This window comes from Desulfarculaceae bacterium, from assembly GCA_020444545.1.
Classification (GTDB): Bacteria; Desulfobacterota; Desulfarculia; order Desulfarculales; family Desulfarculaceae; genus Desulfoferula.
In genome coordinates, this window is sequence record JAHLKT010000004.1 from 567,535 (window position 1) to 624,106 (window position 56,572).

Here is a 56,572-nt window from a genome sequence, read left to right on the forward strand (position 1 = left end):
CTGGTGTTCCAAAACACGGCGGCGTCCCGCAGGCCCGAGCCGTGCTCCCCGTTGTGGTGGTCGTGGCTGCCCACATAGAAATTGCAGCCCCCTGCCCCGATGGCGACACAGACCTCGTGGTCCACATGGTTGTAGATGGCGTAGGCATGGGCCGGCATTGCCGCGCCCAGGCAGATCAGCCCGGCTATCAAAAAGGCCACCCCAAAGACTGTCTTGCTTTTCATATCCCTCTCCAAGTCTCATCAGCCGCCCACCCCGGAGTTGGCGGCGATCAAAATCCGATTAATACGTGCAGCCATGGTCCACCCGTGCCGCCTGCCTAGTCTCTGACTATGGTGGTGGAGCACTCCTCGCGTAGCGCGCTGTCCTTGTGCTTACTCTTTACGGTGACTTTCTTGCCGTCCTGGTAAACCGTCACCCAGCCGTGGGCGCCCACCTTCACCACGCAGACCCCATCGCCGATCTCGCCCCGGTTAGCCGCGTCCATAACCCTGACCGCGACCACGCCGGGCTTGCCCGGCAGGCATTTGTGATAGGTGGGATGTATGGTCCAGTTGTTGGAGCAGCCGGGCCCGCAGTCGAAAACCACGTAAATGGGCGAATGGGCCCTGTTGTAAACGCACGCCGCCAGGCCCGCCCGGGGCCGGAGGCAGGCCGCCAGGACAAGAGCCAATATGGCGACAAGCAACTGTTTCATGATCACCCTTGGTTTCGGCGCGCTCATAGCCGTGTCTGGAAACCTTCCCCCTACCATGTGCAGTCATATTTGGTGATGCCTCTAGTTTCGACGTGATCGCCGTTGCGTTTATAGACCTTCACCTCGTCATCGTGGATGCGGGCGTAGCCGCCACGGGGGATGGTGAAGGGGGCCCGGTTGCCGCGGCATAATTGGTAACGCATTACGATCATCAGAGTTTTCATGGGTAATCTTCCCCGGCTCTGTTTAGTAGTTGTCCATTTCTATGGGCACGGTATTTTCGTGCTTGCCGTGGTGATTGTAGATCTTGATTTTTTTGTCGTAGATGCGAGCATAGCCGCTCTTGGGAATGCTGAACTCGTCGCTTTTATAGAGGTTCCCCTTGGAGTGGTAGGAGGCCCACACGCTCTTCAAGCCCGCGCCGTGCTCGCCGTTATGGGTGCTGTGCGGGTCAACGCTTACATGGCAGTTGCCGGTGTCGTACCACTTGGTAATGCAGATGTTATGGCTGGTGTGGTTGTAGATGGCATAGGCCTGGGCGAAACCAGGAACTAATAAGGCCGCGGCGCAAAGCATAATGATCATCAGAGTTTTCATGGGTTTTCCTTCACCGGCTGTGTTTATTAGTCCTCTTTATCTATGCGCACGGTATTTTTGTGCTTGCCATGGTGAGTGTAGATTTTGATCTCTCTGTCGTAGATGCGGGCATAACCGCCCTTGGGTATGCTGAACTTGTCGCTTTCGTAATCGTGTTTCTTGGTTCCGTAGTAGGCGTAAACGCTGCTCAGGCCCGCGCCGTGCTCACCGTTGTGGGTGCTGTGCGGGTCAACGTACACGTGGCATTCGCCGGGGTAGTCGTACCACTTCTTTAGGCAGATGTAATAGTTGGTGTGGTTGTAGATGGCATAGGCTTGCGCGGAGCCCGCCGTCAGCAGGGCCGCGGCGCAGAGCATAACGATCATAAGAGTTTTCATGGTTCTTGCTCCCCCGGGTTTTTAGTAGTTGTCCAACTCTATGGGCACGGTCTTTTTGTGCTTGTTGTGGTGATTGTAGATCTTGACCTCTTTGTCGTAGATGCGGGCATAACCGCTCTTGGGAATGCTGAACTCGTCGCTTTCATAGCGGTTTCCCTTGGAGTGATATTCGGCCCACACCCTGCTCAGGCCCGCGCCGTGCTCTCCGTTGTGGGTGCTGTGCGGGCCAACGCGCACATGGCAGTTGCCGGTGTCGTACCACTTGAGTATGCAGATGTGATGGCTGGTGTGGTTGTAGATGGCATAGGCTTGCGCCACGCCGGCAGGCAGCAGCAGCGCAATCGCCAACAGGGCTATAGATAACTTTTTCATTGGTCTCTCCTCTCCGGACTGCGGCGCGGGGTGATAATTATTAGCTTTTGCAAGGTAGTTACCCTTGAAAAGTTTAGTTGTCCCCGCTGGAATTTTTCCTGTCCTCCGAGGGTCCGCAATATCCCCTGCCGATGCTTTTAGTATCCACATGCTTGCCGTCGTGCTTGTAGACCTTGACCTCATGGGGGTAGATGCGGGCGTAGCCACCCTTGGGTATGCTGAATCTTTCACCGTTGCTCATGCACACAAAGCGGTGCGGATACCACATCACAAGAACATGACTGAGGCTGTCGCCATGCCCGCCGTTGTGCTTGCCGTGGGCCGGTATCGTGAATTTGCAGTCTTTAAAAGAAAAAGCGGACCCAAGAGTACCCACGCATACCTCGTAGTCCACGTGGTTGTAGATGGCATAGGCCTGGGCCATGCCGGCGGGCAGCAGCAGGGCAATCGCCAACAGGGCGATGGATAACTTTTTCATCAGCTTCCTCTCTCTGGTGGTCAAGCATGTAACCCGTTTCCGGGTCGCCTACTTTTGCTTGGCTCCATAGGGACCGGCGTTGGGGCATGCGCAGTCGTGGGGGGTCTTGTGGTGGAAGCGATCGCCGTTGTGCTTGTAGATCTTTACTTTGCCTTCGTAGATGCGGGCGTAGCCGCCATCGGGAATGTCAAAGTAGCCATCGGTGCCCCGGCAAGCCTCTCCATGCGCCCACACCACCCTCATCTTGTGCAGCCCGGCCCCGTGCTCGCCGTTCAACTTGCCGTTGGCAGGGATCTGGTTACGGCAACCGCCTAATTCCATCGCGCTGCGGTCCTGCAGGCACACCACTTTGCCCACGTGGTTGTAGATGGCCCAGGCCCTAGCCATGCCGGCGGGCAGCAGGAGTGCGATCGCCAACAGGGCAATGGATAACTTTTTCATTGGTCTCTCCTCTCCGGATTGCGGCGTGGCGCTAGTAGTCTTTTCAGGGCATTTGCCCTTTGAAAGTTTGGTTGTCGCCGCTGGAATTTTTATTCGCAATTCGCCTTTTTTAGTTTTCTGGTTTCCGCACGGCGCCCGTTGCGTATTTCTCCTTTCTTATGCTTCTGGTTTCCACAATGTCGCCGTTGTGCTTATAAACCTTCACCTCGCCATCATAGATACGGGCGTAGCCGCCATGGGGAATGGTGAAGCTGTCCGGGTTGTGCTTCCAATGGTCATGGCCCAGGTCCCAACTCACGGTTACATGGCTGAGGTTATCGCCATGCCCGCCGTTGTGCGTGCTATGAGGCGGGATCGTGAACTTGCAATCCGGCATCACATATTCACTCCAATAGGTTTGCACGCACACATGGTGGCCCACGTGGTTGTAGATGGCATAGGCCTGGGCCACGCCCGCCGCGCCCAAGCAAATCAACAGGGCCAGGGCAAGAATTAATAGCTTGCTGGAAACGATCTTCATGATTCTCTCCACGTTGCGGGGGCAGGCTCGGTTTAAAGCAATTTGCCGATTGATTGTCAGTCTCACTTTCCCGTGTCTCAAAGTGATCTACGGTTATCTATTGCCATTGACGCCAAGGAAATCAATGGACCGCGGGCGGGCATCCGGCGAACGGACGCAATAATCAGGCGGGCGGCGCCAAGAGGCGTCGCCCGGGCAAGCTAAGGATGGATTTTCGCGGAAAGCCGAAGTGCGATCAGTCCGCCAAGGAAGAGAGACGTTTGCGAATCTGGGGGGTGAGACGGCGGCTGGCGACGCAAGATTCGGCCACGCCTCTCAGGCACAGCTTGAGCCGGTTGCCCGGAAGGGATTCAAAGGCCTCGACCTGTTCTAGGTTCACGATCATCCCCCGGTGGATGCGCACGAACTGATCAGGGGGAAGCAACTCCTCCCATTGACGCAGGCTGCGCCAAACCGTGCCGGAGCCGCCGTCCGCGGACCGCAATAAGGTGAAATCGCCGTTCGCTTCGATGAGACACACATGCTTCAGGTCCAGCCAACGGCGCTGCTTGCCGTCCTGGACCAGGATTACGTCGTCCTCGTGCAACCCTTCCGAGGAAGCTGACGGCGCCCGCTGCCCCTGCCTCTCGCCGAGCCGGCGGATGCTTTCGGCCAAACGGTCCTTGGTGACCGGCTTGAGCAGATAGTCCAGTGCGTTGACCTCAAAAGCCCGGATAGCGTATTCGTTGAAAGCGGTGACGAAAACCACTGCTGTCTCATTGTCCAGCTTGGGCACCAGTTCGAAGCCGCTTTCACCGCACAATTCAATGTCCAGGAAGACCACCCCGGCCCGGGTTTCTTTGATCAATCGCTCCGCCTGGTCCACCGAATCGGCCTCGCCGCAAAGCTCGATCTCGGGGAAATCCGCCAGCATGCGCTTTAGAGCCTGCCTGGCCATGGGCTCGTCATCCACTATGATCACGCGCAGATCAGGCATTTGGGTTTTCCGGCCGCGCGGGGAAAACGATACGGGCGATCACCCAGCCGTCTTCTTCCCTGATGTCAAAAGCGGCGTCCGAGCCATAGTGATGGGCCAGGCAGCGCTGCACGTATTCCAAACCCAATTGGGTGCCGGGCCCATGCCCGGCTTGGTCGGGCTCGAACCAGTGGCCGGTGTTGGCCACGATGAACAGGCATTTGTCACCCTCAAGGTGCGCGCTGATTTGAATCTTCAATGGCCTGGCGCCGGATCGCCGGCCGTATTTGACCGCGTTTTCCACGATCGGCTGGCCCAGGAAAACCGGTATGAAAACCTGCTCGGCAGCCGCATCTACCCGTATGGCCGTCTCCATTTGATCCCCAAACCGGATTTCCTGTATTTGGAGATAATTTGCAATACGGTCGAACTCATCAGAGACCGTGGTCAATAGTTCGGAACGATGGGTAAGGCTGGAGTGGTAGAAACCCGCCAGGGCCTCGATCATTTCCACCCCGCCGTCGGGGTCGGTCAGGACCATTTCCCGTATGGAGTTTAAGGTGTTGAATAAAAAATGGGGGTTCACTTGATAGCGAAGCATCTCGAGCTTGGTCCGGAGTAATAGATCTTCCGCCTCGCGGGTGCGCCTCGCCTTTGCCTCCGCTTCCCTGAGTTCGGTTACGTCTTCCACGCTGCCGTGAATAACGTTTATCCCCCCCTGGTCATCCAGTTCCGCGCGGGCGTGCAGGAGCGCCTGTAGCCGGGCTCCGTCCATGCGGACCATTTCGCATTCAAAGCCGCTCACCTCGCCTTCGCTGCGGAGCCGGTCCAGCAATTGCCCCCGCATGTCTCGCTCAACATAAAAATCAAGCGAGCTTCTTCCGACCAGATCGTCGGCGTTGGCGGCACGCAACATCTCCGCCAGCCTGGGGTTGGCCGCCAGCATGATGCCATCCCTGTTGGTCTGAAATATGCCCTCCACCGAGTTCTCAAATATGCCGCGGTATTTGCGCTCGGCCTCCGCTATATCGTGAAAGTTCTCTTCCAGCCGAACGGCCATCTCGTTTAGGTCCCGGGCCAAGTCGCCCACCTCGTCACGCGGGCCCGGCGGCAAGCGCCTCTCCAGGCGGCCCCGGCATATATCCCCGGAGAACTCGCGGCAACGTTCTATTCTCTTGACCACCGGGGCGGTGAGTAGAAATACGGACACAATCAGCAGAGCGATGGTGAGGGCCACCACAATCAGCGTGATCTTACCCAGGAACCTAACCGGTGCGAGGATGATGGCCATGGGCTGCGAGACCACGATCGACCATCGGGGAGCCCTCAGTTGGGCGAAAGCGACAAGGTGTTCCCCTTCGGAGTCGCGGTAGCGAAAGATGCTTTCGCTCCTCTTTTCAAAGGCTGCCCGCAGTTCCTTGGGAGGAGGCGAATAATTCATCCAATTGGCCGGGGCTCGAATCTTGAGGGACTTGGGCGAGCTCGAGGGCAGAGAGGGGTCGAGAAAATATACCTTTTCTTTTGGCGCAACGGTGTGAAGCGCCAGCACTTCCTGGCCGAAGCGGCCCAAATCCACGCCGGCCCGCAGGATCGCCACCACCTTTCCCAAGTGACGGACCGGGGCGGTCAGCGTAACCACGGGACGGTCGTCGGCCACGCCCACCACGGTGCGGCCTATGTTGGCGGTCCCGGCATAACCCGCCACCGCGCTGGGCCGCTTGCTGACGACCTTGGGGCAGTGGGGGTGGAACAAGCGGCGAGGGTCGTCGCTGGCAATGCACTCACCTTTTTTATCGATCAGATATATGCTGGAATACGGCTCCCGAGTCACCACGGCGGAGAAGTATTTGTCAAATGCGGCCCGCGTCTTGGGGTCCTTGTAATGCAGGACGGTATTGCTGACCAAGGGCATGGCGGCCCAATATTCGAACTTGCGCAGCTCGGTGTCGAACCGGAGCTGAATTGCTTCCGCCAAAAGAACCGCGGTGCCCGCCAGCCGCTGCTTGGCCCTTTGTTCCAATCTTTCGGATGCGAACAAATACACCAGGGACGAGGATGTCAGCGCCACGGCGATGACGATAGAGGTGAGTAGCAATATTAATTTGGTTCTGAGGCTCATCTACCCCCCGATCGACATGCTCTTTTGGATAACGCGAGTCGGGGGGGCGTGGCGAGCATGTAAAGCAGTCGTGGCGAGCATGTAAAGCAATGCTTGCTAAACTAACTTGCTTTTCATGGGCGGGTCAATATGCAGTCCTCCTATTTCAGATATGAGAACGACATCCTTACCCACGGCAGCTCCCATATTACAAAACAGAGCGCCTTTGCCTCCGGTTTTTCGCAGGTGCTTTCCGGCGGGCATCATATCGTTCAAAAACGACTGGCGGCGGCCGGAGACACCGGGAAATTGATAGGTTGCTCTACGCCGCTCCACCAAATCATCAAGTGGCATTCCTGCCATAAATCAAACCTGCTCGTTGGAAGTAGATTGCGGAAGGAGGTCAGATTGACTTAGCACTTGGCGATAGTCCACCATCTAACTAGACAAAGACTCCTCACCCTGATCCTTCCCCCCCGCACGCCGAGTCTGCCCCACGCGAGCGGGCCCCGGCCCGCCTACAATGCCGCACACTCTTGTCACGAAAGGAGTGTCTCATGCAGGCAGCCTTGAGCCCCAGGCCGTCCAAGCAGCTCTATTCCCTCCTCGTATCCACAGCCGACACATTCAACCAGCGCCCCGATCTGCAAAGCGAGATGAAAGGCACCCAGGGATGGATCAACGCCACGGTGGGCTTTCGCGCCGCTGACGGCAGCATGGGCGCGGCGGTGCGGATCAAGGACGGCGTCATAACCGCCCTGGATCACGTCCCCGCCGACGTGGACGCCTGCCTGGTGTTCCGCGGCGCGGCCGATTTCAGCGCTTTTCAGGAGGCCAGCAAGGACGAGGCCTCCCAGATGATCCTCAAGGGCCGCATCTGGATCGAAGGAACCATCGCCTACTACAACTACGCCGAGTACCTGGTGAACCTGTTGTTCCTGGACCAGGCCAAGGCAGCCACCGAACAGGCCATGCACGAGCACAAGCTTGAGAGCCTGCGCATCGCCGAGGGGGCCGACACCAGCGGCCGCGACGAGAAGGCCCGCCGCAAGGTGGAGCGGCTTCGGGGGCAGAGGGTGGACCCCGGGGTGAAGTGGCTGGAGGACCCCTATCTCTCCGAGCTGGGCCTGGAGGACTTGCCCCGTCTGGAGCGTTTCCGGCGGGAATTGTTCACCACCAAGGCCCAGGTGAGCTGCGAGCACGGCAAACTGCTTACCGATTTTTTCTTGGCCAACGGCTATGAGACCATGCCCGACGGCACCCCCTGGGAGCCCAACCTGCGCAAGGCCAAGAGCTTTTATCACCTGATGGCCAACCGCCAGGCGCTTGTCCGCGAGGGCGACCTGCTGGCCGGCACCTACACTCCCTATCCAATCTTCGGCCTGGTCAACCAGCCCTACACCTTCGGCTGGCAGGTGTGGGGCGAGCTCAGGACCCTGGGCTTCAGGGAGCTGGACTCCTACAAGATCGACGAGGAGACCATCGAGACCCTGCACAAGCACGTGATGCCCTTCTACGCCACGCGCAACATCCAGCATCTGTGGAAGGCCGAGTTCAACAACCCCCTGGCGGCCCAGATACACGAGCGCTACTTCGCGGTGTTCTACTACAAGACCGTGTCCCACAGCCAGACCACGCCGGGGCACATCAAGGTGCTCACCCAGGGCCTGGACGGCATCCGCCGGCGCATCGCCGAGGAGTTGGCCCGCGACACCCGGGCCGACCAGGAGAAGAAGGACACCCTGGAGGCCATGCGCATCAGCCTGGACGCGGTATCGGCCTACACTCAAAACCTGGCCTCCCAGGCGAAAGCAAAGGCCGAGGCGGAGAGCGACGCGTCCCGCCGCGCGGAGCTGGAGGAAATGCACCGCATTCTGTGCAAGGTGCCCGACCAACCGGCCGAGACGCTTTACGAGGCGGTGCAGGCCATGTGGATCGTGCATCTGTCCCTGGGTCTGGAGAGCAGTGACGACGGGCCCCACCTGGGCCGCCTGGACGGCATCCTGCAACCATACTTCGAGGCGGACCTGGCCAAGCTGGACAGCGAACCGGAGCGCCGTGCCTACATCAAGTGGGCGGTGGAGCTGATCGGCTGTTTGTATCTGCGCCTGTCCAGCCACTACAACATCACCATGGAGATCACCTCCTGGATGAACTCGGGCGGCCCGCCCAGCACCACCATCAACCTGGGCGGAGTCACTCCCACCGGCGGCGACGCGGTCAACGACATGACCTATGTGATCCTCAAGGTCACCGAGCTGCTCAGCCTGAACGACCCCAATATGCACGCCCGCTACATGCCCGGGGTCAATAGCGAGACCTACTTGAAGCGGGTATGCGAGGTGAACTACATCACCGGGGCCACCCCCTGCATCCACAACGACGCGGCGGTGATCGCCGCCCTGAGCGGGGTGAACCCGGAGTGGCCCCAGGAGGACATCCGCGAGTGGACCGCGGTGGGCTGCGTGGAGCCCTGTCTGGCGGGCATGCACTTTCCTTCCACCGGCAGCATCGAGCTGAATCTCATGGCGCCTTTGGAGATGGCCCTGAACAACGGGGTCCATCCCCTGCTGGACTGGGCCCTGGGGCCCGAGACCGGCAAGGTGGAGGATGGCGACTTCGAGACCTTCGAGGACTTCATGGATGCCTTCACTCAGCAATACCATTTCCTGTGCGGGGTCAGCGTGGAGGGCAACAATCAGCTGGGTCACATCCACCAGCAGCACATGCCCTCGCCGCTGATCTCGGCCATAGTGGACGACTGCATCACCAACGGCCGGGGGATCACCCGGGGCGGGTCCCGTTACAACACCAGCGGGGTCACCTCCATCGGCATGGCTGATGTGGCCGACTCCTTGAGCGCCATCAAGAAGGCGGTCTACGACGAGAAGAAGGTCAGCTTCAAGGAACTCAAGGAGGCGCTCCAGTACAACTTCGAGGGCTACAAGAGTCTCCGGGCCTGGATTCAGAACCAGGTGCCCAAGTTCGGCTCCAACGACCCCGAGGCGCTGGCCATGGCTCAGCGGGTCACCGCCATGGTGGCCGATTTTGCCCACGGTCAGCAGAACTACCGGGGCGGCCATTACACCTCGGGCTGGTGGTCCATGAACTACCACGCCATCTACGGCCGGGTGTCGGGGGCCTCGCCCTCGGGCCGCCTGGCCGGCGAGGCCTTCACCCCCGGCCTCACCCCCCAGGCCTCGGCCTCCAAGAACCTGCTGGACAACCTGCTGGACGTGGCCAAGCTGGACCCCACCACCATGGACAACAACATCGCCTTCAACGTGCGCGTGGTGCCCTCGGCCAAGGACACTCACGAACAGACCATCACCCGCATGAGCGACACCATCCGGGCCTACTTCGACCAGGGAGGCATGCAGGTGCAGTTCATCATGATCAACACGGACACCTTGCGCGACGCCATGGCCCACCCGGAGTACTACCCCGACCTGCTGGTGCGCATCTCGGGCTACTGCGGCTACTTCACCAAGCTGCACCGCGACCTTCAGTTGGAGATCATCCGGAGGAACGAGTATGGCCTCTGAGGCGCGCAGCGGCCGTCCATTGATCATCGACATCAAGGGCAACTCCCTGGACGACGGGCCGGGCACCCGCTCGGTGGTGTTCATGAAGGGCTGCCCGCTTAACTGCGTGTGGTGCCAGAATCCCGAGAGCAAGAAGATCGCCCCGGAGCTGTGGTTCGAAAAGGACAAATGCGTGGCCAGCGGGGAGTGCGTGCCCGCCTGCCCCGATGGGGCCTTGGCCCTGGGAGACTCCCTGAGCATCGACCGGGACAAGTGCACCCTGTGTTTCGACTGCGTGGAGGCCTGCCCCTCCACCGCCCTGAAACGGGTGGGTCAGGACATGAGCGTGACACAGGTAGTCGCCAAGATCGTGCCTTACAAGCCCTTCTTCGACACCACCGGCGGCGGGGTCACCCTGTCCGGTGGCGAGCCCACCCTGTTCATGGATTTCACCTCCCGGCTGCTGCAAGCGCTCAAGGCCGAGGGCATCCACACCTTGGTGGAGACCGCCGGCCTGTTCGACTTCGACGATTTCGCCGCGCTTGTGTTGCCCCACAGCGACATGATCTTCATGGACATGAAGATCATCGACCCCGTGTTGCACAAGCGCTGGTGCGGGGTGGACAACGGGCGCATAAAGGAGAACTTCTCGCGCCTGCACCGGATGGCTCGGGAGGGAGGCGCTTTCAGCATCAAACCCCGCACCCCGCTGATTCCGGGGGTGACCGACACTGACGAGATGATGGCCGCCCTTGCCGAGTTCTACCTGGAGCACGGGGTCACCCTGGCCGCCCTGGAGAAAAACAACCCCATCTGGTTCGACAAGAGCGAGAAGGTGGGGGTGAACCCGGACTTCGCGGCCGATGACCCGGCCCGGAGCTTTTACGACAATGAGCGCTACGCCCGCATCAAGCGATACTTCGAGCAGCGGGGCATAACCATTTTGGAGTCTTGAGCGGACGCGCCCGGGCGGGCCGGCGGGACCTTGGCAAAGGAGAGGCACATGAAGCGGTTGTTGCAAGCAGCCTTGTTGTGGTTGGCGGTTGTCCTGACAGCCCCTAGCGCCCTGGCCGGAGGCCTTGGTGGAGTGTGGACCCTGGACATCAGCCAGTACAAGAACACCTGCGGCGACAAGCCCACCGCGGCCAAGCAGCTGACCCTTACCCAAAAGGGCCGGGAGCTCACAGCGGCCATCGGGGTCTTGGGCGAGGACGGAAAGACCTACACCGGCACCTTCCACGGCCGCCTGGAGAACGACTCGCCCCCGGCCAAGGCCTCGCTTTATGGCAAGTTCGAAGTGGGCGGCTTCACTACCGAGGAGACGATCCAGATTCATTTCCTCAACGCCAAGAGCTATACGGGAGCCTCACAGTGGAAGACCCAATCCGTGGACAAGAAAATCACTTGCCTTGGCACTCAGAAAATTAAGGGAAGCAAAAAATAGACGGTAAGGCGGCAAAGCTCCGGGATTCGTCAGGGTCGGGAGCCGCGCAACAATGCGTAACAGAAAAGTATGAATTGAACCGCACCGTTTATACTAGTATACTAAATTGTCATTTTTGGTAATTGTTATTACGTGTTAGACACCTTAGCGCCTAGAGGGCGCATGGGGCCTAGGGCGATTAATCAGCCCGAGTTGCCGGCGACAGGGAAAGGTCCTGCCGGTTGGAACAACTGAAAAGCCAACTCAAGGACAGGCCTGCCCATGGTTTCGGTTCTTACAGTACATTCTTGCCCTCCGGCCCCGATAAGGGGTAAAAATTCTCTTACAACAAATCCCCACGCCTTGGAGGGGAAACTAATTGCTCGGCCGCTATACCTGAAAAAGGCCATGCATCTCAGTTGGAACTCTAGGTAGTGAACATGGCGGAACCCGAGAGCACTCAGTCCTTCCCAGAGGCGGCTTCATCCGCCGCCTCCGTCCCATCGGACGCGCGCCAAAGCTTCGTCAGCTTTCGCCTGGACCAAAAGCTGTTCGCCCTTCCCCTGGACCGGGTGGAGCGGGCCTTGCGCATGGTGGCGCCGGTGCGCCTTCCCGAGGCCCCGCCTTGGATCGCCGGGGTGATCAACCTGCACGGCCAGGCGCTGCCCGTCCTGGACCTGGGCCAGATATTCGGCCGCCTCCCTCGCCAGCCCCATCCTGACCAGCGGCTCCTGGTGGTCGCCCAGCGGCCCCGCAGGGTGGCCTTGCAGGTGGACGCGGTGGAGAGCGTGGTCAAGGCCTCGCCCGGAGAGATCGTGCCGCCCACGGGCCATTTGGCCGAGTCGCGGGTGCTGGCGGGCATTTTCGAGCACGGCGAGGAACTGGTCCTGCTGTTGGACCCGGAGCGCTTGGCTCCCGCCGATTGGCGGGACCGGGAAGACTTGTGGGCAGAGCTGGAAGAGCAGGGCGCTCGTCTGATGCCGGCGGCCGATGAGTAGCCTCGCCGTGGATAGCGCCCTGAGCGCGGGGGAGTTCTCCCTGTTCCACGACCTGGTGTTGCGGCGCACGGGTATGCATTTTTCCTCCCACCGCCAGGAAGAGATGATCCGCCATCTGCGCCTGGTGGCCGAAGAAGAAGGCCTGGAAGACCTCACCCGGCTGTACCGGGAGATGGATCGCTCCCGCACCGACAGCCCCCTGTGGGACAGGGTGATCAGCGGCCTGACCGTGGGCGAGACCTATTTCATGCGCGACAGCGCCCAGTTCGCGGCCATGCGCCAGCACATCCTGCCCGAGATCATCCGCCGCCGCCGGGGGGAGCGCCGCCTGCGCATATGGAGCGCGGGCTGCGCCTCGGGCGAGGAACCCTACTCCCTGGCCATGCTGCTCAGTGAACTGATCCCGGACTGGGAACGCTGGTCGGTGCTCATCCTGGGCACCGACATCAACAAGCAGTCCCTGGCCCGCGCCCGCAAGGGGCATTACAAGAAGTGGTCCTTCCGCCAGTGCGGCCCCGAGGTGATGGGCCGCTACTTCACCCCCCAGGGCCAGCTCTTTCAGATCAAACCGGAGCTGGCCCGCCGGGTTTCCTTCGCCTACCTCAATCTGGCCGAGGACACCTATCCTTCCCTGATGACCAACACCTGCGCCATGGACCTCATCCTGTGCCGCAACGTGGCCATCTACCTGCCCGAGGATCAGGTGCACCAGATCGTGAACCGCTTCGCGGGGTGCCTGGCCCAAGAGGGATGGCTCATGGTGGCCGCCACCGAGACCGATCCGCGGGGATTCCCCGGCTTCGCCACCCGCGCCTTGGGCTCGGTGACCGCCTACCAACTGCCGGCCCCGGGCCAGCCCACCCGCGCGGAGGCCGCGCCTCCGGCCGGGTGCGAAGCGCCTCCCGCCCCCCGGGCGGTGTACCAGGCCCCCAAGCCCCGGCCGGCCGCGCCTCCGCTGCGGTCCCGGCCTCCTTTGCACGCGGGCCCGGAGCTTCTCTCCCAGGCCCGCCGCTTGCTGGAGCAAGACCAGCTCCAGTCCGCCCGCTGCCTGTTGGAGCAGGCCAAGGGCCAGCGCCGCTCCGCCGCCGGGCTTTGGCTAAAAGGGGCCCGCCGCTTGGCCAACCTGGGCCGCCTGGCCGAGGCCCGGCACTGGTGCGGCCAGGCCTTGCAGGCCGATCCCTTGCTGGCCGAGGCCCATCACTGCCGGGCGCTGATCGCCCTGGAGGAGGGCGAGACGGAGCTGGCCGGGGACCATCTGCGCAAGGTCCTGTACTTGGAGCCCAACCACTTGGCGGCCCATTTTTCCCTGGCCACCCTGTATCGCAGGATGGGCCGTAATCAAAAGGCCCTGCTGCACGGCCGCCAGGCCATCCGCCTGGCCTCCAGCCTGCCCCCGGACCAGAAGGTGCCCGAGGCCGACGGTTTGGCCGCGGGGCGAATCGTGACCATGTTGCAGGTCCTGCTGGACGCGGCCTGAGCCGGATAAGGAGACGAGCCACCCATGACCTCGAACAGCAAGGCCAAGACCGGCGTCAGCCAGCAGCAGGTGCTGGAACAGCGGGCCCGCGAGCTGGCTCGCCGCATCGGACGCCAGCGGGAAGAGGTCAAGGACCTGGCCATGATCACCTTCGGCCTGGGCCGGGAGCGCTATGGGGTGGAGCTGTCCCACCTCAGGGAGGTGCAGCCGCTCAGGGGGCTCAACTGGTCGCCGGTGCCCTGCACCCCGCCCTTCATCCTGGGAGTGGTCAACCTGCGGGGCCGGCTCTACTCGGTGATGGATTTGGCCCGCTTTTTCGGGGCCGGGGCCTCCGGGTTGCCGGAGCAGGCTCATGTCTTGCTGGTCAGCGGAGGGCGCCTGCCCGACGGCGAGCCCATGGAGCTGGGCCTGCTCTCCGACGACCTGCCCCGCATAAGCCGCCTGTCCCGCGAGGCGTTGCAGGACCCCGAGCACACGGCCTCCCCCCAAGCGCGCAAGTATTTCCAGGGTGTAACCAGCGAAATGGTCACCCTTTTGGATATAGAAAGTTTGCTTTCCGACCCGGCCATCGTCGTCGGCTAGGCACTCGCCCGGAGCACACGCCAAGAGTTGGAGAAAAGCCATGCCCCCCATGCAGCCACAAAAGCAGACCTCCCCCGGCCCCGCGCCGCACGGCCTGGCCAAAAAAGGCCGGCGCAGTTTGGGCAAGACGCTGATGGCCCTGGTGCTGGCGGTATCCCTTCTGCCCCTGGCCGTGGTGGCGGCGGTGAACTGGGGGGCCATGCAACAGCAGTCGAAAACCATGGAGACGGGAGTCGCCCGCCTGACCCAGGAGATGAAATCTCTCGCGGGCAAAGAGGTGGCCAACCTGGCCTACGTGACCATCTACAACATCGACGACTATCTTAGGGTGCACCTGCTCGACGCGGTGTGGATCGCGCACAGCCCCCAGGTCACCGAGGCGGCCAAGGCCGCCGCCCTGAAGGCCAAGGTCATGGGTTTGGACGAAATGGGCGAGGCCGAGGCTGAAAAGCGCATGAAAAAGGAGCGCGCCCTCACCAACAACCCCGAGCTGGTGGCCTTCCTAAAGGCCATGAGGCAGCGCCTGCCCGCCTTCAAGGAGATTTTCTTCACCGATAAAAACGGCTTCAACGTGGCCTACACCAACCCGACCAGCGATTTCGTGCAAGCGGGGGAAAAGTGGTGGGAAGAGGCCATGAAGGCGGGCCTATACCTCAGCGACATAACCTACGACGCCTCGGCCAAAGTCTACGCCATGGAAGTGGCGGTCCGCATCGACGGAAGCAATGGCGAGGCCCTGGGCGTCCTCAAGGCGGTGCTGGATATACGCAAGGTGCGCGAGCGCATCATGGAAGCGGCCAAAAGCCTGCCCCAGGCTGAAGTGCTTTTGTTCACCGGTTCGGGCCGTCTAATCGCAGACTCGGACAAGGTGCGCAAAGGCGACATCGTGCGGGACATGGATATCAACCTGCTGCGGAATAAGTGGCTCCCGGCATCAAAGGCAGTGGCGCTGGCCCCGGGTCAGACCGGCTACGTCCTGGACCAGAAAACCCAGGAAGGCAAGCCCGCGGTGGTGGGCTTCGCCGCCTGCCAGGGCAAGGAGTTCTTCGGGGTGGAGGGGATGCCCCAGCTCCGTTGGTACGTGGCGGTCAATCTCTCCGAGAGCTATGCCCTCAAGCCGCTGGCCGTGCTCAACAGCGAAGTCAGCCTCCTCAGCAACCTGGCCCAGCGCAACCTGTGGCTGTTTTTCGCCATCTGCCTGGCGGCTGCGCTGGGGGCCGCGTTGGCGGGCCTCTATTTCTCCCGGCGCATAAGCCGTCCCTTGATTTCCATGGCCGATGCCAGCCTGCGGGTGGGCGCGGGCGACCTCTCGGTGGAGGTGCCCAAGCTGCGCAACGACGAAACCGGCGTGCTGGCGGAGTCCTTCAACCAGATGGTGGCCCAGGTCCGCGATACCCGCAACGACCTGGAGCAGAAGGCGGAGCAGGAGCGGGCCACCAAGGCTTATCTGGAAGAGACGATCAGCCAGTACGTGGCCTTCGTGGAGAAGGTGGGGGCCGGTGACCTGACCGGCCAGGTCACCCCGCCCCGGGCCGACGACGAGTTGGGCACCCTGGGGGCCATGCTCAACGACATGACCGCCAGCCTGGGCGCCCTGGCCGGCCAGATGCGCGAGGCCACCGGCAACCTCACTTCCATGTCCACCGAGCTGGTGGCCTCGGCCTCCCAGCAGGCGGCGGTGTCCAGCGAGCAGGCCGCCGCGGTGAGCCAGACCACCACCACCGTGGCCGAAGTGCGCCAGACCGCCGAGCAGTCCGCCCGCCGGGTGAACACGGTGGCCGAGCAGGCCCAGGAATCCATGCGCCTGGCCGGCGAGGGCCTCAAGGCGGTGGACAGCACCGTGGAGGGCATGAACCAGATCAAGGAACAGGTGATGGTCATCGCCGAGAGCATCCTCGGCCTGAGCGAACAGACCCAGCAGATCGGCGATATCATCTCCACGGTCAACGACATCGCCGACCAGAGCAACCTGCTGGCCCTCAACGCCTCCATCGAGGCGGCCCGGGCCGGCGAGGCTGGCAAGGGCTTCGCGGTGGTGGCCGACGAGGTGCGGGCCCTGGCCGAGCAGTCGCGCCAGGCAACCGATCAGGTGCGCGAGATTCTGGGCGAGATCCAGAAGGCGGCCAACACCGCGGTGATGGTGACCGAGGAGGGCAGCAAGCGGGCCGAGCTGGGGGTGGAGCTGAGCCAGCAGACCGGCGACACCATCGCGGGCATCGACCAGCGCGTCTCCCAGGTGGCCCAGGCAGCCCAGCAGATCGCCGCCTCCACCAAGGAGCAGGTGGCGGGCATGGAGCAGATGGTGGCGGCCATGGAGAGCATCGACCAGGCCACCGGCCAAAGCCAGGCAGGGACCAGGCAGGTGGAGGAGGCGGCGGCCAACCTCAACGCCCTGGCCGCCCAGCTAAACGGCTTGGTGGAAAAGTACCGGGTTGATTAGGAATAATAATTTCGGCGCATCAAGGCACACGCAGTAAGGGATTTCATCTCATGCTCGAACACGTCAGCCCCAAGGCCAAGCTTTACGTCACCATATTGATCATTGCCCTGGTCATCGCCGGCCTGTTCATGATCGGCAAGGTGGGCTTCGACACCCTCACGGGGCTCAGGGCCTACGTAAACGGGGAAAGCTTGTGGGCCAAGGCCCAAAAGGACGCGACCTACAATCTGCGCCGCTATGCCGCCACCAGAAACGAAAAGTATTACGCCCGATACCTGAAGAGGCTCGAGGTAACCGATGGTTTTACCAAGGCCCGCCTGGAGCTGGAAAAGCCCGATCCGAACCCGCGGGTGGCGAGTCAAGGCTTTGCCCAGGGAGGGGTTCACCCGGATGACCTTGAATTAACGGTCTGGCTCTATACCCGTTTCCGCAATTTGGACCTTATGGAAAAGGCCATAGGCTACTGGGCTCAGGCCGACGTTTTGATTGCCCAACTGGAAAAAATGGGCGCAATGCTGAAAAACCGCGTATCCCAAGGAGACGCCGACCCAAGATACCTGGAAAAATTCGACGACAAGCTCGACGCCATGGAAAAGAAGCTGAACCTGGCGGAAGAAAGCTTCTCCACCACCATCGGCGAGGCTTGCCGGTGGGCGGCCGGCCTTCTGCTCACGGTGATGATCGCTTTTACCATCGTGGGCGGCATCATTTGCCTCACCCTGCTCTTGTTCGTGGGTAGGATCATCACCAGAATGCAGCAATATGGCGAGGACTTGGAAAAGAAGGCCGCCGCTGAAAAGGATGCCTTGAACAAGCTGAGCCAAAAAATGGAGCAGGAGCGGGCCACCAAGGCATATCTGGAAGAAACGATCAGCCAATATGTGGCCTTCGTGGAGAAGGTGGGGGCCGGCGATCTGACCGGCCATGTCACCCCGCCCCGGGCCGACGACGAGCTGGGCACCCTGGGGACCATGCTCAACGACATGACCGCCAGCCTAGGCGCCCTGGCCGGCCAGATGCGCGAGGCCACCAGCAACCTCACTTCCATGTCCACCGAGCTGGTGGCCTCGGCCTCCCAGCAGGCGGCGGTGTCCAGCGAGCAGGCCGCCGCGGTGAGCCAGACCACCACCACCGTGGCCGAAGTGCGCCAGACCGCCGAGCAGTCCGCCCGCCGGGTGAACACGGTGGCCGAGCAGGCCCAGGAATCCATGCGCCTGGCCGGCGAGGGCCTCAAGGCGGTGGACAGCACCGTGGAGGGCATGAACCAGATCAAGGAACAGGTGATGGTCATCGCCGAGAGCATCCTCGGCCTGAGCGAACAGACCCAGCAGATCGGCGATATCATCTCCACGGTCAACGACATCGCCGACCAGAGCAACCTGCTGGCCCTCAACGCCTCCATCGAGGCGGCCCGGGCCGGCGAGGCTGGCAAGGGCTTCGCGGTGGTGGCCGACGAGGTGCGGGCCCTGGCCGAGCAGTCGCGCCAGGCAACCGATCAGGTGCGCGAGATTCTGGGCGAGATCCAGAAGGCGGCCAACACCGCGGTGATGGTGACCGAGGAGGGCAGCAAGCGGGCCGAGCTGGGGGTGGAGCTGAGCCAGCAGACCGGCGACACCATCGCGGGCATCGACCAGCGCGTCTCCCAGGTGGCCCAGGCAGCCCAGCAGATCGCCGCCTCCACCAAGGAGCAGGTGGCGGGCATGGAGCAGATGGTGGCGGCCATGGAGAGCATCGACCAGGCCACCGGCCAAAGCCAGGCAGGGACCAGGCAGGTGGAGGAGGCGGCGGCCAACCTCAGCGCCCTGGCCGCCCAGCTAAACGGCCTGGTGGAAAAGTACAAGGTTGGCTGAGGCTATGGGCGCCAAGCTTCATAAGCTCCGGACAGGAGAAGCGGCATGAGTTCCGCCGACGACTTCCGTCGCCAGCTCATGGAGACCTTTCAGGTCGAGCTGCAAGAGCACATAGAGGTGCTCACCGACGGCTGCCTGGCCCTGGAGAAAAGCCCCTCGGCCCAAGAGGTGGCAAGCCGCATCGAGGGCATGTTCCGCGCGGCCCACAGCCTTAAGGGCGCGGCCCGGGCGGTGGAGCTGGAGGACTTGGGCCTGATCGCCCATCGCCTGGAGGACGTATTCAGCGCCATCCGGCGAGGGGAGATGGAGTTCTCCCAGGAGCTGGGCGACCTCTGCCTGCACACCCTTGATTTCCTGAACCAGGCCTCTCAAGCCCACCAGCAGGGCACCTCCCTGCCTTCGGGTTCCCTGCGCGCCTTGCTCGCTCAGCTGGAACGGGCCGCCCAAGGGCAGCCCTTCACCCCGCCCCAGCCCCCTGCCGCCGCCCCTCCGGAGGCGCCCGCCGAGCCCGCGCCCGCGGCGCCGCCGTCTTCCGAGCAGCCCATGGAGGCGGACGCCTGCGCCCCTCCCGCGGAAACCGCTGCCGAGGCGGCCCCGGCCGGCGGCACCATCCGGGTCAAGGTAAGCAAGATCGACGCCCTGATGGAAGGCATGGTGGAGCTGCTGGTGGCGCGCATGCGTCCGGTGCATCGCCTGGACGAGCTGGGCCTGATGCGCAAAAAGCTGGCCGCCTGGGAGACCGGTTGGCGGCAGATGCGGGCCACGGTGAACCAAATTCGCCGCCGCGAGGCCAACGATCCCCAGATCATGTCCCTGGTCAATTACCTCATGGAGAGCGAGCACTCCCTGAGGGAGCTCAACGATGCGGCCGGCCGCATAGCCCACGGCATGGCCGCCGACATCCGCCAACTGGTGCTGTTGACCGACGAGATGCAGGTGGGGGTGCACCGCGTGCGCATGAGGCCCCTGTCCAACCTCTTCTCCTTGTTCCCCCGCATGGTGCGGGACCTGGCCCGCGACGCGGGCAAGCGGGTGGAGCTGGTGCTCCGGGGCCAGGATACCGAGGTGGACCGCCAGGTCTTGGAGGCCATGAAGGCCCCCCTGACCCACCTGCTGCGCAACGCGGTGGACCACGGCATCGAAGCCCCGGCCCAGAGGGTGGCCGCGGGCAAGACCTCCCATGGCACCATCACCCTGAGCGCCTCCCAGCAGGGGGGCATGGTGGTGCTGGAGGTGAGCGACGACGGCGTGGGCGTGGACCTGGAACAGGTGCGCCGGGAGGCCTCCACCAGGGGCATTGCCTTGGATGGCCGCGAGGAAGCTCACGAGATCCATCAACTGCTTTTCATCTCGGGCTTCAGCACCAAGGACCAGGTGAGCCAGGTGTCCGGCCGCGGAGTGGGACTGGATGCGGTCAAGGCCGGGGTGGAAGCCCTGCAAGGTATGGTCACCCTGGAGTCGACGCCTGGCCGGGGCTCCCGCTTCACCATGCACTTGCCCCTGACCATGGCCACCACCAACACCCTGCTGCTCACCGTGGCCGGAGTTACCGTGGCCGTGCCGGCCACGGCGGTGGAGCGCATCCATCAGGTGCCCCTTGAGAAGATAGGCAGCGTGGAAGGGCGGACCGTGGTGGAGCTTGGCGGCCGCGCCATGCCCCTGGTCTCCATGGCGGGAGTCTTGGGCCTGGAGCAAGAACCCGAACCAGGCGGCGACGGCGTTTTGGTGGTGGTGATGGGCTTGGCCGAGCGGCGCTGCGCTTTCATGGTGGATGCCCTCCGGGGCATTCAGGAGGTGGTGGTCAAAAACCTGGGCCGCCAGCTCAAGAGCGTGCCCAACGTGGACGGCGCGGCGGTTCTGGGCAGCGGCGAAGTCATCGTGGTGCTAAACGTGGCGGACCTGCTGGCCTCATCGCGCCAGACGGCCACGCGGGCCCCCGCCCCGGCCAGCGCCCCCCAGGCGGCGGCTCCGCTGATCCTGGTGGCCGACGATTCCATCACCACGCGCACCCTGGAAAAGAACATCCTGGAAACCGCGGGCTACCGGGTGGAGGTATCCAGCGACGGCGAGGAAGCCTGGACCCAGTTGCAGCGGGGCGGCTTCGCCCTGGTGGTGAGCGACGTGGACATGCCTCGCCTGGACGGCTGCGGGCTCGCCGAGAGGCTCAAGAAGGACGAGCGCTTCCGGGATGTCCCGGTGGTGCTGGTCACCTCCCTGGACTCCGAGGATGACAAGCTGCGCGGCATGCAAAGCGGGGCCGACGCCTACATTACCAAGGGCGAGTTTGATCAAGGGAACCTGCTGAGCACCATCGAACGGCTGATCGGATAAAGACGCGATGATCAGGACCCTCATAGTTGACGACTCGGCGACTCAGCGCCAGTTGCTGCGCCGGGTGCTGGCGGAGGACCCGGAGTTCGAGGTGGTGGGCGAGGCGGCCGACGGCCTGGAGGCGCTGCAGATGTGCCTCGGCCTGGAGCCGGACCTGGTGACCATGGACATCCAGATGCCGCGCATGAACGGCTACGAGGCCATCCAGCGCATCATGTCCGAATCGCCCCGGCCCGTGGTGGTGCTCACCAGCTCCATGAGCGACCGGGAGCTGGGCATCAGCTTCAAGGCCCTGGAACACGGCGCCTTGATGGTGCTGGGCAAGCCCACCAGCCTTGCGGACCCCGGCGGGGAGCTGCCGCGCTTGCGGGACCAGCTCAAGGCCATGGCCGAGGTGAAGGTCGTCGGTCGCCGCCGGGATCTGACCAAACCGCGCCCGGCCCCCCCGCCCCCGGTTCCCCGCGCCCCGGCTCAGGCCCGCTCTCCGGTGGAGCTGATCTGCCTGGGCGCCTCCACCGGAGGCCCTCCGGCCCTGCAGGCCATATTGCAGGGGCTCAAGCCGGAAGAGACCCCACCCATCGCGGTGGTGCAGCACATCAACCCCGGCTTCGTGCAAAGCCTGGCCTCCTGGCTGACTGACACCACCGGCTTCCAGGTGAAGCCGGCCTCGGCCGGTGAGCGCCTGCTGCCCGGCACGGCGCTCCTGGCCCCGGAGAACAGGCATATGGCGGTCACCCGGAGCGGGAGGGTCAACCTGGTGGCCGGGGCGACGGTGGACGGCCACTGCCCCTCGGTCACCGCCCTGTTCCGCTCGGCGGCGGCCGCCTACGGCCGGGCGGCGCTGGGGGTCCTACTCACCGGCATGGGCCGCGACGGAGCCCAGGGGCTCTACGAGATGCGCCAGGCCGGAGCCAAAACCATCGCCCAAGACCAGCAAAGCAGCGTGGTCTGGGGCATGCCCGGAGAAGCGGTGGCCCTGGGAGCGGCCATCGACATATTGCCTCTTGCCTCCATGGCCCCGCGCATCAAGGCGCTGTGTTTCCTGGGCAAGAAGGCCACCAATGACAAGAAACTCAATTCACAAGACGGAACGACTCCATGAAGCCTGCGTCCGACAACATCAACCAGCAGCCGGCCGAATGCATCCTGTGCGTGGAGGACAGCCCCACCCAGGCGGCCCAGATCAAGCACATCCTGTCCCAGGAAGGCTATAGGGTGGAGGTGGCGGCGAACGGCTACGAGTCGCTAGCCATGGCCCGAGAGCTCAACCCGGACCTAGTGGTGTTGGACATCATGCTGCCCGACATTGACGGTTACAGCGTATGCCGCAAGCTGCGCTCCCAGTCCACGGCCTACGTGCCGGTGCTGATGCTCAGCGCCCGACAGGAGGTGGAGGATCGCCTGGACGGGCTGGAGGTGGGCGCGGACGACTATCTGCCCAAACCCTTCGACTCCCGCGAGCTGCTGGCCCGGGTGAAATCCCTGCTCCGGATCAAGCGGCTCAACGCCGACCTCAGCGACCGGCTCAGCGAGGCCCAAGAGTCCTTCAACGTGTGGCGCCAGGTGGCGGTCACCGACCACCTCACCGGGCTCTACAATCGCCACTACTTGCAAAAGATGTTGCAGGAGGAGACCTCCGTGGCCGCGCGCTACGGCACCGCCCTGGCCTGCATCATGCTGGACATCGACCACTTCCGCGACTTCAACAACACCCACGGTCATCTGGTGGGCGACGAGGTGCTCAAGGGATTGGCGGATATCCTGGGCAGAAACTCACGGAAATCCGACGTGATCGCCCGCTACGGCGGCGAAGAGTTCGTCTTGCTTTTGCCCATGACCGACCTGGAGGCGGCCGCCCTCAAGGCCCGGCGCCTTTGCGCCGAGGTCTGCGCCACGCCCATGTCCAGCGAGGCGGGCAGTCTGCATGTGACCATAAGCCTGGGGGTGGCCTCGCTGCCCGACGAAGAGATAACCACGCCGCTCAAGCTGATCGCCAAGGCCGACCGGGCCTTGTATCTGGCCAAGGAGCGCGGCCGCAACCGCGTGGTAGTCTTGGGCCCCGGCGACGGCGAACCTCGGGAGTTCCCCTGCGAAGGGGAAGGGGGCGCCTGCGCCCCGGTGGAATGAGAGGAAACCGCCATGATTAAGGTGCTGGTGGTCGATGATTCGCCGACCACCCGGGAGCTGCTGGCCCATATCCTGGACCAGGAACCCGGAATGGAGGTGGTGGGCCGGGCGTCCAACGGGGCCCAGGCCGTGGAGCTGGCGGCCCGGCTAGAGCCCGACGTCATCACCATGGACGTGGTGATGCCCGACATGGACGGAGTGGAGGCGACCAGGCGGATCATGGCCTCCAACCCGGTGCCTATCGTTATGGTCACCGCCCATGCCGGCTCCGGCGAGCCGAAGGTGGCCTTCGAGGCGCTCAAGGCCGGCGCCCTGGAGGTGGTGGCCAAGTCCGGGGGAGCGCCGGACCGCGACCCGGACTGGGAACAGCGCCTGGTGGCCACGGTAAAGGCGATGGCCGGAGTATCGGTAGCGCGTAAATTCGCTTAGGAGTTATGTTGAGTCTTATGGAGGAACCGGTCCGCATACTGGTTGCAGAGGACAGCCCCACCCAGGCCATCAAGCTGGCCATGCTCCTGCAACAGGCAGGCTACCGCCCGGAGGTGGCCGGCAACGGAAAAGAGGCCCTGGCCAAGCTCCGGCGGGAGCCCGCCGCCCTGGTGATAAGCGACGTGATGATGCCGGAGATGACCGGCTACGAGCTCTGCCTGGCCGTAAAGCAGGACCCCGCCCTGGCCTTCACTCCGGTGATACTGCTCACCTCCCTCAACGACACCGAGGACGTGATCCGGGGCCTGGAGCACCAGGCCGACTATTACGTCACCAAGCCCTATGATCAGCAATACCTTCTGAGCAAGGTGGCCGCCATCATTTCCGGCCGGGACAAGGTGGAGGCCGACGGCGACGAGCTGGTGGTCAGCATCGAGGGCCGCCGCCTGCGGGTGTCCGCTAGCCGCCGCCAGATGCTCAACCTGCTCTTGTCCACCTATGAGAACGCGGTGCTGCAAAACCGGGAGTTGAGGCTCACGCGCGACGAGCTGGAGGTGACCAACGCCCGGCTCGCCGACAACCTCAGCGAGCTCGCCGCCTCGGAGTCCCGCTTCCGCAGCCTGGTGCAGACCGTGCCCGACATCGTCTATCGCCTGAACCCCGAGGGCGAGATCACCTTTGTCAACGAGGCCATCGGCCGGCTGGGCTACGCCCCAGGCGAGCTCCTGGGACGTCACTTCAGTTCAATTATCGAGCCCGCCGATGTAGGGGAAGTGAGCCGGGATGAGGTGCTGCCCCGTTTCAGGGGGGTGGCCACCGGGACCCGGAGCGCGCCCAAGCTTTTCGACGAGCGGCGTTCCGGCAAGCGCAAGACCACCGGCCTGGAAGTAAAGTTGCTATGCAAAGACCCGGCGGACACCAAGCCGGGCTTCATCGAGCCTTTAACATCAGACCTACTATACGCCGAGGTAAGCAGCTCGGGCCTTTATCAGGACGAGCCCGACACCTCGGCTCCCTTTTTCATCGGCACGGTGGGGGTCATCCGGGACATCACCAAACGCAAGCGCATGGAAAAGGACCTGGAGCAGGCCAACTTGGAGTTGGAACGCAAGGTGGCCCAGCGCACCAGCAGCCTGGCGGCCAGCAACCAGGCCCTGCAAGAGGAGATAGCCAGCCGCCGCAAGGCCGAGGGTGAGCTGCAACGTTCCTTGCAGGAGATAAAAAAGGCCCAGGCCGAAGCCCGCGAGATGGAATTGCAGCTTCGCCAGGCCCACAAGATGGAGGCGGTGGGCACCCTGGCCGGAGGCATAGCCCACGACTTCAACAATATCCTCTCGGTGGTGATGGGCTACGCCGAGTTGGCCCTGGAAGACGCCAAGCAGGGCCGGGTCAGCCCCAACGAGCTGGAGGAGGTGATCAACTCCGCCAAGCGGGCCAAGGAGCTGATCAAGCAAATCCTGACCTTCAGCCACCGCATGGAGCCGGAGTTCAAGCCCCTGGACATCAACCAGGAGGTGGCGACGGTGGCCAACCTGCTGCGCACCACCTTGCCCAAGATGATCCAGGTCCACTTGTCGCTGTCCGACGAGCTGCCCCTGATCAATGGCGACCCCCATCAGATACAGCAGTTGGTGATGAACCTGGGGACCAACGCGCGCGACGCCATGCCCGAAGGCGGCGAGATGACCCTGGCCACCGCCATCGAGGAGGTCGACGGCCTCACCTGCATGGCTTGCTCCAACAATTTCTCGGGACGCTACCTAACCGTGTCGCTGAGCGACAACGGGACCGGCATTAGCAGCGAGGTGCTGCGCCGGATGTTCGAGCCCTTCTTCACCACCAAGGAGGTGGGCAAAGGCACCGGCCTGGGCTTGTCCACGGTCTTCGGCATAGTCAGCGCCCACGGCGGCCATCTATCTTGCCAAAGCCTGCCCAATCGCGGGTCAGTGTTCACCGCTTACCTGCCCATCGACGAAAACGCTCTGACCACGGCGCCCAACGAGGCGTCCCACAACGAGCACCCCGCGCCCAGCGGAGAAGAAACCGTGCTGCTGGTGGACGACGAAGAGCACCTGCTCAAAATAGGCAAAATCCACCTGAGCAAAGCCGGCTACCGGGTGCTGGCGGCGACCAGCGGGGAGCAGGCCCTGGAAGTTTTCCGGGAACACCAGGATATAATCGACCTGGTCATCCTGGACATGAGCATGCCCGGCATGGGCGGGCCCAAATGCATGGAGGAGCTGCTGGCCCTGGCTCCCCAAGCCAGGGTGATCATCTCCAGCGGCTACTCCCGCGACGGCGACCTGCGCGGAGCCCTGATGGACAAGGCGGCGGGACTGCTGCCCAAGCCGTTCAGCAAACAGGAGCTGCTGCGCGCCGTGCGCATGGCCCTGGACAGCTGAGGCGCCAGCCGCGCCACGGCCGCCCACCCCGTTCAGGAGCGGCGTCCACCATTTCACCACCTCGGCCCGCACCCCCTTGGGCGCATCCTGGGCCGCTTAGCGCAGCACCATGGGCTTGTCGCCCGAGGCCATGGCGAACCCCGTCCCCATGGCCGTCAGGGCCGGCATCGTCACCAAGATGCCATTGCATATAGCCTTCATCGGCAATTCCCTCCCTTTGTTTACAGGTGATGAAACCCGACAGCTCCAGCAGGCGCGGGGCCCCGCGGATGGTCTAGCGGCCAACCCCGGACTGCTGGGCGAGCTGGGCCTCCGGCGGGAGGCGGCCATACTATTTATAATTATTTCATACGTTTACTTCTGATAAAATCGGAGCGGCCAACTATAGTCCAGTAAGCACGGTGGCAAATAGGGGGCTTGACACCGAAGCTCGCGATAAAATATGCTATTTTCGTTACCTATTAACGGAGTGCGTTAATTTGACGAGAAGCCAACGGCATTTCGTGCAGTCCCTGGCCAAAGGGCTCAAGGTCCTTCAGGTATTCTCCGCCGAGCACCCCAACCTCACCCTAACTCAACTAGCTGAACGCACTGGCTTTACCATCATGGCCGTGCAGCGCTACACCGACACGCTCATGGAGCTGGGCTTCCTGAAGCGCAACCGGCACCGCGAGTTTTTCCTGGGGCCCGAGGTTCTCACCTTGGGCTTCGCCTTTCTGAACCGCACTCAGCTAAAAAAAATCGCGGAGCAGTACATCTCGGAGTTTTCCGACCGGGTGAAGCGCACCTTGAACATGGCCATCCTGGACAAGGCCGAGGTGATCTTCATCTACCGCAAGGAAGTGCACCGCTTTCTTTCCTATGACCTGCACGCCGGCTCCAAGCTGCCGGCCCACTGCACCGGCTCGGGCAAGTGCCTCCTGGCCGGGCTGGACGACGCCAGCCTCAAGAGCCTGCTGCGCACCACCAAGTTGCAGCGGGTTACCGCCCACACCATCGTGGACCCGGACGAACTCTGGCAAGACCTGATGGCCACCCGTGAGCGCGGCTACAGCATCTCCGACCGCGAGTGGATCCTGGACCTTTATTCCCTGGGCGTGCCGGTGCTCACCCAGGAGGGCAAGATGGAGGCCGCGGTCAACCTGTCGCTGTCCATGGAAGAGGCCAAGGGAGAGCATCTCAAAGACATGCTGGACCAGTTCATCGAGCTGGGCAGCTCCCTGTCGGCGGCCATGGGCTACCAAGGCCCTTACCCGGTCATACCGATCGGCTCGACATCGAAAGACTCGCGATGAACATCGGCAACCTGTTGATCAACTCGGCCGGCAAGTTCCCCGGCGCCATCGCCGTGGCCAGCGGCGAAACCCGGCTGAGCTTCGCGGAGCTGGAAGCGCGCACCCGCGCCCTGGCCGGAGCCCTCATCGCCCAGGGCCTGCGCCCCGGCGACCCGGTGGCCATGCTCTTTTACAACGGCATCCCCATGGTGGAGTGCTACCTGGCCGTGATCCGGGCCGGGCTGGTGGCGGTGCCCATCAACTTCCGCCTGGCCCCGCGCGAGATGGCCTTCATGTTGGCCGACTCCGGGGCCAAGGCCCTGTTCTACGACCCCGAATTCGACGAGGCCATCGCGGGGATCAGCGGCAGCCTGGAAGAGCTGAAGCTCTATATCTCCCCGGAGCCCGGCCCCAGCGGCCTGGCCCAAGACTACGAGGCCTTCGTGGCCTCGGCCCCGTCCACCCGGCTGGCTCCCGGACCGGGCGACGACCACCCCTGCCAGATCATGTACACCTCCGGCACCACCGGGCGGCCCAAGGGCGCGGTGATCACCCACCGCAACGTGCTGTGGAACCTGTTCAACACCATGCACGGCCGCGAGGACCGGGCGGGCCAGGTGTCCATCGTGGTGGGCCCGCTCTACCACACCGCCGCCCTGAACAACCACCTGACCATACAGCTGGCCCTGGGGGGCACCTGCCTGCTGGTGAAAAGCTTCGACGCCGAGGGGCTTCTGGCCCTTATCGCCCGGGAAAAGGCCACCACCATCTCCGGCTCCCCGGCCATGTACAACCTGCTCATGCAGCACCCGGCCGCCGGAAGCTTCGACACCCGGAGCATCACCAAGTGCACCGCCGGGGCCGACAAGCTGGCCATGGAGACCAAGCGCAAGCTGATGCGCTTTTTCCCCAACATCGAGGGCGTGTACGACGTTTACGGCTGCACCGAGGCCTCACCTTGCGTCACCATCCTGAGCGCGCGCGATTCCTTGCGCAAGGACGGCTCGGTGGGCCCCGCCCTGCCCTATCTCCAGGCCCGGGTGCTGGGCGAAGGCGGCGAGGTGCTGGGCCCGGACCAGGTGGGCGAGCTGGCCTGCCTGGGGCCCAACGTGATGCAGGGCTACCACAACAACCCCGATGCCAGCGCCGAGGCCATCGTGGACGGCTGGCTGCAAACCGGCGACCTGGCCCGCATGGACGACGAGGGTTTCTTCTACATCGTGGACCGCAAGAAGGACCTGATCGTCAGCGGCGGGGAGAACATCTACCCCCGCGAGCTGGAAGAGGTGCTCTACACCCACCCCGAGATCGCCGACGCCGCCGTGGTGGGCCTGGCCGACGAGCTCTGGGGAGAGAGCGTGTGCGCCTTCGTGGCCAAGAAGCCGGGCAGCGGCCTGGGCGAGGGCGAGGTGGTGGAGTTCTGCAAGGCCAACCTGGCCTCCTACAAGAAACCCAAGCGAGTCATTTTCCTGGAGCAGATTCCGCGCAACCCCTCGGGCAAGGCGCTCAAGGCGGATCTGCGCCGGGAATGGGAGAAGCGATAGAGAGAACCGCCCCCGGCGCCGTATGCGGTAACTTCGGCGCCGGGATGTCTAAAGAACGCTACGGAATCATTTAAGGGAGGAGTTGGATTCCATGAAAGCAATCAAACAAAGCAAAGGTATCTTGGCCCTGTTCTTGGCCTTGGCCCTGACCTTCGGCCTGGCCCTGGGGGCCACCGCGGCCGATCAGCGCCTGTCCATCGGCACCGCCAGCACCGGCGGCAGCTGGTATCCCCTGGGCGGCGGCGTGGCCAACATGATCAACAAGTACATCAAGGGCTACTACGCCTCGGCCCACCCCTCGGGTGCTTCCATCGAGAACATCCGGGCGGTCATGAAGGGCATCGACGCCCTGGCCCTGTCCATGCCCGACGCGGCCCTGTACGCCTACGAGGGCAAGGGCGCCTTCGAGGGCAAGCCCCAGAAGAAGCTGCGCGGCCTGTTCTCCACCTACCCGGTGGACATCCAGTTCTACGTGCTGGCCTCCTCGCCGGTTAAGACCATCGCCGACATCAAGGGCAAGAACCTCAAGGTGGCCGTGGGCGCCCCGGGCAGCGGGACCGAGAAGATGGCCCAGTATGTGCTCAAGGTCTACGGCATCACCTACGACGACATCGACGAGCAGTTCCTGAGCGCCACCGAGACCACCGCCGCCATGAAGGACGGCAACATCGACGTGGGCATCGTGACCCTGGGCACCCCGGCCCCCACCCTGATGGACCTGGCCACCCAGCGCGAGATCCGCTTCCTGGACATCGAGCCCGAAGTGGCCCAGAAGATCAACAAGGACTTCCCGGCCTACTTCCCCCGCACCATCCCCGCGGGCACCTACAAAGGCATGACCAAGCCGCACCACACCCTGGCCTGGATGGGCCTGTTCGTGGTCAACGCCGATATGTCCGACAAGCTGGCCTATGACATCTGCAAGGCCGTGTTCGACCACAAGGCCGAGCTGGACAAGATCCACAAGAAGTTCCTGCTGATCAACCTGGAAAGCGCCACCAGCGGCATGTCCGTGCCTCTGCATCCGGGCGCGATCAAGTTCTTCAAGGAGCGCGGCATCCTGAAGTAGGGACCGGCAGTTGCTTCTCGGGAAAGCCAAGACCGAACCGGAGCGCCCGCCTCGGCCCTGGGCCGGGGCGGCGCGCTCCCTCGCCAGGCGGCTGGCCTGCCTGGCCGGCGCGGCTCTGCTGGTTCTGCTCTGCGCCGCCCCCTCGCCGGGGGCCATGCTCAGCCTAAACCTGGTGGAGACCGACACCGGCCGGGTGGCCATGAGCCTGCCCATCAAGCCGGGCGAGGAATTCACGGTGTGGTTTCTCCACTCCTATGACCGGGCCTTTTTCGCGGAGCACTACCAGGCCCTGGCCCCGGGACGCATCCTGCTGACCCACATGACCTTCAAGTCCAATCTCAACGGCGAGGGCTTCGAGTACCACGACTTTCACTTGCGCCCGGACGGGGTGGGCGAGCTCAGGAACATCAACGAGCCGCGCGGCGAGGTCCATTTCATGGTGGGATCACCGGACATGGCCAACCACACCCTCATTTTCAGGGGCAAGCGCATCCCTCTGTTGAACTACGTGGCCCCTAGGACCCTGGTCAGTTTTCGCATCGGACAAGCGGCACGCCAAGACAAGGATTAGGTGAACCTAATGCCCAGCAAGGACTCCAAAAGCATCACCGCCTGGGCCATCACCGTGGTGGCCTTGGGCATGAGTGCTTTTCAGATATACACCGCCCAATTCGGCCTCTATTCGGCCATGGTGCAAAGACCCATCCACCTGCTTTTTGCCTGCGCCCTGGTTCTGCTGATCTTCCCCGTGGCGCGCAGCATGTCCACCGAGTCCTATCCCCTGTACATGCGCGTGTGGGACTGGATACTCATCGCCGCCTCGGCGGCGGCCCTATTGCACATCGTGTCCACCTACAAGGAGTTGGTCTCCCGGGGCGGCGCGGCCACGGAGACCGACCTGTGGCTGGGCGGCATGCTCATCCTCCTGGTCTTGGAGACCACCCGCCGGGTCATGGGGCCCTCGCTGCCCATAATCACCCTGGTGGCCATCGCCTACACCCTGCTGGGCCATCTCATCCCCGGGCTGTGGGGCCACCGGCTCATCGACCTGGAGCAGCTGATCAGCTACCAGTACCTGACCACCGAGGGTCTGTTCACCATCCCCCTGGGGGTCTCGGCCAGCTTCATCTTCATCTTCATTCTCTTCGGGGCCTTCCTGGTGGCCTCGGGCACCGGCGAGTTTTTCATACAGTTCGCCAACGCCCTGGCCGGCCACTTGCGCGGCGGCCCGGCCAAGGTGGCCGTGCTTAGCAGCGCCACCTTCGGCTCCATCTCCGGATCGGCGGTGGCCAACGTGGTCAGTACGGGATCATTCACCATCCCCCTGATGAAGAAGATCGGCTACCGCCCGGTGTTCGCCGGGGCCATCGAATCGGTGGCCTCCACCGGAGGGCAGTTCATGCCCCCGGTGATGGGCGCGGCCGCCTTCATCATCGCCGACATGCTGGGGGTCAGCTACCTGGAGGTGTGCAAGGCGGCCCTGATCCCCTCGGTGCTCTATTTCTTCGCCTTGATCTACATGGTGCACCTGGAGGCCCAGCGCCGCGACCTCAGGGGCCTGAACCGCTCCGAGCTGCCCAACCTGTGGAAGACGGTGAAAGGGGGCGGCCATTTGCTGCTGCCCGCGGTGCTCCTGGTCATCCTGTTGGTGCAGGGCTACTCGCCCATGAAGGCCGGCCTCTGGGCCCTGGTGGCGGTTGTCGTGGTCAGCTTGTTTAAAAAGGAGACCCGCATGGGTCCCCGGGCCATCCTCACCGCCCTGGAAAAGGGCGCCAAGGGATGCCTGGAAGTGGCCCTGGCCTGCGCCTGCGCGGGCATCGTCATCGGCTGCGTCACCCAGTCCGGCCTGGGGCTCAAGTTTTCCAGCCTGGTCATCCAGGCCTCGGGCGGCAGCCTGATCCTCTCCCTGGTCTTCGTGATGATCGCCTCGCTGGTGCTGGGCATGGGGCTCACCACCTCGGCGGCCTACATCCTGACCATCATCCTGGCCGGGCCGGTGCTGGTGGACCTGGGAGTGGCCCCGCTGGCCGCCCACATGTTCGTGTTCTACTACGCCTGCCTCTCCTGCATCACCCCGCCGGTGGCCCTGGCCGCCTTCGCGGGCGCGGGCATCGCGGGCTCCAAGCCCTTCCCCACCGGCTTCGAGTCCATGCGCCTGGCCATCATCGCCTATTTGGTGCCCTTCATCTTCGTGTATCACCCGGTGCTGATCTGGCAGGGCTCCTGGTGGGCCATCGCCCTGTCCTTTGTCACCGCCACCCTGGGCTGCATGGCCATCGGCTCGGCCCTGATGGGCTTCATGAAGTTCCGCATCAACTTGCTGCTGCGCCTATTGCTGCTGGTCGCGGCCCTGGGCCTGATCATGCCCGGGCTGCAGACCGACCTGCTGGGCGGGGCCCTGTTGGCGGCGGTTTATTTGTTCACCTGCTTCCGCGCGCGCAAGATGGAGCCTGAGCCGGCGGTGGGGTCCTAGAGGTCGTAATGCAAAACCTACGCGAGCTGATAGAGGCCCGGTCCGCCGAGCTGGGGCCCAAGCAGTATCTGATTTTCGGCGATCGCTCCTACACCTTTGAGCAGATGAACCAGAAGGTGGACCAGATGGCCGCCGGCCTGGCCGGCCTGGGCCTGGGCCCGGGCGACAAGGCGGCCATGCTGGTGAACAACTCCCCGGAGTTCATCTGGCTGTGGTGGGCCATCCTCAAACTGGGCGCGGTGATGGTGCCGGTGAACCTGCGCCTCACCGCCGGGGAGGCGGCCTACATCATCAACCACTCCGAGGCCAAGGCGGTGCTCCTGGGTGACCAGTCCCTGCCCCTGCTCCCCGAGCTCCGGGCCGAGTGCGAGGCCGTGGCCTCCTGGCTGGGCGTGGGCCTGGAGCCCGGCGCGGGGCTGCCCGGGGTGGAGGCGTTTCTGGAGGGGCCCGCCGCGCCGCCCGCCCCGGCGGCCCTGGGCCTGGACGACCCGGCGGCCATTCTATACACCAGCGGGACCACCGGCTTCCCCAAGGGCGTGATCCACACCCACGGCAACTACCTGCGCACCGCGGCCTCCTTTGCCCGCACCTGCGGGCTCGAAGCCAGCGACCGCCTGATGACCGCCAACCCCCTGTTCCACGTCAACGCCCAGTTCTACTCCTGCATGGGCACCCTCTGGGCCGGAGCCACCTTTGTCTTGGCTGAGAAGTTCAGCGCCTCGCGCTGGTGGGGCTGGACCCGCGAGCACCGGGTGAACAAGGCGGTTATGCTCCTGCCCCTGACCACCATTCTCTTCAACGCCCCGCCCCGGGACGACGACGCGGACAACCCGGTGGAGCTGGTGGTGGCCGGCGGTGCGCCCAAGGGCCGCTACGCCGAGTTCGAGAGCCGCTTCGGGGTGAAGCTGCAAACCCTCTACAGCCTCACCGAGGCGCCCCTGGCCCTGATGGGCAAGCTCGACGAGCCGGTGCGCGACAGCTCGGTGGGGGTGCCCATGGTGCCGGACTGGCCCGGCCTGAGCAACGAGGTGGCCATCTTCGGCGAGCAGGACCAGCCCCTGCCACCGGGCGAGGCCGGCCAGATCGTGCTGCGCAGCCAGGGCCTGCTCAAGGAGTATTTGCGCGACCCCCAGGCCACGGCCGAGGCCCTGGCCGGCGGCTGGCTGCACACCGGCGACCGGGGCCGCATGGATGACGACGGCTGGGTCTATTTCCTGGGCCGGGGCAAGGACGTGATCCGCAAGAAGGGCGAGAACGTCGCCGCCGTGGAGGTGGAGAACGCCCTGGCCGCCAGCGAGCTGGTGGTGGAAGCGGCCGTGCTGGGGGTCATGCCCCCGGACGCGGTGGGCGAGGAGGAGATCATGGCCTTCGTGGTGCGCGCCCCCGGCGCGGCGCCCGGCTGGGAAGCGCTGATCGAGCATTGCGCCCAGCGCCTGGCCGACTTCAAGGTGCCCCGCTTCTGGCTGGCCGTGGATGAGCTGCCCAAGAACGCCATGAACCGAGTGGTGAAAAACAGGCTGCGCCAGCGCGAGGACCTGGAGAATACTCCCGGAACCTTCGACCGGCAGAGCGGCGAGGAGGCAAAATCATGAAAACCCGCGCCATGGTGGCCACCGCCCCCGGCGAGCTGGAGATGCGCGAGTTCCCCCTGCCCGAGATCGGCGAGGAGGACGGCATCCTCAAGATAGACCTGGTGGGGGTGTGCGGCTCGGACCCCGGCATCTTCAAGGGCAAGTCGGCCCGGGGGGCCCGGCCCTATCCCATCATCCTGGGCCACGAGATCGTGGGCCGGGTATACCGTATGGGCGAGGCGGCCCAGAAACGCCACGGCGTCAAGGAAGGTGACCGGGTCATCGTGGAGTACGCCTTTGGCTGCGGCAAGTGCCGCCCCTGCATCGAGGGCCGCTACACCCTGTGCAGCAACTTCTACAACTACGGCTCCATGATCTCCTGCGCCGAACCGCCGCACCTGTTCGGGGCCTATGCCGACTACCTTTACATCCACCCCCGCTCCATGCTGCACAAGATCGGCGACGAGATCTCCGACGAGGCGGCGGTGCTCACCTGCGCGGTGCTGGGCAACGGGGTGCGCTGGCTGCACCAGATCGGCGGGGTGGGCATCGGCCAGGCGGTGGCCATCGTGGGGCCGGGCCAGCAGGGTATGGCCGGGGTGGCCGTGGCCAAGGAGGCCGGGGCCGGGCCCATCATGGTGGTGGGCCTGGAGCGCGACGCCCCCCGCCTGGAGATGGCCAAACGCTTCGGCGCGGATGTGGTGATCAACGCGGAGCGCGAGGACCCGGTGGAGGCGGTGAGCCGGGCCACCGGCGGGGACATGGCGAGCCTCACCATGGACGTGACCGGCCACCCCAGCGGCGCGCGCCTGGCCCTGGACCTGGCCGGCCTGGGGGCCACGGTGATCCTGCCCGGCATCTACGGGGCCGGGGTGGATGTGCCCCTGCCCCTGGACAAGGTGGTGTTCAAGGAGATCACCCTCAAGGGCGTCTTCTCCCACGACTACCCGGCGGTGGAGCCGGCCATCAAGGTGGCCGCCTCGGGCCGCTATCCCCTGGAGGACATGGTGACCCACCGTTTGCCCCTGGAGCAGGCGCGCCACGCCCTGGCCCTGGTGGGCGGAGAGGTGCCCGGCGAAACGGTGATGAAGGTGGTCCTGGACCCGGCGCTCTAGAACAGACGGCCGAGAATAACCCGCGATCCAAGGGGTCGGCCGGAACCGGCCGGCCCCTTTGCTTTGCCCGGCTAGATCAGGCGGCGCTTGAGGGGCGAGGTCAGCCAGGCCAGGCCCTTCTGTTCCTCCAGCTTCCACACCCCCGCGATCACCGCGTCCACCTCGGCCTTGTCCTCGGCAAAGAAGAAGTAGGCGCGCAGCTTGTCCTCCAACTCGGCGTCGGGCAAGGGATCGTTGGGGTCTCCTTTGGGGTAGTCCCGCGCGGCTTGCAAGGTCGAACCGTCGGCCAGGGTCACCGTTATCTCGCAGCGGGCCTTGGCCGGGTAGGCCTGGGTGAGGGCCGGGTCCTCGCTCACCGCCACCTTGGGCAGCAGGGCTTGCAGCTCCGGGTCCGTGGAGCGCGCCTGGTCGAAGTCCTCGTAGGCGATGGGCTTGAGCAGGGCGGTGGCCACGCAGTAGGGGATGGAATGGGTGCGCCCGGCCCGGCTCTCCGGGTGCAGGGCCGCCGCGGTGCCCCCGTTGCGCAAGGCCACCTGATATGTCTTTACCTCCACCGCCTGGATGGCCGCGGGGTCCTTGATTCGGGGGGCCAAATCCAGGGCCACGTCGATGGGCGTCTGGCAGAAGACCAGGGCGGGCCAGCGCTTGAACACGATCAGGCCCAGATCGGGCGGCGGGTCGAAGACCGCCGCCGCGTGGGGGAAGAACTGGTTCACCCCCGCCGCGCCCTCGTATATCTGGCTGGGGGCCTGGAAGCCGGCCAGGGCCAGGCGCGCCGCCTGCAAGGCGCGCAAGGCGCAGGAGGCGTAGGTGCAGTGCTTCCAATCGGTCACCTGGCCCACGGCGGCCTGGTTGATATCCAGGCCGAACATGCCCGCGATGCGCTGCACCAGCACCAGCTGCTCTTGGCTGAGCCCCAGGGCCTTGCCGATGGTCAGGGCGGTGTAAAAGGTGGCCGCCGCGTCGTGGTCGTATTTGGCGGGCTCGGGGTTGTAATAGGTGGCAAAGGCCGCGGCCAGGTAAAAGGCGGTGTACACCGTGGTCAGGAAGTCCCGGCCGTTCATCTTCAGCCAGTCGGCCAGGGTGAGGGCCAGGGCCAGGTTGTCCGAGGGGTGCACCCCGCCCATGCCGTTGGGTGCCAGGTAGGTGTTGAGCAGGTCGCTGCGCCGGGCCAGGATGGCGTTCATGAACACCGCGTCCATGAAGCCACCCTTGCGGTTGATGCCCCACACCTCCAGGTCCGCGCCCGAGGCCGGGGCGGCCACCAGGCGGTCGAAGTTGGCCAGCATGCCCCGGTCCTTGAGCGAGCCGCAGATGCCCGCGTAGGAGTCCAGGATGCTGCGCTTGACTAGGTGGAGCAGCTCGGGGCTCATGCTCTCGTAGGTCAGCTCCAGGGCCCGCTGGGCGATGGCCTCTTCCATGCTTGGCTTGGCGCTCATGCCTCACCTCCGCCCAGCGCGGCGGCCACGTCCTCGGCCTGGCGCACGTCGCCGAAAAAGAGCCGCGTGTTGTTGATGGTGTTTTGCACCGCCGCTTGGTCTGGCCCGGTGGTGCCGTCGGCGATGAGGATCACCTCGTAGTCCAGCTGCATGGCGTCGCGCAGGGTGGACTCCACGCACACGTTGGCCGCCACGCCGGTGATTAAAAGCTGGTTCCGGCCCAGCTCAACCAGTTTGCTTCGCAGCTCGGGCGGGTCGGAGAGGAAGGCGCTGTAGCGGTTTTTGCATACGAAGTGGTCCTGGGCCGGGTCGGTTTGCATGGCCGGGAAGAGCTCGCCGCTTTGGGAGCCGCGCGCCACGTTGGCCAGGCCCTGGGGAGAGTGGAAGAGCCCGTACATCCCGCCGTCGTCTTGGCCGCCGGATTCCTCCAGGGCGTGGCGCACCCAAATCACCGGTACGCCGCTCTCCCGGCAGGCTCCGGCCAGGGCGTTGATGCGCCCCACTACCCCCTCCAGGCCGGGCAGGGGCGAGCCGCCGGGCGGGGCGCAGGCAAAGTTCTGCATGTCGATGACCACCAGGGCGGCCTTGGCGCGGTCAGGGGGGAACAGGACCTCCGGGCGCTGCCAGGGGGTGGGCATGATCGTCCTCCTGTCATGCGGGCTACGGCGGAAAACAGGGCGCGGGGCCGCGCCCCGCCCAAGGCCATTTTAGGGAGTTACGATTTCCCGGTCAACGTGGGATGTTTCTCCGCCCGGACGGCCACGGCTCCGCGCCGCCTCTGCTAAGATACGGCTAGACCTATTTCAGGGGAGCGATGCCATGTCCAAGAAAATGATCTTCGCGTTGACGCTGCTTACCATGCTGGCCGGTTTCATCGGTGGCACCCTGGGTAGCCAACTGGTGCAGGCCAAGAGCACGGTGCAGCGGGTGGTTCAGACCCAGGCGATTCACCTTAAGGACAAGCAAGGCGTCACCCGGGCCAGCATCGACCTGTCCAGCAAGGGGGACATTTACTTCGCCCTGTACGACCCCAAGGGCAAGGCCACCGAATCCATGCTCATCACTCCCGGCATGATCCGGGCATCGCGCAAGACCGCGGCCACGGTGGCCAAGCTGGAGCGCATGTTCTCCAGCATCATGCCGGGCAAGTAGCTCCCCGCCGCCCCAAAAATAAAGAGGGGCCGCGCGCGAGGCGCAACCCCTCTGGCGTCACGAGGGGCAAGGTCCGGTTAGTCTCGTCCCCTGCACCGGTGCCGGGCCCAGCCCCTAGGGACACTGATAGGCCTTGCCCAAGGCCACGGCCCGCCGGTTGCCCTGATAGCCTTCCAGCACCGCGTCGGTGGCGCCCATGTCCCCGGCCCGTTGCAACATGTCGTCGCGCGCGGTGAGCCGGGCCAGGGGCACGTTGCCCGATTTGGTGGGCTCGGCATAGCCCCGCACCTCGCCCAAATAGCGGCACTTGCCCACCTCGCCGGTTTGGGCCAGGCGGGCGGTGGGGGGCAGCTCCTTGCTAAAGAGCTTGCTGGTGGTGCCTTTGGCGCAGCCGGCCAGGGCCAGCAGAGCCGCCCCCAGCAACAATGCCCAGGCCATTTTCTTTTCCATCGCTTCAATCCTTCCATGGCGCCAGTCCCTGGGGGCATGGTCGCACAAATTTTCCGAGTGGCCAACGGCCAGGGCCGGGGAGGGATGGCCCCGGCCGTTGGCGGTCCGCTTGCCTAGAAGGCCACCGCCAGTTGGGTGGTCACCAGGGTCCGCTCGTCTTCGTTGGCGTAGTTGCCGCGCAACAGCTCCAGGCTGATAGTGGTGTCGGGCAGGAAGTCCCAAGCCACGGCGAAGCCGTACTGCTGCTCGGGCTGGAAGTCGCCCAAATCGCCGCCGCCTTCGTAGCGCACCGCGAAGGTCCAGTCCTCGATGGGCAGCAGGGCCAGCTCCAGGTTGTAGGCGTAGGGCTTGGCCTTGCCCGAGGCGAAGGACAGCTCGCCGGCCGAGAAGTCGTCCAAGGCGGTGATGTACTCGGCGTTGAACACGGCCCACTTGTACTGGGCGTTGAGCATCAGGCTAAGGCCGCCCACCAGGTCTTGCAGGGACTCGTCAGGCACCTCGTCGGCCAAATTGCCCGCCGCGATGTTGTTGGTGTAGGCCGCGCCGAAGTTCAGGTCCACGCCGTCGCCCAGGGCGCCCTCGGGCGCGTCGAACTGGGCCCGCACGTAGAAGGTGTTCAGGTTGTTGTCCGGCGCGTCGCTGGTCTGGTGCAGGCCGGAGTTGTATACGCCCGCGCCCACGTTGAACCAGTTCTGGGCCCAACCGATCTCGGCCGCCGTGGCCTGGACCTCGAACACGTTCTGGGTGATGGGGTCACTTACCATGTAGGTCTCGAACAGGCCGACGGCCGGGTAGATCAGGCCGCCCAGGAAGTAGAAGGGCATGTCCTCGGTCTGGCCCACCAGGATGAAGGCCTCGTCCACGTTGAAGGGGTCGCCCTCGTTCTCGTAAAGCAGGTGCAGCAGGCCCTTCACGTACTTGTTGATGGTGGCCTCGAAGAATATCTCGGCCGTGGCCACGCTGAAGTCGCTCTCGGTCCTGCTCTGGCCATTATTGGGCTCGTAGTTCTGGTAGGAGCCTTCCAGCTCCACCGCGCCGTAGACCTTGAGGCGCTTGCCCGCCTCGGTGAGCAGGCCCTGGGGCTGGCGGTCGGTGGTCTTGGACAACTGCTGGCTCATTTTCAGGGAGTTGGCCGAGGTCTTGCGTGCCTCCATGGCCGCGTCCTGGGCGGTCTTGGCCGACTTTTGGGCCTCGGCCAGCTTGTCTTCCAGATAGGTCACCCGGTTTTGCAGGGCCTCCAGTTTTTTAAGGATCGCCTCCTGGGTGGGGTCAATGGCGGCCAGGCCCGGGGCCGGGGCCAGCAAAAGCGCCCCCAAAGCCAAAAGGGCCCCCATGCGTACCATGCTTCTCATTGTGGTTCCTTTCCTGTGGTTGGGTTGGTTTCAGGCGCCGGTGTCGCCGTCCTCGGAGGCGCGCTTTTGGCGGCAGGTGCAGTTCGCGCAGTCGCCCGCGCAGCCGCAATGGCCCTGGGCGTGGCCGTGTCCCGGGGGCAGGTTGGTTTGTGTTTGGCTGTTTTTAGGCACAGAGCTCTCCTTTCCCGGCGCGGGGCCGGGCGAAATATCGCCAGTCTGTATGGCTAGTTAGCTAGTTTTTAGCGGGTCGGGGCCGCCAGGGCGCGGCGCGGGCCCTGCCGCGGGAAGACCCAGCGGCGCTGGCGGCCGGCAACCCGGTTGGGGGCCACCCCCACCTCGAAGGCGCATGGTCCGTGCATGATCATTCCTCCTTGCACAGGGGATGAATGGATTCCTGGAGACCGCCCGGGCAGCCGCCGCAGGAGCCGCCGCAGCCGCATCCCGTCTCGGGCCGCCGGGCGGCGCGCCACCAGCGGCGCGCCAGCCAGGCGGCAGCCAGGGCCACCAGGGCCAGAACGATGATCAACTGATCCATGTCTCTATCCCAATCCCAGGACGCGGCCGCCCTGATAGACCAATAAGGCCAACACATAGGCCAGGATTGTGGTGTAGCCCATGGCGAACAGGGCCCAGCCCCAGCCCCCGGCCTCGCGGCGGATCATCACCACCGTGACGAAGCAGGGGGCGTAGACCATCACGAAGATCATCAGGGCAAAGGCCATGAGCGGGTTCCAGGCCGGGTCCTTGGCCAGGCGGTCGCCCAAGCTCTCGCTCTCCTCCGGGTCCACCTCGCCCAGGCTGTAGGCGGTGCCCATGGTGGCCACCACCACCTCCTTGGCCGCGAAGCCGCCCACCAGGGCCACGTTGGTGCGCCAGTCGAAGCCCAGCGGCGCGGTGACATAGGTCAGGGCGTGGCCCATGCGGCCGGCCACGGAGTGGCGCACCTCGTCCTGAGCCATCAGGTGGGCCAGCTCGTCCTTGGCCTCCTGGGTCTGGGCCGCCTCGATGCGGCTCTCCCACGAGGCCACCCGCTCCTCGGGCAGGCCGGGGAAGGTCATCAGGGCCCACATGACCACGCTCACCCCCAGAATCACGGTGCCCGCCTTTTTGGCGTACTGCCAGGTGCGCTCCCAGGTGTGGATCAACAGGCCCTTGAGGGTGGGCATACGGTAGGGGGGCAGCTCCATCACAAATGGCGCGGTCTCGCCCTTGAGCAGGGTCCAGCGCAGGATGCGCGCCGCGATCAACGCCAGGCCCCAGGAGATCAGGGTCAGGGCGAAGAGCATGTTGGCCTGCTGGGCCGCGAAGAAGGCGCCGATCAACAAGGCGTACACCGGCAGCTTGGCCCCGCAGTTCATCAGGGGCACGGTGAGGATGGTGGCCAGGCGGGCCTTGGGGTCCTTGAGGGTGCGGGTGGCCATGACCCCGGGCACCGCGCAGCCGCCGGAGATGCCGCCGCTGACGATCAGGGCGATCACGCTGTTGCCGTGCAGGCCGAAGTGCCGCAGAAGGCGGTCCAGAATATAGGCCACCCGGGCCATGTAGCCGGTGTCTTCCATGATGGCGATGGCGAAGAACATGAAGGCGATCAGCGGCACGAAGCCCAAGACCCCGCCCACGCCGTCGATCACGCCGGAGACGATGAGCGACTGGAGCAGGCCCTCGGGAATGGCCGCCTCGGCCACGCCGCCCAGCCAGCCGAAGAAGGTCTCGAACCAGCCCACCGGCGTCTCGCTGGCCCAGAACACGAACTCGTATACCCCGTAGAGGATGGCCAGCAGGAACACCGGCCCCAGCAGGCGGTTGGTGAGCACCTTGTCGATGCGGTCGCTCAGCTCCAGGCGCTGGCCCCGGGTCTCGGTGACTGCCTGGCGGTAGAGGCCGCTGATGAAGCCGTAGCGGTGGTCGGCGATGATCCCCTCGGGGTCGTCGTCCATGGTGGAGCGGATGTGTTCGCTCAGCTCTTGGCGCCGGGTGCCGGTGAGGGCGGCCAGGGACGGATCGCGCGCCACCTGGGCCTTTACTTCGCTGTCGTTCTCCAGCAGCTTGAGGCCCACCCAACGGGGACTGAGCGGCTCCCACTCGCGGCCTCCGCCGTTCAGGCTGGCGGTCAGCTCGTTGAGCGCCTGGTCCACGTCGTGGCCGTAGGAGAGCTCCAGGGGTTTCCACTCCTTGCGCTCGGCGGCCACTTTGGCGGCGGCGGCCAAAAGCTCGGGCACCCCCTTGCCGGTGCGGGCCACGGTGGGCACCAGGGGCGCGCCCAAGAGCTTGCCCAGCTTGTCGGTGTCGATACTCAGTCCCTTGGCCTCGGCCACGTCCATCATGTTCAGGGCGATGACCAGGGGCACGCCCAACTCCAGGAACTGCACCGCCAGGTAGAGGTTGCGCTCCAGGTTGGCCGCGTCGGCCACGTGGACCACCACGTCGGGCTTTTCCTGGACGAGGTAGTCGCGGGCCACCAACTCCTCGGGGGAGTAGGCGGTGAGGCTGTAGGTGCCGGGCAGGTCCACGATGGTCACGTCGTTGCCGCCCAGCTTGGCGACGCCCCACTTCTTCTCCACGGTCACGCCGGGGTAGTTGCCCACGTGCTGGCGCGCGCCGGTGAGGGCGTTGAACAGAGAGGTCTTGCCCGAGTTGGGGTTGCCCGCCAGGGCGATGGTCAGTTTTTCTCCGGCCATGGCTATTCCTCTCCCGACCGGACCATGATGTGGTCGGCCTCGTTGTTGCGCAGGGTGAGGTTGTAGCCCTTGAGCTTGATCTCCACCGGGTCCTTGAGGGGCGCGCGTCCCATGATCTTGATGGTGGTGCCGGGCACCAGCCCCATCTCCCGGATGCGCCGCCCCAGCTCGCCGCTGGCCGTGACCTTGTCGATCACCGCCTCTTCGCCCGGCCCCAGCATTCGCAGGGTTTCTTTAGTAGCCATTGCCGTCTCCCATAAGTTTGATGTATCAAACATTGCTTCCAAAAAAATTCCCCAATGCGCCCAAACCCCGGTGCGCCTGGGCGCGCGCCGGGCAGGTGCCTCAGGAGTAAGCCGAAAAAACGGAGTCCGGGTCTGTGGGGCGGCGCATGTCGCAGCCGCAGGCCGGGCAGCGCACCACCCGGTCGTCAATCCCGGTCACCCTAGTCTCCTGGCGGGTGCAATTGGGGCATTGATAAGTATATATCGGCACTTATGCCTCACATTGTTTAGGCGCCGGCAGAGTCGCTTCGCCTCCGGCCGGGCCGGATAGCGTGGGCATGCGCCGTGCAGGATGGTTTCGGTGCGCCTCGCTGTGTTTGCAAATCATGATTTAGTTAGTTACTACTAAGTTTATAAGTTGTCAAGTACTACGGGGCGCTTTTTCGCCTTTCCGGCTCAGGCGCTTAGGGCCCGGTCCTGGCTTAGTTGGATTAAATGCGATTCCAGGGCTGTGGGACTGGTGCAGTTGAGCGGGCAGAAGGGTTTTTCGCAGAGCTTGCACTGCTTCTTGACCACATTCATAGCGGCGTGGGAGTTGATGGGGGTAAGGAACACGACCAGGTCGGACTTGTTCACGATCTGGCGCAGACGCCGAGCCCCGGAGCGCACCTTGCCGGTGTGGCACAGACAGCTCCCGCCCATCTGCTCGATTATCTCGGTGTAGTTCTTTTCCAGCCGGTCCAGGCCGCCGATCACCGCCACCGAGCGGCCCCGCAGGGGGCAGCGGCTACGGGCGGGACGCGCCCCGGCGCGGGCCTGGCCGCAGTCAGGACAGGCCTCGGGGCACGCCTCTGCCGAGCAACAGGCCTCTGCCCCGGCCTGGGCGGCGCGCGCTTCTTCCTCGGCCTGGAGGGCCAGGGCGCGCCACACAGCCAGGTCGTTGCGCAGTTGTTCTATCTCCGCGCGGGCCTGCTCCAGCTCGCGGCCCAATTCCTTGGCCCGCTTCTTGTGGGGCGAGGGCGCGGCGGCCTGGGGTACGGCGGGTTCACTGCGAACCTGCGGGGTTTTCAAACGCAGGGCCAGATCGCGGTTCTCGGCCTTCAATTCTTCCAGGCTTTGGCGCAGGGCTCGATTCTGGGCGCAGTAGGTCTCGGCCCGTCCCTTTTCACGCTCCACCAGGGACTCGCCTTGCAGGCGCTTCATGCCCCGCGCGGCAACGAGGTGGGCCAGGCGGCGGCCGGCCTCGCGGCGCTCCCTGCCCTCACCCTGGTAACAGGCCCAGAGCAGGGGGATGGGCCAGGCGGTGTCCCGGGCCTGAGCCAGGATCTCGCCACCGCTCAGGGAGGCGGTTTTATGCAGGGTGGCCCGGAAGCGGGCGCTCAGCTCCTTGCTCACCGCTGCTTGCGCCTGCGGGTTGGTGTGACAGGCCTCGTGCAGGGCGTGCAGCAGGGCCTCGCCGCGCCCCTGCTGGGCCTCCTCCGGCAATCCCGCGCGTTTCAGATGTTTTTTCAGGGCCTTCTTGTCAAAAGCCGCCCCCAGGAGCAAGGTCACCACCAAGCAGTCCTGGTGCCATTCCAGAGACGCGGCGCCCCCGGACTCTTGGGTTAAAGCCAACGGCTCTTCAAGGGCGGGCCGGGGTGGGCTAATCATGGGTGCCAAAACAAAAGCTCCTTTATGGTCTGGTTTATTTAATTAGGTACAGTTAATTTTATTTGAGGTCAAGTTTTTTGTGTTGGGGAACCGAGCGGTGTACATATAAATGGAACAGGGAGGGTGTTATGAGCCAGGCCACGTCCCGGCGGTTGAAGGGCAAGCGGCTCACCGCACAGTCGGAAGACTATCTGGAGGCCATCGCCGAGCTGCAAAAGGAAAACCAGGTAGCCCGGACCAAGGACATCGCCGAGCGCCTGGGGGTGACTCCGGGCACCGTGACCTCGGCTTTAAAAAGCCTGGGCGACAAGGGCCTGGTCAACTACCAGCCCTACAGCCCCATCAGCCTCACCGCCTCGGGCGAGCGCCTGGCCGGGGAGATCATCCGCCGCCACGACACGCTCACCCGCTTCTTGGGCGAGGTGCTGGGCGTGCCTCCCAGCCAGGCCGAGGACAACGCCTGCCGGGCCGAGCACGTCCTGGGCCGCGAGGTCATCGAGCGCATGGCCTGCTTCCTGGAGTTTTTGGACAGCTTCCCGCGCTCCAACCAGGCCTGGCGCGACGAATACGCCCGCTTCTGCGAAAGCACCGGCCAGGAGTGCCGGGCCCTGGAGGAGCCGGCCTGATCGCCTAGCAGCAGCCCATGCCGCCGCCGCCCTGCCCCATCCCGGCCGCGCAGCAGGCCTTGCCCTTGCGCACCCGCATGGCCGACAGGTCGTCGCCCGCGTAGATGGCCTTGAGCGCCTCCTCGATGAAGCCGTTCACCTCCAGGGGCTCCACGCCGTAGCCGGAGAGCACCGCGCGCGGCGTCTCCCCTATTCCGCTGACCAAGACGTTGCGGCAGTCGTCCAGGGACTCGGCCAGGCGCTTCCAGCGCAGCTCGCCGTCGCCCGCCGGCGGGGCGGGCCGCGTCTCGATGAGCTCGAAGCCCTCCACCCCCGGCCCCCAGATCTGAAACTCCATGGCCTGGCCCAGGTGCAGGTTGACCAAAAGCCCCTCGCGGCTGGCCACGGCCACGTGGGGCCGGGTCAGGTCCATGGGCTCGGGCAGCTTGCCGCAGGAGGAGAGGCAGCCGGCCATTTCCTTGCTCTTGTCCTGGCCCAACAGGCCCACCGCGTCGGCCCGGCAGCGGGTGCAATGGGTCATCTGACTCATGTGCCTGTCGCACACCTCCCGGAGCGACTGCATCAGGGGGCGGCTGGGTTCGCCCAGGCTCTCGAAGGGGGTGCCCGCGGTGGGGTACATGGGCATCAGGTTCATCAGGTCCGCGTTCAGCTCGGCCCCCCAGCGGGCCACCTCTTCCACGTGCTGGTCATTGACCCCGGGGATGACGATGGTGTTGAGCTTGACCACGATGCCCCGCTCCTTCAAGCCGGCCACCGCCTCGCTCTGGCGAGATAGCAGCAGCCGCGCCGCCTCCTCGCCGCGATAGGCCATCTTGCCGTCCTTGACATAGGCGTATATCCGGCTGCCGATGGCCGGGTCCACCGCGTTGATGGTGATGGTCATGTGAGTGACCCCCACCTGAGCCAGCTCGTCCAGATGCGCGGGCACGGCCAGGCCGTTGGAGGAGAGGCAATAGAGCATCTGGGGGAAGCGCTCCTTGACCAGGCGCATCGTCTCCAGGGTGCGGCCCGCGTTGGCCATGGGGTCGCCTGGCCCGGCGATGCCCGCCACGGAGATGCGCGGCTCGGCGGCCAGCACCTGCTCCAGATAGGCCAGGGCCTGGTGGGGAGCCAAAACCCCGCAGGTCACGCCCGGGCGCGACTCGTTGACGCAGGAGTACTTGCGGTCGCAGTAGTTGCACTTGATGTTGCAGGCCGGGGCCACGGGCAGATGCACTCGCCCGTGGGAGCCCTTGGCCGCGCGGTTGAAACAAGGATGCTTGGCGCTGATGTCGTGTGCGTCCATGATGTCTCCCTATAGGTATCCGTAGCCCACGTCGGAGTCGGCCTGCTTCTGGGCCAAGACGGCGTTCACCAGGCGGTCGTAGAGCTGCTGCGCGCCGCGATAGCCCAGGTGCAGGATGCGGGAGCCGCCGATGCGGTCGTGGATGGGCATGCCCACCCGCACCAGGGGCGCGCCCTGCTCACGGGCCATGCGGTAGCCCTTGGAGTGGCCCACGAACAGGTCCGGCTTGAGCTCGCGGCTGATCTCGGCGATGCGGTAGAAGTCGATGCCCGCCTCCACCCGCGGCGTCTCGCGGGTCAGGCCGTCGCAGAATTCATGCACCTTCTCGCCGAAGTTGAGAGCCCGGCCGCCCGAGGCGCAGAGCACCGGCGTAATCCCGATCTCGGCCAAGAAGGCGCTGAGCCCGATGACCAGATCCTGCTCGCCGTAGACCACCGCCCGCTTGCCCGAGAGGTACTTGTGCCCGTCCACCATGGCGTCCAGCAGGCGACCGCGTTCCTCAACGTGCTTGTCAGGGATGGGCCGCCCACTTATCTCCTCCAGCACGGCGAAGAGCTCGTCGCTGGCCCGCAGGCCGAGAGGCAGGCCCGGGCTGTGCAGGGGCACCCCGCAACGCTCGGCCAGGTCGCGGCCCGCGTCCTGGGAGGCCGGGGTCCAGCCCAAGGCCAGGCTGGCCCGCGCCCCGCCCATGGCCTTGATCGCCGCCAGAGGGGTGCCACCCTCGGGCAGAATCTCGTAGGCCTCGCTGGCCGGGGCATCCAGGGGCCGGGAGTAGTCGGGCAGCAGGGTGGCCTCCAGGCCGAAGTCCCCGGCCACCTCCAGCAGATGGCGGATGTCCGCCGGGCTGATCAGGCCGGGCAGCAGGTTGATGCCCTCGTGGCGCGGGCCGGGCTCGGCCAGCTGGGCCACGGTGGCGGCCACCGCCGCGTAGAAGCCCTCCATGTGGGTGGCCGCATAGGACGGCGTGGCCGCGTGGATCAGGGCGGGCATCTCGGTGCAAGAGCCCTCCAGCACCGCCTCGGCCAGGAACTCCCTCACGATGGCCGGCACGTTGTCGCCGATGGTCTCGGTGAGACAGGTGGTGGCGATGCCCACCGCCTTGGCCTGGTATTTGTTGATCACGTTGACCAGGCCCGCCTTCAGGTTGGGCCCGCCGCCGAACACCGCCTCGCCCTCGCCCAGGGCGCTGGAGGCGATGTCCACCGGCTCGCGGTAGTGGCTGATCAAATAGCGCCGCATGTAGGTGGCGCAGCCCTGGGAGCCATGCAGGAAGGGCACGCAGCCCTCGATGCCCTTGAAGGCGATGCAGGCGCCTAGGGGCATGCAGGCCTTGCAGGCGTTGGTGCTGGAAACGTAGTCGTGCTTCTTGGCCAGGTTGTTTTTCATCACACCGCCTCCAGCCGCCGCCGCGCCCGGCGCGGGGTGAAGCGCCACACCGGGCTCAGGGCCGTGGCCGCCACCTCCTCGGCAAAGTTGAGCATGCCCACGAAGCCCTCCAGGGCCAGCTTGCGCTCATGGTTGTGATCCACGAAACCGATGCCCAGCTTGTGGGCGATGGGCCGCTCCTTCACGCCGCCCACAAAAACGTCCACGTCCTTTTCGATCAGGTAGGTCATCAGCTCCAGGGGGTTGGCGTCGTCCACGATCACCGTGCCCGGCTCGCAGATGGAAGCCAGTTCCTGGTAGTCCTCCTCGGTGCCGGTCTGGGAGCCGGCCAGCACCACCTTCATGCCCAGCAGGCGGAAGGACTTGATCAGGCTGAAGGCCTTGAAGGCCCCGCCCACGTACAGGGCAGCCCGCTTGCCCTCCAGGCTCTCGCGCAATTCCATGAGCCGGGGATAGATGCGGCCCAGCTCCTCGCGCACCAGCTCCTTGGCCTTTTCCATGGCCTCGTCGGAGCCAAAGAACTCAGCCACGTCGTAGAGCGCCTGGGCCATGTCCTCCACGCCCAGATAGCTCACCCGCTTGAAGGGGATGCCGTAGGTCTCCTGCATCATCTTGGCCAGCTCCATGGTGGAGCCGGAGCACTGCACCAGGTTGAGCGCCGCGCCGTGGGCCCGCTGCATCTGGGCCACCCGGCCGTCGCCGGTCACGTTGGCAACCACGCTCACCCCCATGCGCTCCAGGTACTCTCGAATGATCCATATCTCGCCGGCCAGGTTGAAGTCGCCCAGCAGGTTCACCGCCATGGGCGGGATATCGCTGATGTCGCCGCTGCCCACCAGACGAAACAGGGCGTTGCAGGCCGCGTAGTAGCCGGCCCGCTTGTTGCCCTTGAAGCCCTCGCTCATCACCGGAATCACCGGGATGCCGTGGCGCTCTTCGGCCTTCCTGCACACCGCGTTGATGTCGTCGCCGATGAGCCCCACCATGCAGGTGGAGTAGACGAACGCCGCCTGGGGCTGGTGCAGGGGGATCAGCTCGTCCAGGGCGCGGGTCAGCTTCCCTTCGCCCCCAAAGATCACGTCGGTCTCGCCCAGGTCGGTGCTGAAGGAGTAGCGGTGCAGCTCCGGGCCCGAGGACAGGGCGCCCCGGATATCCCAGGTGTAGGAAGCGCAGCCGATGGGACCGTGGATCAGGTGCAGGGCGTCGGCGATGGGATAGAGCACCACCCGCGAACCGCAGAACACGCAGGCCCGCTGGCTGACCGCCCCGGCCAGGCTCTGCTTGTCGCAGCTGATGCGGAAGGGCTTGTCCCCGCCGGTTTCATGAATCTGATCCTCGCGCTCGGCGAATATCACCTGGGACATGGCTGCTCCTTAGGCCCGCTTACGCAGGCAGATCATCCGGGTGTTTTCCCAGCCCAGACCACGGTGAAACTTGAGCCCGGCCTGGTTCTCCCGGTCGGCCAAAAGCTGCATCCGCGTGGCCCCGCGCTCAGCGGCCCAGGCGGCGATGGCTTCCATGAGCCCCCGCCCCACCCCCCGGCCCCGCCAGGCGGGCGCCACCACCAGGTCCTCGGCCCACAAGGACCAGGCCCCCTCGGCGGTGGACACCACGAGCTGCCCGGCCACCATGCCCACCACTTCGCCATCGGCCTCGGCGGCCAGCAGCCGCGCGGTGGGCGAGGCCAGGAGCATCTCCAGGCCCCGCGTCTGGCGCGCCGCGTCCACGGCGAAGTCTGGCTCCACCGAGAACAGCACGCCCAGCAGATCGCTCAGGGCGAGCAGGTCCTCGGCGCGGGCCGGGCGTATGTTCACCGTGGGGTGGCTCATGGTGGGGCGTCTCTCCCTAGCCGATCAAATATTCCTCGGGCGGTTCGCCGTCTTCCAGGCCGTCCAGGATGGCGTCGATGGCCGCCTCGCTGTCCACGCCCTTGAACCACCAGTTGTTGGGCTGCACCACCATGGCCGGGCCCTGGTCGCACTGCTTGAGGCAGCCGGTGGCCACCACCTGGCAGTCCAGGCCACGGTCCAGGATCTCCTCTTCCAGGTACTGCAAAAAGCCGTCGGTCTTCTTGTGGCAGATGCCCTGGGGATCGCCCTTGAGGCGGAAGCTCTGACAGACCAGAATCTGATTGGCCGGGATTCCCATTTGGTTTGCTCCTTAATGCGAAGTCGTTCGCTCGTGTCGTGGGGGCCCTATTTCTTGCCGCCCTTTTTCTTGCCGCCGCCGAAGAGCACGTCCACCAGGCCTTCCACGTTGCCCTCCTGGATCAACACCGGCAGGCCCTTGTCGCCCAACAGCCTGCGCGGCGCTTGCCCGGCGGCCGCGGCCAAGACCGCGAAGCAGTCGCTGAGCACCAGGTAGACCTGTTGCCAGCGGGCATCGCCCTCGCCGGGCTCGGGCGCGGGCCGCGCCTCCCGGAGCACCACCGGCCCGTCCTGGGGACCGTAGATGAGGAACTGCCCGGCCTGGCCCAAATGCAGGTCCACCTCGAAGCCGTCAGAGCTGCACACCGCCAAATAGGGCTTCTGCTGGCTGGGCTTTGGCAACACCACCTGGCTGGCGGCGGGCTCGTTGAAGTCCCACTCCAGGGCCTGGGCGCAGGAGGCCAGGTCGATGGCCTGGACGGGAAGGTGCTTGGAAGCCAGGGCGGCCAGGCGCTCCAGCTCGGCCGGGTCGGCCGGCTGGCAGGGCTGGGGGCAGTCCTCGCCCTTGGGCAGGAAGGGGAACAGCTTCATCTCCGCCACCCCTAACTCGGCCGCCCGCTGGGCGATCTCGCCCACCTGCTCCGCGTTGATCCAGGGATAGAGGGTGGTCTTCACCTGCACCGGCACCTCGGCCTCCACCAGGGCGGCGATGGCAAAGGGCTGTTCCTTGACCAGGGTCTTGGCCGCCTCGCTCAGCGGCAGGGTGCGCTTGCCCGGGCGTATCCAGGCGTAGATGCGCTCCACCACCGAGGGGTCCACCGCGTCCATGAGGATGGACACGTGGGCCAGGCCCAGCTTGGCCAGCTCGGGCGCGATCTCCGCCGCGCCCAGGCCCAGGGTGGTGAGGCACAGGCTGACCTCGGGGTAGCGCTCGCGCACCAGGGCCAGGGTCTTGAGGGTCAACTCCGGCGTTGCCAGGGGGTCGCCGGGGCCGTTGAGGTTGACCACCTTGATGGCGTCGCCCTGGTCTTCCAAATACTCCAGCCAGTTGAGGGCCTGCTCCGGAGTCAGGGCCCGGGGCAGGGGCTGGTCCGGGGTGAAGCGCACCTTGGCCAGGGCCCGGGGGGCCACAGGCAGGTGGATGCGTCCCGAGGAGCGGCGGTGGTCGGCGCAAAAGTCCGGGGCCGAGTCGTGATCGATAATCTTAGCCATCCTTCACCTGCCCTGTTCCGGCGGGGCCTTCCCCGCCTTGCCTACATCACCAGCTCGAAGCTCGTCTCCGGGTCGTCGCGGTCCTTGCGGTCCAGCAAAGCATTTAGGATCTTCTCCAGCAGCCGGATGCCGCCCTTGTAGCCCACGGTGGGGAAGTACTGGTGCCCCTGGCGGTCCAGGATGGGGAAGCCCCAGCGCACCAGGGGGATGTCCTCGTCGCGGGCCATGTACTTGAGGTAGGTGTTGCCGATGAGCATATCCACCGGCTCGTTCTTGATCCACTGGTGCAAGAGGAACATGTCCGCGTTCTGGTCGCACTTCACGTTGACCTCGTAGGGCAGATCCGCGGTGAGCTCCCGGATGCGCTTTTCAAAGGCCTTGCCCGGCGTGCCGCTCACCACGTGGACGGGCCACATATCGATGGACACCAGGAACTCGGTCATAGCGATGAGCTGGTCCGGGTCGCCGGCCAGGGCCACCTTCTTGTGGAAGAAGTACTGGTGCATGTCGCTGATCATGTCCACCAGCTGGCCGCGCTCGTGGGTCACCTCCTCGGGCACGCTCACCCCGGCGATGATGCGCAGGGCGTCCACGAAGCGGTCGGTGGCCATGAGGCCTATGGGGATGTCCAGCACCCGGCAAGGGACCTTGTGGTTGGTGTCCAGATAGCGGGCCGCGTCTGCGCTGCACCACTCGCCCATGGCCAGGGTGCCGATGGAATCGCCGGCGCTCTTGAGCGCGTCGATGGTGACCCCGCCTTCGGGGAACATCTTGTATTCGCCGGACAGGGGGCCGTTCAAGATGCCCGAGGTGTCGGGGAACAGGATGATCTCCACCCCGATGAGCCCGGCCAGGCGCTTGATCTCCTCCATGTCGGCCGGCTCCACCCAGCCGGGGATGATGTTCACCTTGCCGTTCTTCTTGCCCGTGTGCTCGGCCTTCATGGCCATGCCCTTGACCATGTTGGAGAAGCCGGTCACGTGGCTGCCCACGTAGCTGGGGGTGTTGGCGTAGATGACGTCTTTGCCCTTGGGGATCTTGCCGTCCTTGGTGGCCTTGTCCACGATCTGGGGCAAATCGTCGCCGATGGTCTCGGACAGGCAGGTGGTGTGCACCGCCACCACCTCGGGCTCGTAAACCGTGAAGATGTTGTCGAGGGCCTGCAACAGGTTGGCCTGCCCGCCGAAGACGGATGCCCCCTCGGTGAAGGAGCTGGTGCCCGCGCTGATGGGCTCCTTGTAGTGGCGTGTCAAGGTGCTGCGGTGATAGGCGCAGCAGCCCTGGGAGCCGTGGCTGTGGGGCAGGCAGCCGTGCACCCCCAGCGCGGCGTACATGGCGCCGATGGGCTGGCAGGTCTTGGCCGGGTTGATGGTCAGAGCGTGGCGCTCGGCTATCTTTTCGGGCGTGTGTCTAAGCAGCATGGCTCTTGTCCTTGGTCTCGCCGGGCGTTATTCCCAAACGTAGGTTGCCGAGAGTTCGGGGTTCTCCTGCCAGGGGGCCTTCATGTAGCCCCAGACCTTGCTGTTCACCAGGCGGTCGATCTCGCGGTAGAAGTTGATGGCTCCCTGGAATCCGGCGTAGGGCCCGCCCGAGTCGTAGGAATGGAGCTGCTTCATGGGGATGCCCAGCTTCTGGATGGAGAACTTCTCCTTGATGCCCGCGCAGAAGATGTCGGGCTTGAGAAGCTCCACCAGCTGTTCGGCCTCGTACTGGTTGAGGTCGTCGATGACCATGGTCCCGTTTTCCATGTCCGGGATCATGCCCTCGTAGCCCTTGAACTCCAGGCCGGACTCGGCCAGGGCCTTGAGCTCATCCTCGCTCTTGCGCGGGGAGTAGAGGCTCTCGTCGGCCTCCACCTCCAGCTCCTCGATGTTGCGGCTGTCCGCGTCCACCTTGAGGTTGGGGATCACGTGGCGGCCTTCGTAGTCGTCGCGGTGGGCGAACTCGTAGCCCGCGCTGATGGTCTTCATGCCCAGTTCCTTGAACAGTTCCTGGTAGTGATGGGCCCGGGAGCCGCCCACGAAGAGCATGGCCGTCTTGCCATCGGTGCGGGGGCGCACCTCCTTGGCCACCGCTTCCACGGCGGGCATTTCCTCGGCGATCACCTCCTCCACCCGGTCGATGAGCTCCTGGTCGCCGAAGTACTGGGCTATCTTGCGTAGGCTCTTGGCCGCGGCGCCCGCGCCGATGAAGTTCACCTTGATCCAGGGGATGCCGTACTTCACCTCGAGCATGTCGGCCACGTAGTTGATGGAGCGGTGGCACATCACCGCGTTCAGGTCGCTGGTGTGGGCACTGGCGAACTGGTCGTAGGAGCTGTTGCCGCTGAAGGTGGCGTTGTTGGTGATGCCGCACTTGTTCAACAAGCGATCGATCTCAAAGCCGTCGCCGCCGATGTTGTACTCGCCCAAGAGGTTGATGCGGTACTTGCCCGGCTTGCCCTCGTCCTTGTTGCCCACCAGGTGCCTGAACACCTGGTTGTTGGCGATGTGGTGCCCGGCGGACTGAGAAACGCCCTTGTAGCCCTCGCAGGAGAAGGCGAAGACGTTGCAATCGCCCAGCTTCTTCTTCATCTTGGCGGCCACGGCGTGGATGTCGTCGCCGATGAGCCCCACCGGGCAGGTGGCGAACACGCAGATGCCCTTGGGGTGGAACAGGTCGTAGGCCTCCTGGATGGCCGCTTCCAGCTTTTTCTCGCCCCCGAAGATGATGTCCTTGTCCTGCATGTCCGTGCTGAAGCAGTAGGTCATGTAGTTCTGGGCATCCGGGGCGGTGGCGTCGGTCTGGTTGCGCCGGGTGAGCCAGGAGTAGAAGCCGCAGCCGATGGGGCCGTGGGTGATGTTCACGATGTCCCGGGTGGGGCCCATGATCACGCCCTTGCAACCGGCGTAGGTGCAGCCCCGCATGGTGATGATGCCCGGGATGGTGCGCACGTTGGCGGTGATCTCCGGGGTCTCGTTCTGCAAGGCCTCGTTGATCAGAATCTGCTTGGCGCGCTTGCGGGCCACCTTGGGGGGATACTTGGTGAGTATCTTTTCCTTGATGACCGCCGGGTCCGCCGGCGCCTTGTTGTCATGGGCTGAAATCATTTCTGCTGTCTCCCCGCCGTACTAGACGATTGCCTTGGGGCCGATTTCTCCGGTGCGCACCCGGGCCGCGTTGCTGATGGGCAAAACGAAGATCTTGCCGTCGCCGGGCTTGCCGGTCTGGTTGGTCTCGATGATGGTCCTCACCGCCGGCTCCACGTTGTGATCCGAGACCACCATGGTCAGCATGCGCTTGGAGTAGAGCTTGCCTTTTTCGCCCAACAGGGCGATGGCCTCCTCGTAGCCCTCGCTGGCCCCGGCCAGGATCTTCACGTCCACCAGCCCCTTGCCGCGTCCCTGACACTCGTGGGCAAACATGGAGTCGATGCCGATCTTGGTCAGGGCCTGCTTGGTCTGGTTCATGGTGTTCATGCGCACCACGGCGATGATCTCTTTCATGCCGTGGCCTCGGCTTCCTCCAGCGGCGCGGTGTCGCAGACCCCGGAGCTGATGGTGTAGACCTCTTCCACCGGGCTTACGAAGATCTTGCCGTCGCCGAAGGCTCCCTTGCCCTTGGTGCGGGCCGCCTCCATGATGGTCTTGATCACGAACTCCACGTCCTCGTCCTTGACCACGCTCATCAAGAGGGTCTTGGGGATCTCGTCGTAGGTGATCTGGCCGATCTTGATGCCCCTCTGCTTGCCGCGCCCGGCCACGGAGTACTTGGTCACCGAGGGGAAGCCCGCGTCCATCAGGGCCTTCAGCACCTCGTCGGCCTTCTCCGGCCTCACGATTGCTCTCACCATAGTCATCATGTCGTTAATCCATCCCTTGACCGGTTAAGGTTGATCAGGCCGCCAACAGCCCGAAGTCCAGCAGCAACTGCTCCAGCTGCTCGATCTCCAGCGGCTCGGGAATGATGAACATCTCGTTCTCGTCGATGGCCTTGGCCAGGGCGCGGTAGTGCTGGGCCTGAGGCGCGTCGGGGTTCCACTCAATCACCGTCTTGCGGTTGATCTCGGCCCGCTGCACGTCGTTGTCGCGCGGCACGAAGTAGATCATCTGGGTGCCGAGCATCTTGGCCAGCTCCTCGATCATCTCGCTCTCGTTGTCCACGTTGCGGCTGTTGCAGATGAGCCCGCCCAGGCGCACCTTGCCCGATTCGGCGTACTTGCGGATGCCCTTGCAGATGTTGTTGGCCGCGTACATGGCCATCATCTCGCCGGAACAGACGATGTAGATCTCCTCGGCCTTGCCGTCCCGGATGGGCATTGCGAAGCCGCCGCAGACCACGTCGCCCAGCACGTCATAGAAGGCGTAGTCCAGGCCCTCGCACTCCTCATAGGCGCCCAGGGATTCGAGCATGTTGATGGAGGTGATGATGCCGCGCCCGGCGCAGCCCACCCCGGGCTCGGGGCCGCCGGACTCCACGCACCAGGTGCCGCCGAAACCGCCGCGCCGAATTTCTTCCAGCTCGACGTCCTCGCCTTCCTCGCGCAGGGTGTCCAGCACCGACTTCTGGGCCAGGCCGCCCAGGAGCAGGCGGGTGGAGTCGGCCTTGGGGTCGCAGCCCACCACCATCACCTTCTTGCCCATCTCCGCCAGGCCGGCCACCGTGTTCTGGGTGGTGGTTGACTTGCCAATTCCGCCTTTGCCGTAAATCGCTATCTTTCGCATGGCTGTTAGCCTCCTAAAGGATTGCTTTGGCCCCCAAGAGAGCAAGGCCCTTGCCAAGCGCGCTGGCCGGCGTGGCCGGTGCGGCGCAACCGGCGGAATTGGCTGGGTATAATTTTTTTCGCGGAGGGAAATCAGACTCGAACGGGCAACTGGACAGAGCGCGTAATTTTACCTACACGCAAAAAGATTTTACCTTGAGGTGAAATCCAGCGGGGCGTGTAAAGCGGGCACAAAACAATGGCCCTTTATCCATGCGCCTTGCCGCGTGTCCGCTCGCGGGGCGCATGAATAAAGGGCCTATGAGGAGACAACATCTCCCCTAGGTTTTAAGCTGTCTTCAGTAGGCACGTAGGCGTAAAGCCAGGCAATGCCTTTCCCGCGGCACAGCCAGGCGGCGGCAGGCAAGGCGCGGGCTAGCGAGTTCCGCAGGCGTATATGCCAATACGCCGAGGAAGCGAGCGACGCACGCAACGCCGCATCCCGCCGTCTGGCGAAGCCGCCCAATTTAGCCGTGCACTAGCTTGTGCCGCTCCGCCTTTACCCTCTCTTCCAAGCCATACTTCTTGAGCCGGTAGCCCAGCTTGCGCAGGGTGATGCCCAGGTCGGACGCGGCGCGCGACTGCACCCAGCGGTTGCGCTCCAGCGCGTCCAAGAGCTCGCCTTTTTCCAGCTCGTCCAGCTTGGAGCGGTTGGCCTCGTCCTCCCCGGCCGGTTCGTTGGCGGCGCTCATGAGGAAGCCGGGCAAATCGGCCTTGGTGATGGTGTCCTGATCCACCATGATGCTCAGGCGCTCGATGATGTTCTCCAGCTCGCGCACGTTGCCCGGCCAGGAGTAGGCCACCAGGGCCTTTTCGGCCGCGGTCTCGATGATCAGGCGGCGGCTGTACTCCTCGGAGTTCTTGTCCAGGAAGTGGTGGATCAACAGCGGGATGTCCTCCACCCGCTCGCGCAGGGGCGGCAAATGCAGAGGGAACACGTTCAACCTATAGTAAAGATCCTGGCGGAACTCCTTGGACTCCACCAGCACCGGCAGGTTCTGGTTGGTGGCCGCGATGATGCGCACGTCCACCTTGTGGGTCTTGGGCGAGCCCAGGCGCTCGAACT

General features: G+C 64.7%; 54 protein-coding genes (2 of these 54 running past the window's edge). 22 read left to right on the forward strand and 32 right to left on the reverse strand.

What is annotated here, in order from left to right:
- The 11 genes from KQH53_14430 to KQH53_14480 form a co-directional block, all read right to left on the reverse strand.
- Positions 1–224 carry the 5' portion of a potassium-transporting ATPase subunit KdpA gene (locus KQH53_14430; GenBank protein MCB2227872.1) on the reverse strand. 160 nt of this gene lie to the left of the window's left edge, so only the first 224 of its 384 coding nucleotides appear in the window; it begins with the start codon at positions 222–224; its stop codon lies beyond the left edge, outside the window.
- 95 nt (positions 225–319) lie between these two features.
- Positions 320–697, reverse strand: a complete 378-nt coding sequence (locus tag KQH53_14435; GenBank protein ID MCB2227873.1) for a hypothetical protein — start codon at positions 695–697, stop codon at positions 320–322.
- A 50-nt stretch (positions 698–747) separates the two neighbouring features.
- Positions 748–921: a hypothetical protein gene (locus KQH53_14440; GenBank protein MCB2227874.1), complete on the reverse strand. Its 174-nt coding sequence runs from the start codon at positions 919–921 to the stop codon at positions 748–750.
- 22 nt (positions 922–943) lie between these two features.
- Positions 944–1,294 carry a hypothetical protein gene (locus tag KQH53_14445; GenBank protein ID MCB2227875.1) on the reverse strand — a complete coding sequence of 117 codons (351 nt, stop codon included), beginning with the start codon at positions 1,292–1,294 and terminating at the stop codon, positions 944–946.
- Positions 1,295–1,320: 26 nt separating this feature from the next.
- Complete coding sequence (locus tag KQH53_14450) at positions 1,321–1,671, reverse strand: hypothetical protein (GenBank protein ID MCB2227876.1); 351 nt, start codon at positions 1,669–1,671, stop codon at positions 1,321–1,323.
- Positions 1,672–1,692: 21 nt separating this feature from the next.
- Positions 1,693–2,043: a hypothetical protein gene (locus KQH53_14455; protein MCB2227877.1), complete on the reverse strand. Its 351-nt coding sequence runs from the start codon at positions 2,041–2,043 to the stop codon at positions 1,693–1,695.
- A 73-nt stretch (positions 2,044–2,116) separates the two neighbouring features.
- Entirely contained in the window at positions 2,117–2,521 is a 405-nt protein-coding gene (locus KQH53_14460; GenBank protein ID MCB2227878.1) for a hypothetical protein, read from the reverse strand.
- A 48-nt stretch (positions 2,522–2,569) separates the two neighbouring features.
- Positions 2,570–2,962 carry a hypothetical protein gene (locus tag KQH53_14465; GenBank protein MCB2227879.1) on the reverse strand — a complete coding sequence of 131 codons (393 nt, stop codon included), beginning with the start codon at positions 2,960–2,962 and terminating at the stop codon, positions 2,570–2,572.
- Between the two features lie 109 nt (positions 2,963–3,071).
- Positions 3,072–3,482: a hypothetical protein gene (locus tag KQH53_14470; protein ID MCB2227880.1), complete on the reverse strand. Its 411-nt coding sequence runs from the start codon at positions 3,480–3,482 to the stop codon at positions 3,072–3,074.
- 235 nt (positions 3,483–3,717) lie between these two features.
- Positions 3,718–4,458 carry a LytTR family DNA-binding domain-containing protein gene (locus KQH53_14475; GenBank protein ID MCB2227881.1) on the reverse strand — a complete coding sequence of 247 codons (741 nt, stop codon included), beginning with the start codon at positions 4,456–4,458 and terminating at the stop codon, positions 3,718–3,720.
- A complete protein-coding gene (locus KQH53_14480; GenBank protein MCB2227882.1) occupies positions 4,451–6,556 on the reverse strand; it encodes a histidine kinase in 2,106 nt (701 codons plus the stop codon). The genes KQH53_14475 and KQH53_14480 overlap by 8 nt, the downstream gene beginning before the upstream one ends.
- 536 nt (positions 6,557–7,092) lie before the next feature.
- Between KQH53_14480 and KQH53_14485 the strand changes: the two genes are divergently transcribed.
- From KQH53_14485 to KQH53_14580, 20 genes are all read left to right on the forward strand, one after another.
- A complete protein-coding gene (locus KQH53_14485) occupies positions 7,093–10,080 on the forward strand; it encodes a hypothetical protein (GenBank protein ID MCB2227883.1) in 2,988 nt (995 codons plus the stop codon).
- The gene (locus KQH53_14490; GenBank protein ID MCB2227884.1) at positions 10,070–11,014 is read left to right on the forward strand and encodes a glycyl-radical enzyme activating protein; all 945 of its coding nucleotides are present in this window, start codon (positions 10,070–10,072) and stop codon (positions 11,012–11,014) included. The genes KQH53_14485 and KQH53_14490 overlap by 11 nt, the downstream gene beginning before the upstream one ends.
- Positions 11,015–11,062: 48 nt before the next feature.
- Positions 11,063–11,503: a hypothetical protein gene (locus KQH53_14495; GenBank protein MCB2227885.1), complete on the forward strand. Its 441-nt coding sequence runs from the start codon at positions 11,063–11,065 to the stop codon at positions 11,501–11,503.
- A gap of 419 nt (positions 11,504–11,922) precedes the next feature.
- Positions 11,923–12,480 (forward strand): chemotaxis protein CheW, encoded by a 558-nt coding sequence (locus KQH53_14500; protein ID MCB2227886.1) that lies wholly within the window; start codon positions 11,923–11,925, stop codon positions 12,478–12,480.
- A complete protein-coding gene (locus KQH53_14505; GenBank protein MCB2227887.1) occupies positions 12,473–13,957 on the forward strand; it encodes a hypothetical protein in 1,485 nt (494 codons plus the stop codon). The genes KQH53_14500 and KQH53_14505 overlap by 8 nt, the downstream gene beginning before the upstream one ends.
- 24 nt (positions 13,958–13,981) lie before the next feature.
- Positions 13,982–14,539, forward strand: a complete 558-nt coding sequence (locus KQH53_14510) for a chemotaxis protein CheW (GenBank protein MCB2227888.1) — start codon at positions 13,982–13,984, stop codon at positions 14,537–14,539.
- 40 nt (positions 14,540–14,579) lie between these two features.
- Positions 14,580–16,979 (forward strand): methyl-accepting chemotaxis protein, encoded by a 2,400-nt coding sequence (locus KQH53_14515; protein ID MCB2227889.1) that lies wholly within the window; start codon positions 14,580–14,582, stop codon positions 16,977–16,979.
- 50 nt (positions 16,980–17,029) lie between these two features.
- On the forward strand, positions 17,030–18,829 hold the full coding sequence (locus KQH53_14520; GenBank protein ID MCB2227890.1) for a methyl-accepting chemotaxis protein: 1,800 nt from the start codon (positions 17,030–17,032) through the stop codon (positions 18,827–18,829).
- Between the two features lie 45 nt (positions 18,830–18,874).
- Positions 18,875–21,160: a hybrid sensor histidine kinase/response regulator gene (locus KQH53_14525; GenBank protein MCB2227891.1), complete on the forward strand. Its 2,286-nt coding sequence runs from the start codon at positions 18,875–18,877 to the stop codon at positions 21,158–21,160.
- Between the two features lie 7 nt (positions 21,161–21,167).
- Positions 21,168–22,262, forward strand: a complete 1,095-nt coding sequence (cheB, locus tag KQH53_14530) for a chemotaxis-specific protein-glutamate methyltransferase CheB (protein ID MCB2227892.1) — start codon at positions 21,168–21,170, stop codon at positions 22,260–22,262.
- Positions 22,259–23,287 (forward strand): diguanylate cyclase, encoded by a 1,029-nt coding sequence (locus KQH53_14535; GenBank protein MCB2227893.1) that lies wholly within the window; start codon positions 22,259–22,261, stop codon positions 23,285–23,287. Before cheB ends, KQH53_14535 begins: the two co-directional genes overlap by 4 nt.
- Positions 23,288–23,299: 12 nt before the next feature.
- A complete protein-coding gene (locus KQH53_14540; GenBank protein ID MCB2227894.1) occupies positions 23,300–23,716 on the forward strand; it encodes a response regulator in 417 nt (138 codons plus the stop codon).
- Positions 23,717–23,733: 17 nt separating this feature from the next.
- Complete coding sequence (locus KQH53_14545) at positions 23,734–26,118, forward strand: response regulator (protein MCB2227895.1); 2,385 nt, start codon at positions 23,734–23,736, stop codon at positions 26,116–26,118.
- A gap of 479 nt (positions 26,119–26,597) precedes the next feature.
- Positions 26,598–27,413, forward strand: a complete 816-nt coding sequence (locus KQH53_14550) for a helix-turn-helix domain-containing protein (GenBank protein ID MCB2227896.1) — start codon at positions 26,598–26,600, stop codon at positions 27,411–27,413.
- Positions 27,410–28,936 (forward strand): long-chain fatty acid--CoA ligase, encoded by a 1,527-nt coding sequence (locus KQH53_14555; protein ID MCB2227897.1) that lies wholly within the window; start codon positions 27,410–27,412, stop codon positions 28,934–28,936. Before KQH53_14550 ends, KQH53_14555 begins: the two co-directional genes overlap by 4 nt.
- Positions 28,937–29,027: 91 nt before the next feature.
- A complete protein-coding gene (locus KQH53_14560) occupies positions 29,028–30,005 on the forward strand; it encodes a TAXI family TRAP transporter solute-binding subunit (protein MCB2227898.1) in 978 nt (325 codons plus the stop codon).
- Between the two features lie 10 nt (positions 30,006–30,015).
- A complete protein-coding gene (locus tag KQH53_14565; GenBank protein ID MCB2227899.1) occupies positions 30,016–30,576 on the forward strand; it encodes a DUF1850 domain-containing protein in 561 nt (186 codons plus the stop codon).
- Positions 30,577–30,585: 9 nt separating this feature from the next.
- A complete protein-coding gene (locus KQH53_14570) occupies positions 30,586–32,478 on the forward strand; it encodes a TRAP transporter permease (protein ID MCB2227900.1) in 1,893 nt (630 codons plus the stop codon).
- 8 nt (positions 32,479–32,486) lie between these two features.
- Positions 32,487–34,070 (forward strand): AMP-binding protein, encoded by a 1,584-nt coding sequence (locus tag KQH53_14575; protein ID MCB2227901.1) that lies wholly within the window; start codon positions 32,487–32,489, stop codon positions 34,068–34,070.
- Complete coding sequence (locus KQH53_14580) at positions 34,067–35,164, forward strand: zinc-binding dehydrogenase (GenBank protein ID MCB2227902.1); 1,098 nt, start codon at positions 34,067–34,069, stop codon at positions 35,162–35,164. Before KQH53_14575 ends, KQH53_14580 begins: the two co-directional genes overlap by 4 nt.
- A gap of 71 nt (positions 35,165–35,235) precedes the next feature.
- Here the strand turns inward: KQH53_14580 and KQH53_14585 are convergent, their stop codons facing one another.
- The gene (locus KQH53_14585) at positions 35,236–36,603 is read right to left on the reverse strand and encodes an MmgE/PrpD family protein (GenBank protein ID MCB2227903.1); all 1,368 of its coding nucleotides are present in this window, start codon (positions 36,601–36,603) and stop codon (positions 35,236–35,238) included.
- On the reverse strand, positions 36,600–37,241 hold the full coding sequence (locus KQH53_14590; GenBank protein ID MCB2227904.1) for a cysteine hydrolase: 642 nt from the start codon (positions 37,239–37,241) through the stop codon (positions 36,600–36,602). Before KQH53_14590 ends, KQH53_14585 begins: the two co-directional genes overlap by 4 nt.
- Before the next feature lie 181 nt (positions 37,242–37,422).
- Between KQH53_14590 and KQH53_14595 the strand changes: the two genes are divergently transcribed.
- Positions 37,423–37,755, forward strand: a complete 333-nt coding sequence (locus KQH53_14595; protein MCB2227905.1) for a hypothetical protein — start codon at positions 37,423–37,425, stop codon at positions 37,753–37,755.
- A 114-nt stretch (positions 37,756–37,869) separates the two neighbouring features.
- Here KQH53_14595 and KQH53_14600 read toward each other — a convergent pair whose 3' ends face one another.
- From KQH53_14600 to KQH53_14630, 7 genes are all read right to left on the reverse strand, one after another.
- The gene (locus tag KQH53_14600) at positions 37,870–38,205 is read right to left on the reverse strand and encodes a hypothetical protein (protein MCB2227906.1); all 336 of its coding nucleotides are present in this window, start codon (positions 38,203–38,205) and stop codon (positions 37,870–37,872) included.
- A 113-nt stretch (positions 38,206–38,318) separates the two neighbouring features.
- Positions 38,319–39,557, reverse strand: a complete 1,239-nt coding sequence (locus KQH53_14605) for an LbtU family siderophore porin (protein MCB2227907.1) — start codon at positions 39,555–39,557, stop codon at positions 38,319–38,321.
- Between the two features lie 30 nt (positions 39,558–39,587).
- The gene (locus tag KQH53_14610; protein MCB2227908.1) at positions 39,588–39,728 is read right to left on the reverse strand and encodes a hypothetical protein; all 141 of its coding nucleotides are present in this window, start codon (positions 39,726–39,728) and stop codon (positions 39,588–39,590) included.
- 190 nt (positions 39,729–39,918) lie between these two features.
- Positions 39,919–40,092 (reverse strand): FeoB-associated Cys-rich membrane protein, encoded by a 174-nt coding sequence (locus KQH53_14615; protein MCB2227909.1) that lies wholly within the window; start codon positions 40,090–40,092, stop codon positions 39,919–39,921.
- A gap of 4 nt (positions 40,093–40,096) precedes the next feature.
- Entirely contained in the window at positions 40,097–42,235 is a 2,139-nt protein-coding gene (feoB, locus tag KQH53_14620; GenBank protein ID MCB2227910.1) for a ferrous iron transport protein B, read from the reverse strand.
- Positions 42,236–42,237: 2 nt separating this feature from the next.
- On the reverse strand, positions 42,238–42,480 hold the full coding sequence (locus tag KQH53_14625) for a ferrous iron transport protein A (protein MCB2227911.1): 243 nt from the start codon (positions 42,478–42,480) through the stop codon (positions 42,238–42,240).
- Positions 42,481–42,915: 435 nt separating this feature from the next.
- The gene (locus KQH53_14630) at positions 42,916–44,073 is read right to left on the reverse strand and encodes a DUF2325 domain-containing protein (protein ID MCB2227912.1); all 1,158 of its coding nucleotides are present in this window, start codon (positions 44,071–44,073) and stop codon (positions 42,916–42,918) included.
- Between the two features lie 164 nt (positions 44,074–44,237).
- Here KQH53_14630 and KQH53_14635 point away from each other — a divergent pair, with 164 nt between their 5' ends.
- Positions 44,238–44,735 (forward strand): metal-dependent transcriptional regulator, encoded by a 498-nt coding sequence (locus tag KQH53_14635; protein ID MCB2227913.1) that lies wholly within the window; start codon positions 44,238–44,240, stop codon positions 44,733–44,735.
- A 4-nt stretch (positions 44,736–44,739) separates the two neighbouring features.
- Here the strand turns inward: KQH53_14635 and nifB are convergent, their stop codons facing one another.
- The 12 genes from nifB to KQH53_14695 all read right to left on the reverse strand — a co-directional run.
- Positions 44,740–46,020 (reverse strand): nitrogenase cofactor biosynthesis protein NifB, encoded by a 1,281-nt coding sequence (gene nifB / locus KQH53_14640; protein ID MCB2227914.1) that lies wholly within the window; start codon positions 46,018–46,020, stop codon positions 44,740–44,742.
- Positions 46,021–46,029: 9 nt separating this feature from the next.
- Positions 46,030–47,406, reverse strand: a complete 1,377-nt coding sequence (locus KQH53_14645; protein ID MCB2227915.1) for a nitrogenase — start codon at positions 47,404–47,406, stop codon at positions 46,030–46,032.
- Positions 47,406–48,770 (reverse strand): nitrogenase iron-molybdenum cofactor biosynthesis protein NifE, encoded by a 1,365-nt coding sequence (nifE, locus tag KQH53_14650; GenBank protein MCB2227916.1) that lies wholly within the window; start codon positions 48,768–48,770, stop codon positions 47,406–47,408. Before nifE ends, KQH53_14645 begins: the two co-directional genes overlap by 1 nt.
- Positions 48,771–48,779: 9 nt before the next feature.
- Positions 48,780–49,235, reverse strand: coding sequence for a GNAT family N-acetyltransferase (locus KQH53_14655; GenBank protein MCB2227917.1), 456 nt, complete (start codon positions 49,233–49,235; stop codon positions 48,780–48,782).
- Between the two features lie 16 nt (positions 49,236–49,251).
- Positions 49,252–49,554, reverse strand: a complete 303-nt coding sequence (locus KQH53_14660) for a (2Fe-2S) ferredoxin domain-containing protein (GenBank protein MCB2227918.1) — start codon at positions 49,552–49,554, stop codon at positions 49,252–49,254.
- Positions 49,555–49,601: 47 nt separating this feature from the next.
- A complete protein-coding gene (locus KQH53_14665) occupies positions 49,602–50,765 on the reverse strand; it encodes a radical SAM protein (GenBank protein MCB2227919.1) in 1,164 nt (387 codons plus the stop codon).
- Positions 50,766–50,806: 41 nt separating this feature from the next.
- On the reverse strand, positions 50,807–52,186 hold the full coding sequence (nifK, locus tag KQH53_14670; GenBank protein MCB2227920.1) for a nitrogenase molybdenum-iron protein subunit beta: 1,380 nt from the start codon (positions 52,184–52,186) through the stop codon (positions 50,807–50,809).
- A 27-nt stretch (positions 52,187–52,213) separates the two neighbouring features.
- Positions 52,214–53,854 (reverse strand): nitrogenase molybdenum-iron protein alpha chain, encoded by a 1,641-nt coding sequence (nifD, locus tag KQH53_14675; protein MCB2227921.1) that lies wholly within the window; start codon positions 53,852–53,854, stop codon positions 52,214–52,216.
- A 21-nt stretch (positions 53,855–53,875) separates the two neighbouring features.
- The gene (locus KQH53_14680) at positions 53,876–54,250 is read right to left on the reverse strand and encodes a P-II family nitrogen regulator (GenBank protein MCB2227922.1); all 375 of its coding nucleotides are present in this window, start codon (positions 54,248–54,250) and stop codon (positions 53,876–53,878) included.
- Positions 54,247–54,606 (reverse strand): P-II family nitrogen regulator, encoded by a 360-nt coding sequence (locus KQH53_14685; GenBank protein MCB2227923.1) that lies wholly within the window; start codon positions 54,604–54,606, stop codon positions 54,247–54,249. The genes KQH53_14680 and KQH53_14685 overlap by 4 nt, the downstream gene beginning before the upstream one ends.
- Before the next feature lie 34 nt (positions 54,607–54,640).
- The gene (nifH, locus tag KQH53_14690) at positions 54,641–55,468 is read right to left on the reverse strand and encodes a nitrogenase iron protein (GenBank protein ID MCB2227924.1); all 828 of its coding nucleotides are present in this window, start codon (positions 55,466–55,468) and stop codon (positions 54,641–54,643) included.
- A gap of 505 nt (positions 55,469–55,973) precedes the next feature.
- Positions 55,974–56,572, reverse strand: the 3' end of a protein-coding gene (locus KQH53_14695; GenBank protein MCB2227925.1) for a sigma 54-interacting transcriptional regulator. It continues 949 nt past the right edge of the window; only the last 599 of its 1,548 coding nucleotides appear in the window; the start codon falls outside the window, past its right edge — the gene reads right to left on this strand; it ends in the stop codon at positions 55,974–55,976.

What these genes read in the sequence shown, in the direction of transcription:
- KQH53_14435 (MCB2227873.1), bottom strand. Translation starts at nt 697, where the DNA reads ATGAAACAGTTGCTTGTCGCCATATTGGCTCTTGTCCTGGCGGCCTGC.
- KQH53_14440 (MCB2227874.1), bottom strand. Translation starts at nt 921, where the DNA reads ATGAAAACTCTGATGATCGTAATGCGTTACCAATTATGCCGCGGCAAC.
- KQH53_14445 (MCB2227875.1), bottom strand. Translation starts at nt 1,294, where the DNA reads ATGAAAACTCTGATGATCATTATGCTTTGCGCCGCGGCCTTATTAGTT.
- KQH53_14450 (MCB2227876.1), bottom strand. Translation starts at nt 1,671, where the DNA reads ATGAAAACTCTTATGATCGTTATGCTCTGCGCCGCGGCCCTGCTGACG.
- KQH53_14455 (MCB2227877.1), bottom strand. Translation starts at nt 2,043, where the DNA reads ATGAAAAAGTTATCTATAGCCCTGTTGGCGATTGCGCTGCTGCTGCCT.
- KQH53_14460 (MCB2227878.1), bottom strand. Translation starts at nt 2,521, where the DNA reads ATGAAAAAGTTATCCATCGCCCTGTTGGCGATTGCCCTGCTGCTGCCC.
- KQH53_14465 (MCB2227879.1), bottom strand. Translation starts at nt 2,962, where the DNA reads ATGAAAAAGTTATCCATTGCCCTGTTGGCGATCGCACTCCTGCTGCCC.
- KQH53_14470 (MCB2227880.1), bottom strand. Translation starts at nt 3,482, where the DNA reads ATGAAGATCGTTTCCAGCAAGCTATTAATTCTTGCCCTGGCCCTGTTG.
- KQH53_14475 (MCB2227881.1), bottom strand. Translation starts at nt 4,458, where the DNA reads ATGCCTGATCTGCGCGTGATCATAGTGGATGACGAGCCCATGGCCAGG.
- KQH53_14480 (MCB2227882.1), bottom strand. Translation starts at nt 6,556, where the DNA reads ATGAGCCTCAGAACCAAATTAATATTGCTACTCACCTCTATCGTCATC.
- KQH53_14485 (MCB2227883.1), top strand. Translation starts at nt 7,093, where the DNA reads ATGCAGGCAGCCTTGAGCCCCAGGCCGTCCAAGCAGCTCTATTCCCTC.
- KQH53_14490 (MCB2227884.1), top strand. Translation starts at nt 10,070, where the DNA reads ATGGCCTCTGAGGCGCGCAGCGGCCGTCCATTGATCATCGACATCAAG.
- KQH53_14495 (MCB2227885.1), top strand. Translation starts at nt 11,063, where the DNA reads ATGAAGCGGTTGTTGCAAGCAGCCTTGTTGTGGTTGGCGGTTGTCCTG.
- KQH53_14500 (MCB2227886.1), top strand. Translation starts at nt 11,923, where the DNA reads ATGGCGGAACCCGAGAGCACTCAGTCCTTCCCAGAGGCGGCTTCATCC.
- KQH53_14505 (MCB2227887.1), top strand. Translation starts at nt 12,473, where the DNA reads ATGAGTAGCCTCGCCGTGGATAGCGCCCTGAGCGCGGGGGAGTTCTCC.
- KQH53_14510 (MCB2227888.1), top strand. Translation starts at nt 13,982, where the DNA reads ATGACCTCGAACAGCAAGGCCAAGACCGGCGTCAGCCAGCAGCAGGTG.
- KQH53_14515 (MCB2227889.1), top strand. Translation starts at nt 14,580, where the DNA reads ATGCCCCCCATGCAGCCACAAAAGCAGACCTCCCCCGGCCCCGCGCCG.
- KQH53_14520 (MCB2227890.1), top strand. Translation starts at nt 17,030, where the DNA reads ATGCTCGAACACGTCAGCCCCAAGGCCAAGCTTTACGTCACCATATTG.
- KQH53_14525 (MCB2227891.1), top strand. Translation starts at nt 18,875, where the DNA reads ATGAGTTCCGCCGACGACTTCCGTCGCCAGCTCATGGAGACCTTTCAG.
- cheB (MCB2227892.1), top strand. Translation starts at nt 21,168, where the DNA reads ATGATCAGGACCCTCATAGTTGACGACTCGGCGACTCAGCGCCAGTTG.
- KQH53_14535 (MCB2227893.1), top strand. Translation starts at nt 22,259, where the DNA reads ATGAAGCCTGCGTCCGACAACATCAACCAGCAGCCGGCCGAATGCATC.
- KQH53_14540 (MCB2227894.1), top strand. Translation starts at nt 23,300, where the DNA reads ATGATTAAGGTGCTGGTGGTCGATGATTCGCCGACCACCCGGGAGCTG.
- KQH53_14545 (MCB2227895.1), top strand. Translation starts at nt 23,734, where the DNA reads ATGGAGGAACCGGTCCGCATACTGGTTGCAGAGGACAGCCCCACCCAG.
- KQH53_14555 (MCB2227897.1), top strand. Translation starts at nt 27,410, where the DNA reads ATGAACATCGGCAACCTGTTGATCAACTCGGCCGGCAAGTTCCCCGGC.
- KQH53_14560 (MCB2227898.1), top strand. Translation starts at nt 29,028, where the DNA reads ATGAAAGCAATCAAACAAAGCAAAGGTATCTTGGCCCTGTTCTTGGCC.
- KQH53_14570 (MCB2227900.1), top strand. Translation starts at nt 30,586, where the DNA reads ATGCCCAGCAAGGACTCCAAAAGCATCACCGCCTGGGCCATCACCGTG.
- KQH53_14575 (MCB2227901.1), top strand. Translation starts at nt 32,487, where the DNA reads ATGCAAAACCTACGCGAGCTGATAGAGGCCCGGTCCGCCGAGCTGGGG.
- KQH53_14580 (MCB2227902.1), top strand. Translation starts at nt 34,067, where the DNA reads ATGAAAACCCGCGCCATGGTGGCCACCGCCCCCGGCGAGCTGGAGATG.
- KQH53_14585 (MCB2227903.1), bottom strand. Translation starts at nt 36,603, where the DNA reads ATGAGCGCCAAGCCAAGCATGGAAGAGGCCATCGCCCAGCGGGCCCTG.
- KQH53_14590 (MCB2227904.1), bottom strand. Translation starts at nt 37,241, where the DNA reads ATGCCCACCCCCTGGCAGCGCCCGGAGGTCCTGTTCCCCCCTGACCGC.
- KQH53_14595 (MCB2227905.1), top strand. Translation starts at nt 37,423, where the DNA reads ATGTCCAAGAAAATGATCTTCGCGTTGACGCTGCTTACCATGCTGGCC.
- KQH53_14600 (MCB2227906.1), bottom strand. Translation starts at nt 38,205, where the DNA reads ATGGAAAAGAAAATGGCCTGGGCATTGTTGCTGGGGGCGGCTCTGCTG.
- KQH53_14605 (MCB2227907.1), bottom strand. Translation starts at nt 39,557, where the DNA reads ATGAGAAGCATGGTACGCATGGGGGCCCTTTTGGCTTTGGGGGCGCTT.
- KQH53_14615 (MCB2227909.1), bottom strand. Translation starts at nt 40,092, where the DNA reads ATGGATCAGTTGATCATCGTTCTGGCCCTGGTGGCCCTGGCTGCCGCC.
- feoB (MCB2227910.1), bottom strand. Translation starts at nt 42,235, where the DNA reads ATGGCCGGAGAAAAACTGACCATCGCCCTGGCGGGCAACCCCAACTCG.
- KQH53_14625 (MCB2227911.1), bottom strand. Translation starts at nt 42,480, where the DNA reads ATGGCTACTAAAGAAACCCTGCGAATGCTGGGGCCGGGCGAAGAGGCG.
- KQH53_14635 (MCB2227913.1), top strand. Translation starts at nt 44,238, where the DNA reads ATGAGCCAGGCCACGTCCCGGCGGTTGAAGGGCAAGCGGCTCACCGCA.
- nifB (MCB2227914.1), bottom strand. Translation starts at nt 46,020, where the DNA reads ATGGACGCACACGACATCAGCGCCAAGCATCCTTGTTTCAACCGCGCG.
- KQH53_14645 (MCB2227915.1), bottom strand. Translation starts at nt 47,406, where the DNA reads ATGAAAAACAACCTGGCCAAGAAGCACGACTACGTTTCCAGCACCAAC.
- nifE (MCB2227916.1), bottom strand. Translation starts at nt 48,770, where the DNA reads ATGTCCCAGGTGATATTCGCCGAGCGCGAGGATCAGATTCATGAAACC.
- KQH53_14655 (MCB2227917.1), bottom strand. Translation starts at nt 49,235, where the DNA reads ATGAGCCACCCCACGGTGAACATACGCCCGGCCCGCGCCGAGGACCTG.
- KQH53_14660 (MCB2227918.1), bottom strand. Translation starts at nt 49,554, where the DNA reads ATGGGAATCCCGGCCAATCAGATTCTGGTCTGTCAGAGCTTCCGCCTC.
- KQH53_14665 (MCB2227919.1), bottom strand. Translation starts at nt 50,765, where the DNA reads ATGGCTAAGATTATCGATCACGACTCGGCCCCGGACTTTTGCGCCGAC.
- nifK (MCB2227920.1), bottom strand. Translation starts at nt 52,186, where the DNA reads ATGCTGCTTAGACACACGCCCGAAAAGATAGCCGAGCGCCACGCTCTG.
- nifD (MCB2227921.1), bottom strand. Translation starts at nt 53,854, where the DNA reads ATGATTTCAGCCCATGACAACAAGGCGCCGGCGGACCCGGCGGTCATC.
- KQH53_14680 (MCB2227922.1), bottom strand. Translation starts at nt 54,250, where the DNA reads ATGAAAGAGATCATCGCCGTGGTGCGCATGAACACCATGAACCAGACC.
- KQH53_14685 (MCB2227923.1), bottom strand. Translation starts at nt 54,606, where the DNA reads ATGATGACTATGGTGAGAGCAATCGTGAGGCCGGAGAAGGCCGACGAG.
- nifH (MCB2227924.1), bottom strand. Translation starts at nt 55,468, where the DNA reads ATGCGAAAGATAGCGATTTACGGCAAAGGCGGAATTGGCAAGTCAACC.